This window comes from bacterium SCSIO 12741 (assembly GCA_024398055.1).
In the GTDB taxonomy this organism is placed as follows: domain Bacteria; phylum Bacteroidota; class Bacteroidia; order Flavobacteriales_G; family Salibacteraceae; genus SCSIO-12741.
Genome location: CP073749.1, coordinates 4,037,003 through 4,094,673, shown reverse-complemented (window position 1 = coordinate 4,094,673; position 57,671 = coordinate 4,037,003). Strand labels below are relative to the sequence as shown.

The following is a 57,671-nucleotide window of genomic DNA, read 5'->3' as shown; positions in this document are numbered from 1 at the left end:
CCTATGGAATCCCTGAATACCGCATTAAACTCAAGACGCTCAAAATCAAATCGGTTAGCACCATATCCGAACATAATATGAGACTCCTGTCCGGTTTCCTGAAGGTACAATTGACCTCCATCTTCATACACCCGGAGGGTATCTCCAGGCTTAACTAAGTAGCGACCGGTATACAAACCAATATCCACATCAGTTTGATTTCGATAGGTCTTTCGCTCTGGAATGGGAACCTTATAACCCAAGGCTAATTGAGAAAGACTATGGCTTATTTCAAACCTGGGCGTGTTATCATCGTTGGTCAGGTAGCCAATAAACAAATCCTCTTCTGGCCAGTAGCTAATTCCTCCCACGAAGCCATTCATTGCACCCACATGGCCGATTAGTTGGAGTGAATCGAGTGAGCGAATTCCCCAGCCCAATTCATAAATACTCGATGATTCAGCTCCTATGGATTCAAGATGATGGGTAGCAAACAACGTTCCCTGAAAGACCGCACGGGTGAAACACCTTAAATCCTCCAGATTGGAATAAACGTTCCCCGAACTAAACGGTTGATCATAATTGATCCATTCAGCTTCCTGACTCCCCAAGGGATTGGTCCGGTATCCCTTAACCAAGTTCGGGATCGAAACTGAATTCTTGATCACCCCTGTATGACTTAGGCCCAAGGGTTGAAAAATTTGCATGTCCAAATAATGGTCAAAAGTTTGGCCACTTACCTGCTCTATGATGAGTCCCAAAAGGATATAACCGGTATTGGAATAATGGAATTTCTCCCCGGGTTCGTAGCGATAGGACTCCCGAGCAACAGCCTTAACCACATCCATCGAGGTAAGCAAAGCTCTTTGACTTTCCTCCTTCCAATTGGGCAGTTCGTGATAATCCTTGATTCCCGAAGTATGATTGAGCAAGTGCCTAATTGTAACCTCGTGAGCTCTTGGAAATTCGGGAAAGTACTTATTCAATCGGTCTTCTAAGGCCAGTTCTCCAGACTCCACCAGGATGAGCACTGCTGCTGCGGTAAAGGGCTTGGTGATCGACCCAATTAGAAATCGTGAGGAATCATCGAAAGCCTTTTCATTACTACGATCGGCATATCCCAGAGCCTTCCTGTAAAGTACATTATCCCCTTTGGCGATGAGCACTTGACCATTGAATCGATGGTTACCCGCCATCGCTGACAAATAGTTGGTGGCTTCCCGTTCGAGTGAAAAGCTTGGAGGAGCTACTTCCTCTGCAACTTGTTGGCAAGCCTGAAGCCCAAATCCAATCAGGATCCCCAAGAATATCCAATTATTTTTCAAGAGACTGCGGAGGATTAACACGATCATAAAAAATAAGGGCATCGAACATTTGGCCATAAGGGGCTTTAATCTCAGACGATGGCACCCAGTTATTAAACTCATTAAAAAACAGGTAAAAGGGCTCCTTATGCTCCTCCAGATTGATCCAGCAGTAAGTTAGATTCGTCCGATGTAACTCAGCTTCGAGACTTGTAGGATGGGCTGGAGGAATAACAATTGGCTTAAAATCCCAGCGGCAGTGGTTTCCAGCATAAGCCGTGGTACCCACTATAAAACAGGCAGCGCCCAATCGTTCATTCAACAAACTTCCCACTGTCACATTCTTTAATCCAGAACTATCGCGAGTATAGGCCTGAAAAGACTCAATGTTTTTCGCGGCATGTCCATTGTGCATGTGTACGATAATCCTTTCCTCCTGATATACCTCTTCAATCAACCACAACAGGTTTTCGGCCATTTGATGTTCCCGGTAATGGTATCGCCGCAAGTCTTGATCTGAATAACCCATGGGATTCCAGGCATTCTGAGCAAAAGCTTTCAGACTTTTAAGTCGTTGCACATCTCGCCCATGAGTAGGAAGACTCTGATAGTATTCAATCATTTGATCAAGTAGTTCATAGGCTCTCTCTTTTTCATTGGATGTGGTAAGGGTATCAGTGTATTCTCGTTCAATTACCTGATGAATGGCTTTGCGAGCCATAGCCTTAAACTCCGAACTACTTGCCGGACTAAGAAAATGGGACAACAACTGATCAAACCACTGCTTCACCGTTTTTCGTTGGGTCAACCTGCTATCAAATCCCTCGACTTGAATGGGTTTACCCAGTTTTCGCTGCGCATCCAGGTAATCGAATAAAGCATTGTATTCCAGCGATTTTCCCTGAGGCCAATACATCGTTTGTCGTAATGCCTGAGCGGATTCATTGGCTTCGAGTTGTTGATTAACCTCATGAGTACTAAAAAAACAGTACTCCTGAATCAAGACTTGAAATCCCATTTCTTCATGAAGAAATTTGACCATTCTTGAGAATCCCAGGTACTCTTCCGCTATTCCATGAGTTTGCTCACCAAGAACCACCACTCGGGCATCCTTGAGCTGTCGTTTTAGTTCAGTCTTGGTGTCTTCACTAAAATCAACCGTATCCAGCGACCCTAAATTCAGAACCTGGGAATGAACAGAGACCGCAAGCAAACATCCCAGCAAAAAACAAACAACCGACTTCAAAGCAAGCATTTAAAGTCCAAACTACATCTCGTCAAGGAACAAGTTCAGATTTCATCTAATGATTATCAACTTCCAATCCGAATCAAATCCGAATACACCCCTCTTGCAGTCACTTCACCGCCGGCACCAGCACCCTGAATAATCATTGGATTTTGGCCATAGGCCTCAGTATAAATTTCAAACAGAGAATCCGCTCCTTTCATTTGCCCGAGGGCCGTCGAACGCGGAACCTGAACCAAAGAAACCTTAAGCTCTCCTGTGCGACAATTGGCTTCTCCAACATACCTCAATACGTGGTCTTGAGCTATACTTTTAAGTCTATTCAAATAGTCCTCATCCAATTCATTTCGGTATTTCAGCAAGTCTTCAAAAGAATCCAATTCACGGAGCGATTCAGGAATCAATCCTTCCACCTTCACATCCTCCAAACTGACATCAACACCTGCTTCACGAGCCAGGATAACGAGCTTACGAGCCACATCCAATCCCGACAGATCTTCCCGAGGATCAGGTTCCGTATACCCCAGTTCACGAGCCTCTAAAAGCACATCAGTAAAAGATTTCTTTCCCTCAGAAAAGGTATTAAACAGGTAACTCAAAGAACCACTGTATACGCCTTTAATCTCGGTGAGCACATCGGCTGAATCGCGTAAATGCTTGAGGGTATCAATAATGGGTAAACCGGCTCCTACGTTGGTTTCATAGTAAAACTTGCGACCCTTTCGCTCCACCAATTGACGCACCCGCTGATAGACTTCCAGGGAGCCAGAATTGTGCTTTTTGTTAGAAGCGACCAAATCAATACCCGCCCGAAGAATATCTGGATAGCGATTCGAAATCTCCTGAGAAGAGGTATTATCCGCTATTACCAGGTTTTCCAATCCCGATTGTTTCAGCGTTTTGAGCAAATCTTCCAGGTTGTTGACCTCTCTGCTATTGGCCAGCTCCCTTCTCCAGTCGCTTGTTATTCCCTCTGGCCGATAAAGTATTCGGCGAGAATCGGCTACCCCAATCACCTTAATCTGTAAACGGCGCTGCTCAATCAACTGAGGCGAAGTGGCCAATAGCTGATCAATGAGGGTACCTCCTACCACTCCTTTGCCTAAGCCAAATACATGGATCGTTTTAAGCGCTCCAAATACCTGGCTATGTACCACGTTGACCGCTTTTTGTAAATGCTTACTATCTACTACGAGAGAGATGTGGAAACCGGAAATACTGTTGCTAATCAAGTGCATCCAAATTCGATTTCGGCGCAGACCGGAAATAGCTTTTTCAAGGCTGTAGTTGTGCCGACCTAATATGGCGATTATGGCAATCTCTGTATTCAGCGCTATGGATCTGATCCATCCTTTTTCCCACTCTGGCCAGAATTCGGCTTGCAGGGCTTTCTGCGCTTGCTTTCCCTGATCTTTGTCCACCACGAAACCGATTCCACGTTCCGAAGAGGCTTGGGCAATCAGGCGTATGCTTATGTTGGCCTTGCTTAAAGCCGCAAATATGCGGGCATCAATACCAATGTTGTCAAGCAGTCCACTGCCTTCAATGGAAATCATGGCCACGTTTTCCAGCACCGAAATGGATTTAATGCCTTTCCGGCCGCCTTTCGAGTCCACCTGAGTTCCAGGAAAATCGGGTTTAAAGGTATTGCGTATGCTCAGTCGAATGTTCGTCTCCAGTAAAGGGCTCAACGTTTTGGGATGCAGAACATTGGTTCCAAAATTGGCCATTTCATGGGCTTCCTGGTAAGTCATCTTTTCAATAACCCGGGCATCGTCCACCAAGTCAGGTTTAGCGGTAAATACGCCATCTACATTGGTCCAGTTTTGAAATTCTTCGGCTTGGAGAAAATTAGACAACAGCGAGGCCGAGTAATTGCTTCCGTTTCTTCCCAGCGTTTGGGTTCTCCCCTGCTCATCTGAGGCAATGTAGCCGGTAATCACAGGAATTTGATCAAAATTGAAATGCTCGAAATACAATTCGGTATTCTCTCTGGATTGGCGCTCTAATACGGCTCCATCACGAACCTTTATCAATTTGCGTGCATCAATGGGAAGTGCTTTTAAGCCCAAATTCTGCAATTCATGAGCGATGAGTTCGCTGCTCAATCGTTCGCCATAGGCAAGTACTTCATTGGCCAGCTGATCCTTGTTGGAGTCAAGTGCTGTTTGTTTTCCTTTAGATTCCAATTCCTTTAACAAGTCTTGAACCTCAGGTAAATGCAGGTAATCCTTGTAGATTTCTGTGAAGTCCATCCACGCTTTTTTCCAGCCTTCCAGGTTCACGGCTTCATCTATCCAGCTTTGCAAACGATCGGTGGTATCTCCTATAGCTGAAACGACCACAGCCACTTCCCCTTGCTGTTTTTCGTATTTAATTATTTGCAAAGCGTTCTTTCTTCCTTCGCGCTCTGCCAGCGACTTTCCGCCAAATTTTAAAATCTTCATCTCAGTATTTTGTCAAGGTGTTATCAATGGCATCGGCCCAGGCCAGAATGCCTCCCTGGAGGTTAAATAGATTCGTTTGTCCAGTTAGGCTTTGAATCTGCTCAATAGCCGTGGCGCTGCGCTTGCCGCTTCTGCAATACACGACTACGGTAGAAGCTTCAGGCTCAAAAGCCAGAACCTGTTCAGTTATGGTCCCTAATGGAATTAGTTTTCCACCAATGGTGGCTATGTCAACCTCATGAGGTTCACGCACATCAATTAGTGTGAAAGGTGCATGGTTATCAATAAGTTCTTGTAACTCGTGTACTGTTATTTCTCGTACCATTATTTGGATTTTATAAAGTCTTTAATGTGTTTTTCAATCTGTTGCGTTTCGAGCAAAAAGCCATCATGTCCATATTTGGAATGAATGGACACGTATTGCCCATGGGGTAACTGCCTGGCCATTTCCTGTTGCAGTTCTGGTAATACCAATTGATCCGTATCTATGCCAATAACCAGGGCCTTGGATAAGATCCTCTGAAGGGCCTTGGCCACTCCGCCTCTACCTCTTCCTATGTCATGACTATCCAGGCATTGGGTCAAGTAGAAATAGGATAGGGCTTCGAAGCGATTGACCAGTTTTTGGCCTTGATAATCGATGTAAGAAGAAGCTCTCCGGTTGGGCCAATGGGAACTATCATCGGTTTGGGTGTTGATATAGGCTGTAGGTGTTCGGTAGCTCAGCAAGCCAATGGCCCGGGCTGCCTTCAATCCTTTTAGTCCCCCTTGGGGTTTGCCGAAGGAATCGTCTGCCTGGATCGCCAATCGCTGGGCTTGGTGAATGGCAATGCCCCACGCCGATTCCTGGGGAGCGCTTGCTACGGTGATGAGATGGTGAATTTTCCCTGTATAGCCCAAGGCAAATTCAAGCGCTTGACTCCCACCAAAGGAACCACCAACAAGAAATTTAATTTCATTAATATTCAGGATATTAAAAAGCTTCAACTGAAGTTTTGAAACATCTCTTACCGTAAATAGCGGATAGCCCAAATCCAAAGGATATTCCTCGCCATAATTGGAGCCTAAAGCAGCGACACAAATGATGAAATATTCCTCAGGATCAAACACCTTTTGCGGCCCAAATAAACCCGACCACCAATCGCAGGGATTAGAATTTGCCGTGAGCCCATGAAACACCCAGACTACGTTATCTCGAGCTGCATTTAAGGTTCCGGCTGTGTGGTAGCCGATTGTCGGCTTTTCCAACCGAGCTCCATTTTCCAGGATAAAATCCTCCTCCAAGACAAATCGCTGGTACTTCATCGGGAATGTTTTAGGGCCTGTTCTACATCTTCAATCAGGTCGTCGATGTGCTCCAGTCCTACCGAAAAGCGAATAAACCCAGGTGTTATTCCTACGGCCTGTTGGGCTTCCTCACTGAGCTTGGAATGAGTGGTTGAAGCCGGATGGGTAGCAATGCTTCTTACGTCTCCCAAATTGGCGGTGAGGGAATGAATTTTTAAAGCATTTAGAAAACGGGCACCTCTGGCTTTACCTCCTCGAAGCACACAGCCCACCAATCCTCCTCCGGCATCCATCTGCTTTTGGGCCAAGTTGAAGTAGGGATAGGACGGCAAATAGGGATAATTGACCTGCTCAATGTCTTCCACAGACTCCAGAAATGTTGCCAATTGTAGCGCATTACTCGAATGACGCTCCATTCTTAGCGACAAGGTTTCCAAACTCTTGGACAGCACCCAAGCATTAAATGGAGATAAACTGGCACCCGTTCTGCGTAAAAACTCATAACAGGGTTGAACCCATTCTTCCTTACCCAGAATAGCTCCTCCTAATACACGCCCTTGCCCATCTATGTATTTCGTTGCTGAATGGAGAACCAAGTCGGCTCCCCATTTTACTGGCTGCTGCAGGACTGGAGTAGCAAAGCAATTGTCTACTACATAAATCAAATCATGAGCCTTGCAAAGCTTGCCGAGAAATGCCAAATCCGCGATTTTTAAAGTTGGGTTGCTTGGAGTTTCTACCAGTAAGAGCCGTGTATTGGATTGAATGGCCGCCTGCCAACCTTCAACATCGTCCAAATCGACCAAGGTGTGCGTAATTCCCTGCTTGGGCAAAATGTTTTGCAGAATATTGAGGGAATTGCCAAACAAGGCTTTCGACGCCACCACATGATCTCCTTGCTGAAGATGGCCGGCCAAAGCCACATACACGGCCGACATTCCAGATGCGGTTGCAATGCCGGTTTCGGTTCCTTCCAGGGTACAAAGCCGGGCTATAAACTCGTCGGTGTTGGGGTTAGAAAACCGGGAATATAGATTTCCTTCCAGATCACCGGAAAACAGAGCCGCTCCTTCCTCGGCCGTATCAAATACAAAACTCGAGGTTAGAAACAAGGGGCTGGAATGCTCTTTTTGGTGCGTTCGTTCCAACTGGGTTCGAATGACACGGGTGGCAGCTTTCATAACGACGACTTAATGGTAAATGAGGTTTGAATATCTGCCGTTACTTCTAAAATCTTGCTGGCCGAGCAGTATTTATCCCGGCTCAAATCAATGGCCTTTTCCACTTTGGAAGAATCTAAATCGCCTACCAATTCCAATTGAACATGAATGTTTTTGAAAATAGCTGGAATGGCGTCAATGCGCTCGGCCTTAACCTTAACTTGGTAATCCTGAACTGTTTGACGCTGCTTACCCAGAATTTGGAGTACATCAATAGAAAGGCATCCAGCCAGGCTCACCAGCATAAGTTCCATGGGACGAAACCCTGGGGCATCACCGCTAAGCTCGGGTGTGGCCACAATCGGGATTTGGCAATCTGCATTTTGAGCGGTAAACTCAAAATCTCGTGAAGTACGGTTTAATTGTATTTCCATTCTGTGTTTGTTTCAAACTCATCAAGAATGGAAAAAGAGGGCATAAAAAAACCGCTCAAGACTTTAAGTCAAAAGCGGTTTCTGTAAATATCTTTCGACTTATCTAGTTCGAATCGCTTCGAACAGGAATTAGCACCTTCTACACATTTGTAGGGTTGCTAAGGTTTCACAGGGCCTTTCCCTCCACCTTTCTTGATAAGAATATGTTTAAGAACTATTTCGGTCGCAAATGTAGAATAAAATCTCTGAGATTTAAGAATCTTCTTTGGGTCAAATTCTGTTTTTCACTCAAAGCCTAACTACAAAACAGATACTATTTAACTAATGAACAGATATTTACGTTTAGCATTGCTACCAATCAAAATTTCGGTAAAACCCATCTCCAGGGTCGCCCCATTCAATCCTTCAACTGGCCTTTTCTTCTAACACAAGAGTGACTAAAAGGTCAAATTCATCCTTAATGGCATTGTCTCCAAGGTTGTCAAAGAATGTACCTGAGCCATACTTGATTCCAAAGTCTGTACGGTTGACTGAAATTTTTGAACTTAACTCCTGCCCGACCAAAGTGGCTTTGAAGGAAATCTCCCGGGTTACCCCTTTAAGCGTTAAGTCTCCAATAACCGTCATATCCTGACCTTGTTCCAGCGTTTTGTTGATCACAAACGTAGCCGTTGGAAATGCCTGAGCATCAAAAAAATCGCCATCCATCAGGTGGTTAGCCAAATCTACCCGATCATCCTCAGGCTCCTCGTTCTCGTCTTCATCTTCTTCCTCGTCACCGTCGTCCAATAATTCAGTTACCTCTACAGAGGTCATATCGATCACAAATCGGCCTGCAGTGAGTTGCCCTTGATCAAATGTAACATCGGCTTCTTTCAAGCTTACCCTACCCGTGTGGTAACCGAGCAATTTATGCCCTTTCCAATAAAGTGTACTCTTCTCCAAATTAACGGGTATCATGCCACTCAGTTTAGGAGCAGAATCCGTTTGATCTTGTACGGTTTCGATTTTCGTTTCTGAGGATTCTGAAGAATTACAGCCTCCAACTAGTAGCCCTATAAGCAATAGAGCAATCCATGTTTTGTCCATTTATTATTTGTTGTTTTACTTAGTTATTCATCCATTAGAAAAAGAAAAGTGGCTCAGAAAATTCTCTGGCCACCTTTCCCATTACACTTAGAAATAATTAGTGTTTGATAAATGGTTTTACCACCTTCAGCTCATTATCTCCTGCCCTTAGTCGTATATAGTATTTTCCGGGTTTCAACGCACTCACGTCGAGGGTTTGACTTTCTTCTTGCAGTTCATCTTTTGGTATGACTACCTGCCCACTCAGGGATATTACTTCATAAGTAAGTTTTGTACTAAACTCCCCGGTTTCCACGTGCAATTCGCTGGTCACCATAGTCGGATAGATTTTGGTTGTTCCGTACTCGTAGCGATCGTCCACTGAAGTAACATTGGGTGAAGACAACGACAGATCTACATACAACTCTCCCCATCAATACATTCTACCTCATACACATCACCCTTGTTAAGCGTGAAGGTGGTATCAAAAACCACATCGTCTGGCCCCCAACTCTGGTAACCGGTATAAATCTGACTTCCGTTTAGATAGGCATTAACCGTTCGGGTGAGTGAGGTTGAGTTGACCCGGTAAGTCTTTACCTTGATGGTGGTATTGGCAAAGCTGGCGGTAATTGAAAAACGACGATTCCCTGAGTACAAATACAATTGGGTAGTGTCGTAATAAACGCTGTTGGTTTGCTGTTCAATATCCTCATGTTCCCATTGCGCCCCAGAAACGGGAATGGTTGAATAGGCATTATTGGCTTTTAGTTGAGCACTGAAGATGCCAACTGAAAAGAGTAAAATGAAAAAAGAGTAATTCAATAACTTCATATAAATGGAATTTAATAATGAGCGTTCGGAAAGGGTGTAAAACAAACCCAATCGGGTTCCGTTTTTTGATTCTTTTGGGACCATAAAACGGGGCAAATTGTTAGCGTCCACAAAGAAGCGGGAATAAAAAAAGTATAATGTTATACTTGTATTGAAATAGGTTCGGATTGCGCAAAAAGAACCTCTGGAACGCCCAATTCATGGGCGATTCAAAATTTTAACGGGCACAAGAAGTACAACTCTTCTGAGTTGTTGATTGAAGAAATGGGAAGAAAATATTAAGGATGGAATTGATTGGAACCGTACTCCAAATTATCCTCATTTTACAAGGGGCATTTTTACTGTTGATTTTGTTTCGAACTCGATCTAATTATTTGCCTGTTACGCTCTGGCTTCTGGTAGGATCGGTAGCCTCTACCCTTTTATTCGCCTTGGGTGACGATGAACACAATCTCCTGGTGGAGGATGCAAACTGGTTTCTGTTTCACGAAAGTTTAATCATTACAATTCTCACCCTGTACATCCGCTATTTCTACCAGCAAAAAGAAGCCTTTCTTAAGCGTGATTTCATCTTCTTTGTTCCCTATGGCATCTACATCTCCAGCCAGTTTATGGAGAGTTTATTTTTTCCAAAAGACACCTTGTTCATATCGAGTCTAACAGGTTTAGTGGCCTTCTGTATTATGGGGTATTTGGTCTATATAAATGCCCTCATTCTGAAAAATAAGTCGACACTCTGGGTGAAAATCACGGTCATCTCCTTCACGGTGATCTATTTTCTGGACCGTTTGAGCGAGTTCATCTTCCACAAACCCGACACGATTCCCTTTTTAGAAAGTCACTTACTCATGGTGATTTCGGCCTTTATGGTCTATTCGATTACCTTTCAGATTATCCTATTTCCCAAAAAGGTACTTCCAACAGCCAAAGTTCAGGTATACAAAAAATCCACGCTCGATTCAGTATTGGTAGAGTCACAGAAAAGCAAACTCATCAAGCTATACGAACAAGAGAAAATCTACTTGGACCCTCAACTAACCTCTACCCAACTCGCCGACCAAATGTCGATACATCGCCAACAGCTGTCAGAACTGTTCTCCCAGCATTTTAATACGAAGTTTCAGGACTTTACCAACCAATACCGCCTCGATGAAGTGAAACGCATGCTCGAAGCCAAAACCCACGAACATTTAACCTTGCTTGGAATTGCCAGGGAAGCAGGCTTCGGTTCCAAATCAGCCTTTTACCAAACGACTAAAAAATGGACCGGAATGACTCCCTCCGAGCTCAAGAAATCTCTGGGATGATCCCCTGGAGTATTAAACCATTAGCTCTTTTTCAATGACCTGCTTTAAAGCATCCTTGGGTAACGCTCCTGCCTGCATCATCGGCTGCTTGCCTTTTGTAGGAATAAACAATAAACTGGGAATACTTCTAATTTGGAACACTGCCGAAAGCTCTTGCTCTACTTCGGTATTTACCTTATAAATCTTGAGTTTACCGTCGTATTCTTCAGCTAGCTCTTCCAGGATGGGCGCTACCATTTTACAAGGCTGACACCAATCGGCATAAAAGTCGATGATGGCCGGAACTTCGTCCTGGTAACTCCATTCTTTGGAGGTTTCGTAATTGAATATATCTGATTTGAATTTATCCGCTGTCAAATTAATTGTTGCCATAACATTTGTTTTTGCAAAAGTGCCACGCCTTTTACGAGAGTTCTGTGACTTGGGTGACATAAAATCTCAGGAATTGTGAATTATTGCTAAGAATGGGAGATACATCCCCGATGGATATCAGAAGAGATGCGAAATTTTCACCTTTTTATTAGAAAAGAAAACCAACCTTAAAGGTGACATCGTGAAGAAAATAGCCTTTCCCCATGAACTTGTCGGGTGCTAAGAACTCGGAGGTACTTCGGTCGTCGTATGTAGTATTGACGCTACTTTCCAAAGGTCTTGTATATACATCTTCCCGGAAGTATTCATAATCTACCTGAGACCATCCTATCATATTGAATTGAAAGGCAGTTTCGGCAAAAAAGCGGGCATTGCGTAATTTAATGCTGGGAGATAGCTGCAGTAAGACGAGATTTGAGGAACTCTCCATCCAAAAATGGTAGCGGTAATCGCTGGAATAGTAAGGTTTGCTGTACCTAAGGTCGAATTGCTTACGATTCCAAAAGGCCCGAGCCCCCACATAGGGCGTAAAACGAAGTTTTTTGCTGTCCTTCTCCTTTTTGAATGGGGTGTAATCGTATTTGTAATAGAACATCGCATCCTCAATCGAAATAGGCATACCAAAGAACCGATACTCTACATTTTCGTCGTAATTGGCATAACCGATACCTACAGAATGTAAGTCTCTATTTTTCAGACCCACAACAAGTCCGGCAAAGGGATATCCTCGTCTCTGAATGTAGAATGCCCGTTCGTAGTTTTCCAATTCAGGTTCAGGGTGATATTCTGGCTTGGTCACGGTGAGTAATCCAACGCCCAATTCTACTCCAAATCGGGTTCGGGGTACGATTGAATCTTGCTTAGAAGATCTGTTTTTAGTAGATGAATGAAGAAAGGGATGAATCCGCACCCCTGCCTGCAGGGAATACAATTGACGCCGTCTGATTTCACCTCCCTCCGGTCGAAAGACCTCCAAATCGAGATGATAACTGGATCGGGCAAAGGCCGTGAGTCGCTTGTTGACTCTTAAACTGGGGGCAATTCCTAAATGGCCCGTAAAACCCGAGGATGATTGTTCAAAATAGTTGCCTAAACCTGCGTTGAGAATTAAACCAAATCGATTGGATTTGATTAGGTAGTATTCCGTTTCAAAAGTTAATCGGTGTTGGGTTCTGGATTGGATTCCACCATAATAGTTGTATCCATTCAAACGGCTTACGGAATATCCAAAACCAAAATACTGGGCTTCGGACCCAAACATGAACTTCATCGAAAGAGGATCCCATCCAAAGTCATCGTAACCGGTTATCCCCTGGCCTTGATAATCGAGTAACTGGCTTCCCCCCGTACCGATTTCGATAATCATCTTACCATCGGGGTAGTTTTTTGAAGTTGGAGATTGGCTATACAATGTCCCACCAAGGGCCATGAATAGAAAAAGAACAAGAGCGGAAGGAATGGCTGTTTGCATAATTCGTTGCCGTACGAAACGTGCTTTGGTCAATGTTTATTTCACTAAAATACCCATTTTCTTCCAAAGCTTGCAAAAGCGCATTCTACTTCAGCTCTATTCTTTTCTCATCTAATTTTCAATCCTATTGTCCATTAGATTGCCACGAAGCGTTACTCCAACAAACCATCATCAATCCATTTCTGCACAATATCCCTTTTGTCTTGGGGCAGCAAGCCAGCAGGGGGCATAGGATTGATCGTGTCGTTTAAACGCTTAGTCAACAAGCCGCTTTGAGCGGTTGACTTGGCCGATGCATAATTCGTAAGCAATAGTCCGGCACTCGGCGCGGATCCTCCATGACAGGTGATGCAGTAGTTATTTAAGATATCAGCCACATCGTTGTTGTAGTGCCTGATTATCGAATCCTCTGAGGACACCCAAACTGTATCATACACCGTCACTTTTTTACAATCCGGACTCGGTGCCGGTTCCTGGATTTCTTCTTTCTTACACCCCGCTATAATGGCCCCTATAACCAGAACAAGGGCAGCAGCTTTCATTAAATTCTTCTTCATCAGTTCAGCACATTAATGTTTGTTACAGTTACTTGAGCCTGCTGGCCCGGAGCCACAGTTACTTGCATTTGGGCATGGGTATAATCTCCCATTCCCGGACTTCCATCGCCATCGTGGTCCGCTACTACGGTGACGTAGTAATCACCCGGATGCAAGTAGGTGAATAAAAACTCACTAACGGTGGCATCGAAATCAGGAAACTGAGTGATGGAATTGAAATTTTGCATTTGAAAGAATCCCTGGGAATCAGTGAGCGGTTTGTCAGACAGATACAACAGGATGTTGTCGTTTTGAATGGTGGCATTTTTTTGGATATCCACCTTCAGGTAACCCAATCGGGGAATATCGGTAATGATGTAGGGATCACCTGATAGCCCGGCCAGGGTGAAGACGTCGTTGCTGGAGTGCTCCGACAGAAAGCTCGCTGATTTCGCAGAATCGGCGCCTGGGGCTACATATAGATCGTTTTTATTGAATCCTGCGGAGAAATTCCAGGCAGGCGTATTGACTGGAAAACCAACTGCCGAAGCTGCATCCTGTGACAAATGCAGGTTTTCCTTCTTAGCGGCAAAGGTCATGTGACGTGTGGCCATATCAAACTCACCCAATCGACTGGTGTAGGCATTGAAATAAAGGCTATCAGAAACAAATCGAAGCTCCATGTACATGACTTGGGTTCCTCCTATTCCATCCACCAATCGGTAGTAGTCTCCACGGGCATCGCTCCTTACACTATCGAGCACAAAGTAGCTCGTGCGGTAAATCCCACTGAGCACTCCCCATTTCGAGCCATGATGGTTCGGGTATTTTTAAAATCGGTAACGAAAAATGAGGTAAACAAATTCCCCATGTTGCCCCCTTCGAAAATGCCAAATACATGCGAATTGGAAACGGCTCTATAATCCAAGGCAAACCAATCCCAATCCCAGGCCATCACCTTATTGGTACCGATCCAATGTCCTTGCATCTTTTCGATGAGTTCAAATCCCTTTTTGTTAATGTCCACTGGAATAACGGGACTTACCTTAGTCGTTCCCGTCGTATCAGGGGGTTTAACCATCGTTATGGTGACACGAACCGTATCGTGACAATCCTTTGTTTCAGCGGGAGGCATTTCCTCCTTCTTACAGCCGTTTAGCGAAAATGCAGCTACCATTCCCGCCAAGGCAAATCCCCACAGTGTGGATCTAATCTTCGTTGTTTTCATGTATGCGTACCCAAATTTCAGAGGACGATTGGTCCCCAAAGTGTTCCCGTGCTTCTATGGTATCCTTGTGCTTCAAGCTCAAAGACCAGTGTTTGTTAGTTGTATTGGTAGCTCCGCTTATTCCATCTACATACACCCCGTCTTGCTCCTTTAAATCCCGGAACAAGAACTTGGATGGTTTGCCTTCTTCCTGGATAAGGGTGGTGCCATCGTTGTAATAAAGAACGCGACCTTCAATTTTGCCTTCATCCTCCACAATGTGGTAGGTGGCCTTGTAGTACTTACTCTCCACCCTCCATTTTCCAAACAAGTTGGAATCCGGTGAATCACAGGAGGTCAAAGCCAACAAAACGGCTACGACGCTAACCCAACCACAAGTTCTTAAACTAACCATGACGCAAACCTATTGGATCCAAATTCGGATCGTTTTGACATAGATCAAAAACTGCGTTTTCGACGTAATTCAGCATGGCGCTCCAATTTAGTTTGCTTCCAGATTGTTCGTAGATTACATTTGACAGCATAGCAAAAAGATAGTCTATTTTAAATAGAATCAAACCATTACAAATCGCTACTTACCTGATCAAACTGTGCTTATAACCCATCCAAATTGCCTTCAATAATCTTATGAAACATCTATTATCTGCCCTTCTATTGGCTTCTGCTGTGACGGGTTTTTCCCAAAATTTCAGTGAGACTTCTTTTTCTGGACTTTACGGTAGCGGCTTTTTATCCAATTCCAATCTCACGGATAATTGGGACCGGACCACCCTGACCCTGGAGCATGCCAGTGGCTGGAAATATGGAGACAACTTTACCTTTTTAGACCTATACGACATTGGCAAAACCTCCAGCCAAGATTATTACTTCGAGTGGCATTCCCGCTTCTATGCCGATCCGTTGATCAAGCTAAGTGAAGACAACAAGGTAATTAAGCACATAGGCCTCGCCACCCAAATCAACATCCCACCAAACGGCAATGCAGCCTACCTGGCGGGCCCCATGATTGATTTTAAGGTTCCTGGCGCGGCCCACTTTCAAACCAGCTGGCTGGTAAGAAACACACCCAACTTAGAGGGAGTTTCCTTCCAATTGACCGCCGCTTTTCGCTGGTGGTTTGGAAAGAAGCTCAAACAAGAAAAAAGCGGTGATCCGATGCGACGCTTTTTTATCGGTGGATTTATTGATGTAAAATCCGTCGAGGGTACCGAAGCGGCCTGGGTCATTTTTCAGCCGCAGTTGCTGATGCACGTGAAGAAATTAAGTTTTGGAACAGAGTGGTTTGTATACACCAACAAATTCGGTGTAGAAGGCAAAAATGAATCCGTTCCCCAAGTCATGATTAGATGGGTACTCTAAACCCGAAGCAAAACCTTTAAAAAACACCGAACATGAAAAGTGTAACATCGCGAATCGTACTCGTATTACTGGCCGTAGTATTTCTCCTTAATGCTTGTAATGAACCAACCAGCATCCCGGAAAAGTCGGAAAATCCATCCCAAACTCCCGAGGCATCAACAGAAAATGACGTTCTCTACATCCGAGGTGCTATTCTCCATTTCCTCGAGGATCCGGCTAAGGTAGACGTGGTGCAAAGTTTTCAGTATTTCGAAAACGGATTGCTCATTGTAAAAGATGGAAAAGTGGTTGAAGTAGGTCCCTACTCTGCATTAAAGTCGAAAATCAAAGGCGAAGTGATCGATTACTCCGGCAAACTCATTATGCCCGGTTTTATTGATACGCACATTCATTTTCCTCAAGTAGAAATGATGGCCGCATACGGTGAACAGCTACTGGAGTGGTTGGATACTTATACCTTTCCCACCGAGCGGAAATACAAAGACAAAGCCTACTCTAAAAAAATGTCGAAGTTTTTCCTGGATCAGCTGCTGAAAAACGGAACTACATCAGCCTTGGTATTTGCCACCGTTCATCCCGAATCGGCAGAAGCCTTTTTTGAAGAGTCTCACAACAGAAACATGCGAATGATTGCCGGCAAGGTGCTCATGGACAGAAATGCTCCAGACTATTTGCTCGACAACCCTGAAAAGGGCTACTTGGAATCCAAGGAACTTATTGAAAAATGGCATAAAAAAGGTCGCCAGTTATATGCGGTTACTCCCCGCTTTGCCCCTACCTCTACTCCAGAACAGCTCTACAAAGCCGGAGAATTAATGAAAGAATTTCCAGATGTATGGATGCACACCCACATGAGTGAAAACACCGATGAGATTGCCTGGGTAAACGAACTGTTTCCCGATCGGAATGGCTACATGGATGTCTACCACCATTACGGACTAACAGGCCCTCGATCTGTTTTTGCCCATTCCATTCACCTTACCGATGAGGAATGGAAGCTATTTCAGGAAACCCATTCAGCCGTGTCACACTGCCCTACCTCCAATTTGTTTTTGGGGAGCGGATTTTTCAATTTGAAAAAAGCAGACAGCTTAGGTATTAAAGTGGGAATTGGAACCGACGTTGGAGCTGGAACTTCCCTGTCTCAATTCGTAACCCTCAACGAAGGCTATAAAATTCAGCAGTTGCAGCGCAACAAATTGTCTGCCTTCAAGGGCTTTTACCTGGCCACTTTAGGCGGTGCCCGTTCGCTGGAACTGGACAACTATATCGGCAATTTTGAAACCGGTAAAGAAGCCGATTTCATCGTTGTGGATTTCGCAGCTACCGATTTGCAGGAGGAACGTATCTCTCATTCTCCCAATGTAGAAGACAAGCTTTTTGCGCTGATGATGCTGGGTGATGAACGTAACGTTGCTGCCACCTATATCATGGGTAAGAAATTGTATGAGCGCCCGGCAAATTAGGCATTGTGGCGAAAGAAGTTTAATTTAGACCTCCAGAATCAAACCTTAAACAATGCTGAAATCTGCCCCCAAAGCTGATCGTGTTAGGAGTATCCCCGTTGCGCAACTGAAGGCCTCAAAACCGCCTCAAGCGCAAACCATATCTGCCTTTGACAAACGTCGGCCCTCAGGACTCATTCAACACGTGGTACAGGCCAAAAAAGGCCTACCTGTGAACGATTCCAGTCATTTGGACAAAGGAAGCCTTGCCGGAGATGTGATTCAATTGCAAGCGAGCAAAGTGAAGAATAGGTTTGGGGAATTCGACGCCACGACCTATAAGATATGGCCAGGTGATGAAAATAGGAACAAAGTAGGTGCCGAAATTCAACTGAATTGGAACCCAAATCGAAACCATGTCGCAGAAGGTACTTATGGTTTTATTCAAAAAGTAAATCGACAAAGTTTGGGTCTTTCCAGGGTCCATTTTAACGAGGTTGAGAAAACCAGGAAAAATTCCGATGTAAAAATCAAGGAGTACCATAAACGTGGCCATGGTAAAAAGGTAGAGGCCTTTGAAAAGGGAAATGTGAGTGACTTTTTCAAACGAATCTCCATCGAAAACTCGGAACAACATCACATCGATTCTTTAGGAGAGAGCTACAGCAACAAGGCCGAATTTCGAACCGACCACCCTATGTATGGAGCAGAAGGCAAAAAGGAACATTTGGAACTTGATCCTGTGCCCGATAGCGATAGAAATGCGCTGGGTAGGTATCCTGCCCATGTAACACCAACCGAAGTTGGTAAGGCTCAGTTGTATGACCTACCTGCGGTATCCAGGTATTACAATGCAGAAAAACAACCCTTAGTCCACAATGTAGAAGAAGGAAATGTACCCACCTACGAGTTTTTTGGGAAGGATCATTTCGAGGTTCGGGTCGTCGGATTATCCGGTGATATGAAAGGGAAATACTTAGGCGGTATTCAATGGGGCTGGATTAATGATAAATCCGGGCATCGTTTGTTGCCTCCATCCATTGTTCTGCAAAACCGTGACCTTCCCAGTAAGAGCTTTATCGAAGCCAGTAAAAAATGGAATGAAGCCGAGGTAGCCAAACCGGAAGACGAACAGAAGAAGCAAAGCCAATGGTTTATGGGAGGCGGCAGCCTAATAGGGGCAGGTGCCGGCTTATTTACAGCAGGAGTTGCCTGGCCTGTTATTCCATTTATAGCAGCAGGGGCTTATGCAGGAAAAAAGATTGGAGACTATAAAGGCAGCAAGGACAAGATTAATACCGTGCCTATCCCGATTCCCGAACCGAAAAAGAAGAAAAAAACACAGTAGCGATTGGAAGATCCTACATCGAGAAAAAACTTCCTTTACCAGACACCGGATTTAAGCACCCAAACTCCCTTTCAACAAAGTCATGTTCCCAGCTAACTACAATCATTCTTAGGTTTAAACAATCCTTTCAATATATTTGCGGATTCAACCCCAAATGAAGGATTTTTAGGACATGAAAGTAGTGATATTTGCCGGTGGTTTTGGGACCAGAATCTCTGAAGAATCGTACCTTAAACCCAAGCCCATGATTGAGATTGGTGGAAAACCTATTCTCTGGCATGTAATGAAATCGTATGAGCACTACGGATTCAACGATTTCATCATTTGTTTGGGCTACAAAGGGTACATGATTAAGGAGTACTTTATGAACTACTTCTTACACAACTCTGATGTAACTATCGATCTGGCCAACAACAACCTCGAAATTCACCAGTCCAAATCCGAATCCTTTAAGGTCACACTGATTGACACAGGTCTGCATACCATGACCGCAGGTCGACTCAAACGAGTCAAAGAGCACTTGGGTAATGAAACCTTTATGCTCACCTATGGAGATGGTGTTTCGGACGTGAACATCAACGAATTGATCGACTTTCACAAGAAAAATAAAAAGTTAGCGACCGTTACCTCTATTCAACCTGCAGGAAAATTTGGTTCCCTTGAAATTGAAGAAGATGGATCGGTGACTAAATTCATGGAAAAGCCCAAGGGTGACGGGCACTGGATCAACGGAGGCTTCTTTGTTTTGGAGCCCCAAGTACTCGATTATTTGGGTGACGACAGCGACGAAACGATGTGGGAAGATTACCCGCTGGTGAACCTGGCAAGTGATAATCAATTGGCCGCATACAAACATCATGGCTTCTGGAAGTGTATGGATGCATTAAGAGATAAACAAGAACTGGAAGGCCTCTGGCAATCTGGTGAAGCTAAATGGAAAGTTTGGTAATGCAATCCCTGTTTGGAGGAGTATACACAGGAAAAACCGTTCTGGTAACCGGCCACAACGGATTTAAAGGAAGTTGGTTAAGTCTTTGGTTGGAAAAACTGGGGGCTGAGGTTCACGGATTTTCGCTGGAGAATTATGCCAATGCAGATCACTTCGATCGACTTCAGGTAAACTGCCACAATCACTACGGTGATATTCGAAATGCGGCATCCATTAAACAAGTAGTTGATTCCGTTAAACCGGACGTCATCTTTCACCTGGCTGCACAGCCCCTGGTGTTAGATTCATACGACGACCCGATCTACACCTACGAATCCAACGTAATGGGTACGCTACATGTACTTGAAGCAGCCCGACACTGCGATTCGGTTCGTGCCTTGGTGAATGTGACCACGGACAAGGTTTACGAGAACCACGAAAAACACCATTACTACAAAGAAACCAATGCCCTGGGAGGCTACGATCCTTATAGTTCCTCCAAGGCATGTTCCGAAATATTATCCAGTTCTTTTCGCCGCTCCTTTCTGGAAAATCACGCTTGTTTGCTGGCCACAGCCCGTGCAGGAAATGTGATTGGCGGTGGGGATTGGTCGAAAAACAGATTGATTCCTGATGTGTTTAAGGCCATAAAAAATGGCGAGACACTTTCCATCCGAAATCCTGGTGCGGTTCGTCCCTGGCAACACGTGCTGGAACCGATTTCCATTTACCTGGAATTGGGTCGTAAGCTACTGGAAGGCGATCAAGGTTTTGCTTCAGCCTGGAATATCGGCCCTCAGCAGGAAGACTGCATCTCAGTAGGAGATATTTTAAAGCAAATTATGGCCCGAACCACGGGAGAAGTAAACGTGGAGTTTGCTCCGAACCCAACGGCACACGAAGCGAACTTGCTCATGCTCGACATCGACAAGGTTAAAAATGAGCTTTCCTGGGAACCGATTTGGAACATTGAAGAAGCCGTGAATCGAACCGCTGATTGGTACTTAAACTTTATTCAATCCGGAGAACTATCTACAGAAAGCGATTTGATGGCCTACATCGATGATGCTTCCAAGCGAAAATTAAGCTGGTTGAGTTAATGCAGTTTACCGAAACCCAAATAAAGGGCGTCTTTGAGATTGCGCCAAGAGTGTTGGAAGATGACCGCGGAGGCTTTTTTCGCCTTTACTGTGCCGACGAATTAAAGAAGGTAGGCATCCATCGTCCGGTTGTACAAACCAACATATCCATCAACAATAAGAAGGGTGTGCTTCGCGGTATGCACTTTCAAAACCTTCCTTCCCAGGAAGATAAACTGGTTACCTGCATTCAAGGTGCCGCCTTTGACGTAGTGGTAGATTTGAGAAAAAACTCGCCTACCTTTCTTCAATGGACTTCGATAGAGCTTTCTGCCGAAAACAAAACGGTAGTGTGTATTCCAGCCGGTTGCGCTCATGGATTCATTACCCGTGAAGACGATACCCGCCTACTCTATCATCACACTGATTTTTACACTCCTTCTTGCGAAGGGGCTTTTAGATATGACGATCCACAAGTAGGAATCGAATGGCCATTTGAGCCCATAATCATTTCTGAACGAGATCTTTCTCACAAATTCTTAGATAAAAACTTTAACGGTCTGGACCATGAAATGTAGACATTGTCAAACTGAACTCACCACCACTTTTGTAGACCTCAAGACCTCTCCTCCATCCAACTCATTCCTGACCGCGGATCAACTGGATAAGCCTGAAGCTTTTTACCCCTTACACATCCATGTGTGCGAAGAATGCTTTCTGGTACAGATCGATGAATTTAAAAATGCTCACGAGATTTTCTCGAACGACTACGTTTACTTCTCCTCTATTTCCAAGAGCTGGCTGGCTCACTGCAAGAAGTACTCCGAGCAAATGATTGAGCGCTTTGGATTAGATTCCAATAATCAAGTGGTTGAAGTAGCCTCCAACGATGGGTATCTACTCCAGTATTTCCACCAACAAAACATTCCGGTGCTGGGTATTGAACCGACTGGAAACACAGCCGATGCCGCCATCGCTAAGGGCATTGAGTCGGTAAAAGAATTCTTTGGTGAAGAAATTGCGCATCGCCTGAAATCAGAAGGGCGTGGCGCGGACCTGTTAATTGGAAACAACGTGTTGGCTCACGTGCCAGACATCAACGATTTTGTAAAAGGCCTCAAAGCCATGCTTAATGAAGAAGGTGTGATTACGATGGAATTTCCACACCTGATGCAGTTGGTAGCTAACAATCAGTTTGATACCATTTACCACGAGCACTTCTCTTACTTATCATTGACCACCGTAAGCCGAATTTTTGAAAGCTTTGGCCTACAGCTGTTTGATGTGGAGGAAATTCCAACCCATGGTGGATCTTTGAGAATATACGGTAAACACGCTGAGGATAGCAGCAAAGAAGTATCCAATCGATATGAAGCTTTGCTTGAAAAAGAAAAGAGCATTGGAATGACTACCCTGGCCTACTACGAAGGTTTTCAGGGCAAATCGGATAAGGTAAAAGATGATTTGCTGGAATTCCTCAAAACCGCTAAAGCTGAAGGAAAATCGGTTGTAGGATATGGTGCAGCTGCTAAAGGAAACACCCTCTTAAACTACTGCGAAGTGGGCACAGAACTCATTCAATATGTAGTAGATGCATCTCCACATAAACAAGGTAAGTATCTGCCTGGTTGCCACATTCCCGTGGTTGATGAGTCAGAGTTGCGCCAAACAAAACCCGATTACATCCTGATTCTTCCTTGGAATATTAAAGATGAAATCATTAATCAATTGAGCTATACCCAAGAATGGGGTGCTGAATTTATGGTGGCCATTCCAGAATTGTCCAAAGTATGAAGGTACTGGTAACAGGCGCTACCGGATTTGTGGGAACCTATGTGGTTCAAAATCTTTTGGATCGAGGTATCGAAGTGATTTGTACCTCCGTGAATGAAGAGAAGGCAGCCAAAGCCTCCTGGAAGGGCAAAGTGACCTACATTCCTTTGGATTACATGAAGGATGGGGAAAACGCTTTCATTCGCCTGGGCAAACCGGATAAAGTGATTCACCTGGCTTGGCAAAGACTCAACAACTTTAAGGATATCTACCACCTGGAAGAAGCCTTGTTTCCCAATTACCAATTCCTGAAAAACCTCATTGCCGATGGATTGCAGGACTTGACCGTTGTTGGCACCTGCCTGGAATATGGTTTACAGGAAGGAGAATTGAACGAAGAACAAGATACCCGGCCTACCGTTGCCTATGGACTGGCCAAGGATACCTTACGCAAGTTTTTAGAGGAGCTAAACAAGGTGACTCCTTTCCATCTTAAATGGGTACGCCTGTTTTATCCTTACGGCAAAGGCCAGCAGGCTAAGTCCTTGCTATCTCAACTGGACCGGGCCTTGGAAGAAGGGCAAACAACCTTTAACATGTCCATGGGAGATCAGGTTAGAGACTTTATCCCGGTGGCAGATGCAGCACGAAATATTAACGACATTGCCCTTCAAAACGAATACGAAGGCGTGGTGAATTGTGGCAGTGGAGACCCCGTTTCGGTGAAAACCTTGGTTGAGCGACACCTGGCCTCCGTGAACCAACAGATTGAACTAAATTTGGGGCATTACCCCTACCCCGATTACGAAGCCATGAAGTTTTGGGGCAGCAGTGAAAAATTATTGAAAATTAGAAGACTATATACCCATGAGTGACGAAATCAAAAAATTTCAGGAAGAGAGAAAAGAACGTATCCGAAAGCAAGGTGAAAACGAAGTATTAAATGACTTGAGCACCCGCTTTATGGAAGAGTCGATGCGTGTGGAATACTCGTATAATTTTTCCTGGATGGGTCGTCCCATCATTCAGTATCCTCAAGATATTGTAGCGATGCAAGAGGTGATCTGGAAGGTACAACCAGACCTGATCATCGAAACAGGTATTGCTCATGGAGGTTCCCTTATTCTATACGCTTCATTGATGGAGCTTATCGGTCATGGAGAGATTGTAGGTGTGGATATCGACATTCGTTCTCACAACCGGGAAGAAATTGAAAACCACAAAATGTTCAAGCGAATTCACTTGATCGAAGGTGGGGCTACAGATCCCGATATTATTGAGCAAGTGCGTAAAATGGCTGAGGGCAAGAAGAAGGTTATGGTTGTTCTCGACTCTAACCACACTCATCAGCACGTATACGATGAATTGAAATTGTACAACGAATTTGTAACCAAAGACAGTTACTTAGTTGTATTCGATACCGTGGTTGAATACTTGCCAAAAGGATTCTTTACCAACAGACCTTGGGACGTGGGTGATAATCCTCAAACTGCTGTAGATGCATTCTTGAAGGAAAATGATGCCTTTGAAATCGATGAAGAAATTCACCAGAAATTGCAGCTTACAGTAGCCAAAAGAGGTTACTTAAAAAGAACCAAATAGCAACGGTAACTATGCCAGAAAGCAATACCGGCCCGCAGGTTACAATCGGGTTGATGGTCTATAATGAAGCGGCTTATATTCAAAGCACCTTAGATTCCATTCTGGCACAGAAGATTGATGCTTCTTTTGAAATTCTGATTTCCGACAACGCTTCGGATGATGGTACGGGTGAAATGGCCCAGGAATATGTTCAGAAATACCCTGAACTGATCAAGTACCACCGGCAACCGAGGAACGTGGGAATCATACAGAATTTCAATACTTTGATTCATAAATCCACGGGTAAGTACTTTATTCTGGCTGGAGCTCATGACTTATGGTCTCCGGGATACGTGAATAAGCTGTACCAAGCCATTGTAAAGAATGACAACATTGCCCTGGTAGCTCCCAAAACCATCATGATTGATGAAAAGGGAGAAGAAATGGATCAACGGATCGGTTTTGTGGATACCTCCTCTTACATTCTTTTGTTCCGATTTATCGCCACATTGATCAATAATCAAAATGGGTTGTATGGTATTTACAACCTTTCGATTTTGAGAAAAACCCGGCTTCAGTTGGAAATGTTTGGCTCGGGAGCTTTGATGCTTTCGGAGATGGCTTTGATCGGCCACATTACCTTTGAGCCCGAGGCTATTTGGTATCGAAGGGAAGTTCGCGAAAAGGAATCCAAGGAAAAGCGATTTAAACGCTATACCCGAGTTTTGTATTCCAAGAAGAAGTGGGTTCTTTTTCCACATTGGAAAATCCCCCTGGAATACCTCAAAGTAGTGTTTATTGCCAAAGTGACTTTAGGACAACGCTTGCAACTGCTGGCTACCTGGCCGCTCATTTTTGTGATTTATTTCAATTTACTGGCCTTTGATTTAGTGTTTTTTGTAAAACGATTATTCAAAGGCTCTCTTTCAGCTTAGGTTGGGAATTATTATAAAAAATAGCGCTATCACCACCATCATCAACATGGTGGGTGTGGGTATTGGGGCCATCAGCCTCCTGTTTATCCAGGCGCATTTTTTGAGTGAACAGGAAATTGGAGCGATTAAGGTCCTCCACTCTACAGCTTTGCTCATCTACCCCTTTGTGTTGGTAGGCTTAAGCAGTGCCATTCCCCGCTTCTTTTTCCATTTTGAGAAAGACCAGAAGCAGTACAACCAGTTCATATCCTTTACACTGGTGGTGCCTTTTCTTCTATTGGTAGTATTGATCGGGCTTTTTTACTCCCTCGAGAGCTATGTGTACACCCACTTCCTCAACAGCTCGCCCTACCTGAAGAAACTCATGTTGGTGATTCCCATAATGGTGGGGTATTTCACCTTCACCGCTTTACTGGAGAACTACCTCTTTACTAAAACCAAAATTGCGGTACCGTCGGTATTGAGAAATGTTCTCGCCCGGCTTTATCTGATTGCGGTTATCTTCCTTTACTATTTCGACGTATTCGATTTCTCTTCCCTCCTACTTTCCTACAGCTTGCTCCACCTGATCAACCTGGCGATCATGTTTTATCTGGTGAAGAAACGATTGAACTACAGCTTTACTTCTCCCTGGACGATTACCGGTACTCCCATTTTCAAAAAGATGGCGACCTACTGTTTCTACTTGATCTTGGGAACGGGTGGCACCGTGATTGTGAATCAGATTGACACCCTGATGACCGGAGGAATTCTTCAGGATTTAGGCGCTGTAGGAATTTATACAATTGCCTTCTTCATTGCTACACTAATTGAAATTCCAAAACGTCCACTCGTTCAAGTAGCGGTACCCATTTTATCGAGAAGCTTAGGGAACAACGAATTGGACGAAGTGGAAATGATTTACAAGAAGTCATCCATTAACCTGCTCATCATCGGTGGGGTCATCTTTTCCCTGATCTGGGTAAACATTGATTACCTCTACCAAATCATGCCTAATTCGGAGGTATACGAAAACGGAAAGTACGTAGTCTTCTTCATCGGACTCTCCAAAATGTTTGACCTCGCCTTGGGAATCAATTACGAAATCATTCAATACTCCAAGTTTTACAAATGGAATCTGTTTCTAATGCCCTTCCTTGCGGTGGTGGCCATTGGAACCAATCTATACTTTATTGAAGCTTACGGTATCACAGGAACAGCAATAGCTACCGCCATATCCATTTTTATCTATAACCTGATCCGTACCGCTCTGATCTATTTCAAGCTCAACCTACACCCGTTTACAGTCAAACACCTGGCAACGGTGGTGTTGATTGGAATCGGAGTATTGGTGGTAAAATGGGTAAATACACCAGACAATCCCTTTCTTGGAATCATTATCAATACGGCTATATTCAGCGTTCTATTTGCCGTTCCAGCCTACTTCTTACGCTTATCTGAAGATTTGAACCGAATCGCAGAAATGCTTTGGAAGCGGATTTTCTAAAACCTTTTAAAGGAGATTAGGAATAATATTCCTGGTTGATTTTGGCTATTTCCATCACCCTCTTCTTCTGATCCTCCGATAATGAAGGGCTCGCCGATTTCTTTCCCTTGTTCACCGGTTTGCTGATGGTTTTGCTAATCACCGCATCGGACAAGGATGGAACCCCAATGAAATCATAAATAGACCGGGTAACTTCAGGCTTTTTGAAAAGATCTTCTGCAACAACCGTAAGTACCCGTTCTTGAGGAAGCGTGGATTTGAAATCATGAATAAATTGATTGGTCTCATTCCAGAGCCAGGCTACTTTTTCTTCAATTGGCCATTTGGCAAACTCCTCTTCCCTTCCTACTGGAACGATTCGCCCTTCGTTGTTGTAGTTGTCTCCTTCATACCAATTGCGCCCAACTCCACTCTTTACAAAGGAAATGGGGTTGCGAATAAGATGAATGAATTTGGCCTGGGGAAAAAGTTCTGCCAGTTGATAGGCGAAGAACGTAATCCGGTTATTGGTTTCAATGTAAGTTTTGTCTACCAAAATAGATTTACGAATCAGCTCATACCGCGCCGCATCGATCATTTTCATCAATTCACCGTGGGCACTTTTGTGGTTCTCGTAGGCATAGCGATCGAAATAGTACATTTCTGGAAGCGTTGCGTGATGATCTTCCACTTCCTCGCTCATGGTAAACATTTTGGAGAGCAGCTTGGTACCACAGCGGCCAGTAGATAATACAAAACAGATTTGATCGCTTTGATGTACTTCCTTGTAGATATCGTTGTAGTGGAATTTGATGTTTCGGCTTCTTTCACGATTGGCCATCAACTCTTTTACAAAGGTTCTATTTACCTCTAACCAACTTCCTATGACGTCTGATAACTTCATTCAGCTTCCAATTCTTCTACTAATTCGATGGCACTCTTGGAGATCAATCCTATATCCTTACAGCGATTGATCAAATCGGAAAATACCTTTTCCCATCCCTCGTACTTGTGATCCGAGAAATAGTTGTTGTGCCAAAGTACCGAAAGACAGCCTCCAAACTTGGCGACTTCCTCAATCAAAGGTTCGCAGGTTTTTACTACCAACTCCTTGTCCAGCCCCATATAACCAGACTGGTCAAAAGTGGTATCCATAATGTTTAAAGGAATTTCCAAAAAGGAATGCGCTTTCTGCTCCTCAAAATTAAACGGATAATAAGGATGGCAAAATGAATTTCGAAATCCAATGTGCTCGGCAAATCCAACGGAACAATCGTATCGCACGCCAGACTCTTCCACTACTCGAAGGCTTGATTGCAGGTGGAAATTCAAAAAATGAAAACGATTGCCTTTTATCTGAACACCGAAGGGATCAAATTGATGGAGCTCATTCTTCATCATAGCAGAATCATAAGCGCTACCAATGCTACCGTGTAGGGCTACTTCCGCCCCGTTTTGTTGAATATGCTGAAAAACCGGAGCAAAGGCCTTTTGTTCCAAGGTGTAATCCGCATTGCTTATTCCGTCTCGTTGCCCCTGCTCTACTAAAAAGAAAAAGGTGGATTTTACACCGAGGGATTTTTCCAACTTAAGAATCCGGTCAAAGTTGAACCAGGTATCTTTGCCGATCAATTTTCCCAATGCCAATTGGAACAAGGCTGGCAACCTTCCCTTTTTAAGCGCATTGAATCCGTCCTCCTTCCAGCCGGTAGCCACCTTGTCAATATCATGGGATACAAATAGGACAGGTTCAGTAGGTTTCTTAGATAAGGCATCTGCACCATAGGCCTGCTCAATCGCCCTCTTTAGAATGAGAAAGTAGTAATTGACCACCGGTAATGTTTCTATTCCCAACTCCTTTTGAATACTGGTTTCATAGGGAAATCGGCCGTAGTGGTCTTTTTCCGTTCCATGGTATTCTTGCCATTGGCTCAGAAAATAGAAGGAAGCTGCTACCAAGTCATAAGACACTTGAATAGACTCTCCTTTGGCCTCAATAATGGGGCTTTCGGTAAACTCATGAAACAGAAATGGAAGGCGTGTACCTTCAAAATCTTTCCAACAGATAGATTCAGGAATCCTTCTCTTTTCCTCAAAGAGAGTCGTTTGGCAATCGGTTAGTTTGACCTTAGCCTCAGGATTTTTACCCTGGTAATCAAGCATATGACGAGCGGGCCCATAAAGCCGCTCAAAATGATCCATTACATATTTAAAGTAGTGATTCAAGCTCTAACTATTGCTCCGTTTACGCATTCAAATATATTCGAAAAAAGGCCTGGAATTCGTCTCAAATGAGCCGCGCTTGTAACAGGTAAATTGAGCCCAAAAGGAACCCCATTAAAAAACTCGAAAAAACGGCGCATTTCATTTTTTAAAAGTCAAAAAAGCGCTTTTATGGCTTTCCAGCACATCCTAAAAGGATAAAAATCCAATTGATTTGAACTCGTTTTCGGAAAGGATTCGTCATTTTATTGATTCGAGCCCCCTACACAACTCGACATTTCAACTAAATAATAATCAGCACTTTACAAATTAACGTATACAAATTATAATACCTCAACCGGGTAGGAAAAGTGAAATATACGGTTGCAAAGTGCGTAACATTGTACAACGATCAACGGCGCCATCGATCAATTTAAACAATAACTGTACTGTAGGGCACGACCATGCCCTCTAAACTAAAATCTCTCATGAAAAATTCAAACCATTTCAGGAAGCTGAAAATAGCTTGCCTGTCTTTCGGAGCCCTCGTACTCTCGGGGAATCTGATTGCTCAATCAACATCACCTCCCGATTACAAGGCCTTGGCCAAATCGGGCATGCGAATAGACTCTATTCATCAAGTCATGGAAAACTACTACACCACGGCTCGAGCAGTAGACACCTCAGAAGGAGGATATTTCAACAATTACCAGCGATGGCACACCTTCTGGAGTGGCCGGGATGGCAAAGACGGAAATGCCTTCTCCACTTATAGCACCTACCACCACCATGAAGGTGGGTGCATTCAAGAGCCACCCTGTAATGAATCCAACGGTTTACCGGTGAGCTGGAAATCCTTAGGACCTGATCAAGGCGATATCGTTTCAGGCGTGGAACAGCAAGCACTGGGAATTGTTTCGGCCATTGCCATGGATCCTTCCAATACCAACGTAGGCTATGTGGGTACCCTTAGCGGTGGACTCTGGAAGTCGACCAACGTGCAATCAACTACGCCTACCTGGACCAATATCACCGATCAAATGAACCTGCCCAGTCTTGGGGTTTTGGACGTGATCATCGATCCCAACAACAGCAACCACTTGTTTGCTGCGACAGGTTCTACCCGAAAGGGATATGGAACTGGGGTAATCGAAACCTCAGACGGAGGTTCTACTTGGTTTCATACCGATTTGGATTTTGATCCGGTAAATGCTGCTGAACACTTGAAATTGTTCATGGATCCCGGCAACTCAAACATTCTGTTTACCCATACCTCCACGGAAGTGTTTCGTACGGCTGATGGTGGGGACAGCTGGCCATCGTTGAATCTACAAGCGGCTTCAGGCAACCCAAATATTGCTCTGAGAACGATGGAATACAACCTGTCAAATCCTAACGTGGTGTACGTAGCAGGAACTGAAATCTGGCGAGTGACCGGCAACAACGGTAGCTGGACCCAGCTGGATGTACTACCCAGTTTTACGGTACCTACTCACCCCAATGGCTATTCTCATATGTCACATTTGGTGGAACTATCGTCCATGTACAATGGTTGTTATGCCCTAATCAAGTGGATCTACGACAATGGCTCTGGTGGAACTGCTGACTTGTACGAAATCAAGCAATTCTCTGAACTCAGTGGAACTTGGACAAGCATTAACATGACTACTCAGTTTTGTGAGATGTTTATCGTTAACCCGCTGAATCAAAACATCATGTACATGGGAGATCCTCCCAGCAGAACCGTTCAGAAATCGCACAATGCAGGTCAGTCGTTCTACAACATCTCGCACTACTGGCCAAACAGCCCCTACAATGGCGTATCTACCCATGCAGACATTCGGGCTATGAAACTAATCTCTGCGAGTAACTCAGGCTTTTACGACAAACTCATTGTTGGAAACGACGGAGGTGCACTCTATACCCAAGGTTCTACCTGGAACGGCACCAAGCATGTGGTAAACTGGAAAAACATCAACGGTAAAGGTTTGGCCATTACAGAGTTCTTCGGAATCGGAAGTGCCAAATACGATGGAGACCTTATCCACGGTGGAGCCCAGGATAACGGGCTGCTGACCTACGATGCTGGTGAGTGGGATATCGATGTAGTATCAGACGGATACGATGCCGCTGCTGATAAAAATGATCCCTCTATTGCCTATGGTCAAGGTAATTACCCAGGCAACCGCAAAACCAGTAACCGCGGTCAATCCTGGAGCTTTTTTAACTACCCTCCTTTTGACAACCCGAACACCCCTCCTAACCTGTCTCATCCTCCCTATTGGAATTTTGAGACTCGCCCCATTGTCATCAACGAAAGCAACCAATTGTATATCGGTCACCACGATGTATTTAGAAGAGATGGATCCTCCTGGACTCCTGTATCCGATTTTAAACAACACAATGTGGTCGACGGCGCCCAACTGATCGCAGTGGAAATTTCGGAAAAGGATCCCGATTGGATTTATGCTGCTTTCCGCAACCCATGTTGGTCAAACACGGCCAGCCACAAGCTGTTTGTCACCAAAAACGGCGGAACTACCTGGAAAGACATTACCCCAGCTGCTTCCTCCTGGTTAGGTATTACTGATATTGAAACCGATCCGGATAATGAAGAGCACGTGTGGGTTACGTTTAACCGCATTGGTGATGATGGTTCGGGTAACGGACAAAACCGCGTATGGTATTCTTTTGAAGGCGGTGATAGCTGGGTAGACTGGTCCATTGGCCTTCCCGTATTCCCTTGTAACACCATCGTGTATCAGCCTGGATCAAACAACCTGCTTTACGTGGGTACCGATGTGGGTGTATATTACCGCGATGCCAGCGTTTCCGGTTCCGTTTGGAAATGCTACAACAACGATATGCCTAAGGTCATTGTAACCGATTTGGAAATCAACGAATGCTCTCAGAAGCTTATCGCAGCCACCTTTGGACGCGGTTTGTGGGAATCTGATCTGGCCATTACATCGGCCTGGTCACAACAAACTTTGAGCACCAGCACCTATACTGGAATGAACCACATCTCCGATGATTTGATCATTCCTAATGGAGTAACGGTTACCGTGGCAAACGGAGCAACCTTGAACATCTTCCCAGGCCGAAAAATCATGATTCAGCCGGGAGGACACTTAATCGTTAACGGTGGGACCTTGACGAACAATTGCGGCAACCTTTGGGGTGGTATTGAGGTACATGGAGTTAAATCTCAATCCCAGCACCCTTCGGGAGCTACCTATTACCAAGGTAGACTTACCACTTCCAATGGAGCCGTGATTGAACATGCAAAAGAAGCCGTGATGGTATGGAAACCAGGTGACTGGACTTCCCAAGGTGGAATTGTTACTGCCCGTGAAACCACGTTCCGCAACAACTGGAGAAGTGTAGCTTTTATGAACTACGACAACTTCGTTCCAGGAAGTCCTAACCTGATTCAGGACAACGTATCCAAGTTTGAGCGATGCACCTTTGTACACGATGCGCCTTTGAATGCTTCCTTCAATCCTACCCACATGTTTACCATGTGGAAGGTGCGCGGAATCAAAATTTACGGGTGTGAATTCAAGTACACCTACGATCCTACTTTCTACACCACGGCTATTTACAGCCTTAACTCGGGTTTTAGAATCCAGGATTACTGCAACGCCCTTACGCTACCCTGCCCGGCTCAAAACCTGATTGACTGTAAGTTTAGCAACCTAAGTCGAGGTATCGTGGCCACTGGTGCAGCGGAATACTACCCCATCTCCATTCGTAGCGCAGACTTTGACGGCTGTCGTTATGGAGTAATTACCGATGGTGTATATGGCGCTCGTATTATCGGAAACAACTTTGAATCTGATGGAAAGTACATTTTGAGCGGCGTTTACATGCAAAACTCGTCTGCCTACGTGGTTGAAAACAATCACTTTGAACCTACCCAAACGTCAGATGACTTTGAGTACGGAATCATTGTATACAACAGTGGTACAGACCACAATCAGGTATACGACAATGAGATGAACAATGTAAATGTGCCAATCCTGGCTTTTGGAAACAACCATTCCTGGGGCAACAATTCCATTTACAGCGGATTGAAGTTCTTATGTAACGACATGAGCAATGCCCATCACGCTGATATTTTGATTGGTTCAGGAAATGGAGCATCCATTGCTCAAGGTAAAATTCAAAGTGGTTCCATCGTTTCTGCGGGTAACACCTTTAGCACCGTTACCGGTGGTTTGATCAACTACGAGAATGCCAGTTCCTCTGGAATTACGGGTATTTATTACCACTCTAACGCATCCGGTGAAGAACCTACAGCTGTATTCAACATGCTCAAAGTTCAATCCAGTGGATACACCTGTCCAACCAAGTTTGGTCCGGATTACACCAAGTTGACTACTGCCGAGCTGAATGCCGAGAAGGCTGGTTTTATTGTTCAAAACACCAATTTCACCAATGGGCTTACGAGCTACAACAACAGTGTGGATGGTGGAAACCAAACCGGCTTGATCAGCTACATGGATAATGCAAGCAACACCGACGCTGATGTAGAAGCTCGTTTGTTGATGGATTCTCCCTTGTCAGAAAAAGTGATGATGCATGCCATTCTCGAAAGAGAGCTTAACAACACCAGCTTGTATAACGTGTTGATGAACAACGAGCATTCTGGACGTAACGGAGTAATTATCTCCGCGCTGGAAGAGAAAAGCGTACCCATGCACGAGACCATGATTTCTCACATCGTGACCAACGGTGCCAACATTGGTAACAAAGACGAAGATGAGCTACAACTGGGCGATATTCTTGGAGAACGAGGCGATCGTTACGCCAAAGTATTGGATCACTACCTCATTATGGAAAGCACCAATGATAAGACCGATTTGGTAGACTGGATTGAAGAATTGGAGACTGAGCATCACGGTAAAATCCGTCAGATTTACGCGATGTCTTCTTTTGACACTCCTGCCAACGTATCCGCCGAGTTGACCGCCTGGGGTAACGTAAGCTACACCGATGATGAGCACATAGCTGAACGTAGCAAGTTGACCAGTTTTGTGAACCTGTACCACACCTATATGAACAACAGTGGTTCAGTAGAATGGCCCACCAATCCAGCGTTCTTTAGCTCCCTGGCCATGATTAGTGAAGAAGCCAATGCTTACACCTCTTCTCAAGCCGAAAACATTCTTCGATTCAACAGCCTGGATGTATACTTCCCCGTATTGCCTCCATCAGCCAAAGGATCAGGAGATGCCGCTATTGTGAAGTACCTGACCACCTCTTCAGGTCAACCTATGGTGGTGGAAAGCGAAGAGGCCAGCTTTAAACTATATCCTAACCCAAGTGACGGTAATTTCCGGGTACAGTGGGACGGAAATCCAGTGGAAGAAGAAATTACAGTAACGGTGTATAACCTGGTAAGCACCAAACTGTTTGAATCTACTCTGGAAACCGATCAGCTGCACTTTGAACTACCAACCGGAATGTACCTCGTAGAACTCTCCAGCGGGGGCCAAAGTTTGGGTATCCAAAAAGTGAATATTAGTCACTAGCATCAATCAGCCAACCGATAAAAAAGCCCGCACCAGGTACTGCGGGCTTTTTTTATTCCTTTCGGTATAAAGCTGCGTACAACAATCCATACTTCAAGCCGTTAAGCAAGCAAACATCTGCTATGAAAACCCTTGCTCGTTCCCTACTCCTGCTCTTGTTTACTGGTTTAATCCCGATCGCCTGCTGTGACGATGTGATGGAATACTACCAGGTAGATGGCATTGCTGTTACTCTTTCGGTTAACAATCATGGTGAAGAAGATCGAGTGCATGTTAAACCCGAACACCAAATCACCCTGGACTTGCATTTTACAGGGTTCCAATATGTGGCCGAAAACCCAGGTTTTTCATTGGTAACCTCTGCCCATGCAACTACCTGTCCGAAAGAAGGTCGAGGTGGATTTAAAGATCCGATTAGCTCGATCACCATTACCTCTAACAAAGACTACCTAGGACGTTCAGCCGGAAGCTCTCTCAACGATTTTTTTGCTCCCTTCTTTCATACAGACGACAACGATGAGCCCATCGAGATTAGCTATACGGAATTGTACGAAGGACTAAACAACTCACCATATGCTCCCAATTATGCTCGATTTCTGATGAAAGATAAATCGGACACTACAGCCCAGAACTTATCCCTGGAGGTTCGCTTTTCAGATGGAGCTCGCTACCAGGAATCCGTCCCCGAGTTACAGTTTAGGTAAAATCGATAGACCTTAGGCCTTTTGAGCTTCCAATTTGCGGTACAAAAAGTAGGAGCTTGAGGATAATATCAAAGCAATTAGAGCTCCCCAAAATTGCCCATCGCCTACACTAAGGTGAGCCAATCCGGCCAGCAAGAAGTTAAACGTATAACCTGCATAGGCCCATTCCTTAAGTCGTGGAGAAATATTAGTCCAAATGGCAATTACTCCTAAGACTTTAGCGGCACCTAATGGATAGATAATGTAAGTCGGGAAGCCCAGAGCGTTGAACATTTCCTGAGCTACATCATAGGTAAAAACATATTGAGCAGCTCCAGCCAACATGGACAGGCTAAAAAGTACAGTGACTATTCGATAAACAAGTAGAGTATTGATTTTCATGATTAATGGGTTTTAAGAATTAGAAATTTCAAGAACAAAATCATCGCGGTGTTTCCGCACCTTAGGCAGGCTGGCCATCATTTCTTCTTCCGACCGGTAACCAATAGGGAGAATGACCACGGGCAGCAAATTTTTCGAATCAAGACCGAGCATTTTTTGATACGACTCCGGATTAAATCCTTCCATGGCACAGGAATCGATTTTCAATTCAGCTGCTACCGTCATCACAGTACCCAAGGCGATATAGGCCTGCTTAGTCGCCCAGCTTAGCTTAACTTCTTCCGACATACTACCGAGGTAGTGACTGATTGAGTTTTTGTAACCTTCAAGAGCCGATGCAGGCAGATTTCGAAGTTCCATGGCTCGTTTGATGTAAGCATCCACATCTTTCTGGCCTAAGTCCGTTTCCACGGCAAAGACCAATATGTGGGAAGCATCGGCAACGTGTTGCTGGTTGTAGGATTCAGGGACCAGATTGCGCTGTAATTCCGGGTCACTCACCACCACAATTTTAAAGGGTTGCAGCCCCATAGAGGTAGCGGTTAAGTTTCCAGCTTCTAATAGAAGCTCCAAGTCCTCTGCACTCACCTTTTTGGAGGTATCGTATTTTCTAACGGCGGCTCTCCATTTCAAAGAGTCCATTGCATTAATTTTCCTTGTCATTATATTACATGTTAAATATTTGGGTAAATTTTTTTATTCTCTCATTCGATCCAAAATATCAGAAACCGTTTTGGCTTCTTCATCGGTCATACTTTTCATAAAGCCCAGGTAACAATCATGGTCGGCTTCGTCAATTTCCTTTAATAGCGCCTGGCCCTTGTCGCTTATACGCAGATATACTATCCGTCGATCTTCCGCACTCCTCTCTCGTTCCACAAAACCCTTGTCCAACAGCTTATCAGACAAGCGAGTGGTATTTGGCGTTTTGTCAATCATTCTTTCCTTAATCGTATTCATGCTGAGCCAATCTCCTGCTCCACGAAGGATCCTGAGCACGTTAAACTGCTGAAAGGAAATGCCGTAAGGTTTTAAAAAGATCACCACGTTGTTTTGAAACCAGTTGCTGGTATAAACCAGGTTGGCGATAAACCGCTGTTTCTCGTTTACGAACTTGTTATTTACCTCTTCGTCTATGCGCATGGCCATCTGATTCGAGGCAAAAGTAACACTTTATTTTACATGTAAATTAATTTAATGGTAATTCAACCAAACTTTCTTCTCTGTTGCTGCTTGTCCAGCTGATCTACCGCCCAGTAAATAGAAGCTCTATTTACCCAACTATCAACCCCTTAGCTTCCTTTTAAGCGCTAAACACCCCTATGAAAAAACTACTCACCTTAGGCATGATTGGCCTAACGATGAGCCTATCCGCTCAGATTAACTACGTAGATATTCAGCCCGACTATCATCAAAACTTTTCCGCCGACAAATCCTTCGATCTAGATCAGGATGGGTCCAATGATCTCACCTTTTCCCTTACTATTCTCGATCCTCAATGGGACGTTTGGCTAACCTACAGCACTATGGGAGATTTGGAAATTTGCACAGATCCGAATGATTATGGCTTTATGCGTCAATTCACAGATTCGGTATTTCTGGATACCAGCCTGGAATGGAAATCAGGTAACGATCTGGCGATGGCCTACCTCACAACGGGAGCTCCTGAAGGACGATGGCCGGGTGTAGAGGACAAATACCTGGCTTTTCGACTCAAGACCAATGGAGAATGGCTCTATGGTTGGATGCGATTATCCATGCACCCCAAGGTCAACTCAATTACGATAAAAGACTATGCCTATGAGGCCAGCCCCAACGAAGGCATTCGTACAGGACAAACAAAGGTGGATGTACGTCCTACCTACCTGGAAGAATCGCTTCCTCCCTCCTCGCCTTTTCACCTAAGACGAACTGGGACTTTCTACCACGTTTCTTCCAATCATGCAGAGTTTACCGCTACCCTACTTTCCCTCAATGGGCAGGTGATGCTGGAAAAATCCAGCGCTACGCGGCTTTTGGAATTCAACTCCGAGTCGCTGCCCTCAGGCATTTATTTGCTTCGCCTGTCTGGTAAATCCCGATCGGAGGTGCTACGGCTCGCCTTTTAGCTCGCACTAAAAACCATAAAAGAAAAGAGGCCCTACCTGGTGGAGGCCTCTTTTCGTTCCTAATAGAGCTGCATCAACAGCACTTATGAGAAACTAATGCTCGATTTGAACCTTTTGGGTATAATTGGTTTTCTGTCCTCTTACAGTAAGCAGGTAAATACCAGCCGGAAAAGAATGCGTGGCTAATTCCAGTTTTTGTTCTCCCGGAGCAATTTCTATCGGATCGATAGACAGTACCTCACGTCCGTCCAGGCTGACCAACTGAATAGAAACCAAATCCTCATTTTGTGCCATTATTTGAACATCCAGCTGATCATCGGCAGGATTTGGGAACACATGAATATCCTGGATTGGAGTTGGGACTTCCTCAGTAGATGTGGATTGTTCAGAATCTTGATTGCTGGTTTGATCAGGGGCTAATCCGGCAGGTTCTTCACCAGCACTGGTTCCGGAGGTATGGCAGTTTACGGTAGCGCAAACTTGTCGTTGACAGCACTCACCTGTAAACGGATCGGGAGCAGCGAAAATGGTGGTTAAGCAAATCAACTCAACCCCATCGATATAGACATCCACTTCCTTACCTGAAGCTGTTCTTCCATTTCCTAACTCCCAGAAATAACCTGCTATGGGCTGAGTAAATGAGCTTACATCTGCTTTAAGCCTAACGCGACATGGACTATCCCCATCACACAGAGATTCCCAGGTAAATTCTACATCCGCTTCGCAGGGTTCGCAATCGTCCGTTGTAATCTCTTTGGTGATTTGCTGAGTACAGCAGTTTTCTCCATCATAGATGGTTACTTCGTGGGTCACCGTATAGCTTCCAGCAAAGGGTCCATATTGATGAGAAGGATCTTCCTCCGTAGAGGTAGTACCATCACCAAAATCCCAAAAGTGCCCGATTACCTGACCTCCGTTTGGCTCTGGAGTAATGTCATTGAAGTGAACCATACATCCATTGATCGAATGCCTAAAGTTGGCCTCGGTGTCGCATGGATCCTGATCTGCTTTACTGCAGTAGAAGAAGTTGTCAAACGCTACTCCTACTCTTTTATTCGTATCTCCTACGTAGGAAATTTTGATAAAATCAATAGGCTGACCGTTGGTTTCAAATTCCCAATAAGTGGCTCGACCATCACCTGCATCGTAGGAAGTGCCTCCAGGAAGGGCATTGTAAATAACGGCACCAGTTGGAAGGGTTGGACAATTGGTACAGTTATTCCAATCATCTGATACTACATAAATGGCATCCTCGGGCACGCCATTAGAACCGGCTACAAACCACTCGATTTTCCAAGCCTCCTGTCGATTGTGTCCACCCGTAACAGCTCCATCGATATCATAAAAATACCCGGAAGCTTGGGTGCATAAAATCTGACTCATGTAGTAGTCGATGATAAGATCCAATGATCCACCTTGCATAGGTCCGCGTATTTTTTCGGTCAACATCCAGCAGCCCGGATCATATCCTGCTGGTACGTCAAAGGGAAAATCATCGGTAGTGGGCTGACCGTGGCCATCGCAATTGGTGGGCAAGGCGCTGTTAATGGTAAAGGCCTTAGCCGTTGTATTGGGGCCAGGCGTATAAGGAGCTCCTCCCACTTTGGCATCTCTGGCCCAAAAATAACTTCCACCTGATTCGAAGTAGAACTTAACACCGTAGTTGGTTTCAAAATAACCATGATTGGTAGGGTTTCCATCTCCAGCAGGAAAATATCCGCCACCTAAATTCCCAGGTTCAAAATCAATGTAATTGGTATGGGTCTGTGCGATTCCCAGGTTTACCATTCCAAGGAGAATGGCCAAATAATAAAATTTTAGCTTCATGTTTATTGGGTTTCTGTGCCTACTCTATAGTCCGGATTTTCGGCTACCTCCATAATTAGTTGGAGGTAAAATTCCTGCTCTTGAACAGGGTTTCCAATGGACTATGTATAATTGAAGAGCTTCAATAAATAGGAGCCGGAAATAGCCGAATAAGTGATGGGATGAAATTTTCTCGATTCCACCCCTTCTTGCAGTTCTCAATTCAAGAATTTTCTACTCTGTAGACAATTGGCACGAAAACAAAATTTACAATCAACTAAAAATCAAATAATTACATAAATGGCATTTGACTGGATATAGGGCTAATAAATCTTAATCTAAAAAAGTCATGTACTCCGTTTTTACCCAAATCCTAATTCTCTCAAGTGTTCTTCTTCTCAACCTTTGTTCACCATCCCACGCTCATGCAGGTACACCCGAAACTTCAACGGGCACTTTCATTCTCAAAGGGGTGCTATTCGAAAATTCCAAGCACTTAAGAAACACGGAAGTTGATATTCTTGAAAACGGAAGACTGATTGAAACCATCGCTCTAAATGGCAGTCACCTGACCTTGAAGTTGGATTTGAACAAGGTTTATAAGGTTAGATTTCGCAAGCAGGGTCATTTGAGCAAAACGATTGAAGTAAATACGCACGTTGATTCTGATGCTAACCCAGGAGATGCCAAATTCAAATACAACTTTGAAATGGATCTCCCCACTATGAACCATCCGGTAATGAACAGTTTTCAGGCTGAATACCTTAAACCTTATGTCACCATTACCTACAATCAAAAACGAAAAGTATTTGATTTCGAAATTGATAGAGAATTGGCTAAATGGTTTAGAAGCGTACGTCAGGCTAAGAGTTAATTCAGATTGCTAAGGCGTTTGAGGCAGCACTTCTGTAGGCCAGGTACCATCATGGATTCGAAGAATGTCTCGCTTAATGTCCCCTACTCCAAATTTATCGAACCACAAATCGTTGGTCATTTTGGGGCCATAAGTAGAGAACTTAAAGAGAACTCGTTTTTTACCTGTGCCTTGTGGAAAGGGAATAACAATTGTTTTCCAATCCCCTGTTTTAGGTACAAAACGCTTTTCGGTAGCTTCTGCAGTATAAAGATGCGAACCTCTCTTTCCCCATAGCAAATGCCAATGGCGACCATCATCTAAACTGTATTGCAGGTCGAAAGTGTCTCGGTAGCCCGGATTTCGCTCCTTTTTCCTGGCATAAGCATAGTCGAAGGTTAGGTAGGGATCTTTTTGCTGACTCATATCAAGAATCGGAGGCTCCAGTTCATCTAAAGCGGACCATTCAACAGGCTCTTCGAAATTCCGGGAAACTAAAACGGACTCATTCAGATGGACATCTGCTACAAATTCATCAGAACTCGTATCAATGCGATTCACCTTAGCCTGCTCCCAGCCATCCACTCCAGCCGGGTTGCATATTTTCCAATGCCTCCACAATTCCATCAGACTTTCAAAATCGAAGTACACTGGAGCTTTTAGCGTTTCTCGGTCCAGCTCGGGAGCCTTTCTTCTAAGCACTCCTCCTCCATAGGTGCCCACGTATAAGGTCTCACTATTCTCCTTGAACTGAACAACAGAGCATTCCAACTTTCCCATCCCCCCACTATGGGCTCCCACTTGACCGAATTTGCTGTAAAGTCTTGGGTCAAAAACACACCGAAATAACAGGCAATGACCACCTCTTTGGAATTTTTGGGGTTTCTGGCGATGTTGTAAATAGGCTGGTCGGGAAGGTTACCGGTTTTCTTGGTCCACTTGCTTCCCCCATCAAGAGTTTGCCAGATTCCTCCTCCTTTAAATCCGGAAAAACAAGCTACCAGGGTATCTTCTGATCCCCAGGCCTGAAGGTCTGACATCCAAATATCCCTATTCTTCAGTGGTGTTGACTCCAAAACCTTGCTATTCAATTTTCTAAAAACGACTTTGTCTTTGTGGGCATTGCTCATGCGGTAAATCCTTCCTCCATCCCGGGTTCCTATAAACCAGGTAGAACTCCCCTTTTTGGAATATGGAGAAGCATATAAAACGCATACCCCTCCTTTGTTCCCTTTGGGTAATGGAATCGCATCGGTTTTGCGGTTAGAAGGACTCGTTACATAGCGGGTTCGGTGTATTCGCTTGTCGTGGTCAGGGTTTAGGAAAATGTTTTCACGACTATCGTATCCAGCCGTATTGATCAACCTTACGTCCTCTGGTTTCGATAGTGAATACCGGTAGATTCGGGCACCATACTTATCGTACCTGGCCAAGCGACAAGAACCATAGTTTTCACAATGAATCTCGTTTTCAGGTTCATCCTGATCAATGGCCACAAAGGCGCCATCACCCCCATAAACCCTTTTTCCCGGGCTGCCATTAGTGAATTGATGAACACCTAGATCCTGTGCACCCCCGATGAAGTATTCCTTATCCGGGTGTAAAGAAGTGTAGTAAAATTCGGTAACCGTGAAATCTTTATTGGCCTTAACCATGGATACAGCCTTTCCCTGGGTTCGTCCATCTTTGGTATAGTACACGCCTCCATCATTTACAAAGAGAATGGTGTCGGGATTATTGGGATGAAAATACAGGTTGTGTTGGTCGGCATAAATGAACGGGTAATGTTGTCGTTTGCTTCCATAATACCGGGCAAACCAATCCCAGGAATTACCACCATCGGAACTTCTAATCCAATCCGTAGTTCCTAAATAGACTACATTCTCATCCTTGGGATGCACCCGAGCTGTGAAATTGTGCCAAGCCTGATCACAATGAGAAAAGATTCGCTCTCCAGAGTTTCGCGCATTTGGGAATCGTTTGTAGGTCCAGGTTTTTCCAGCATCAACGGTTTTAAAAACCCCGGGAACAAAATTCATTTCTGGGCTGATCACCTTTCCATTACGCACTTGCTCCGGAAAAATGCTGTCTACAAAGGCATAAATCACCTTAGGATTCGTAGGAGCTACCGCAATTTCCATTCGCTCATAGGTTCGCCACTTGGCAAATCCGTTGCTTTCGGTGCAGAGGGTATCAAAGTCCGAACGTCCGCCGGGGCGATTGTTTTTGGCACGATACACCCCTTTGCCCCAACGCGAAATGTACATGTTTCCATGGCTATCAAATTCGATATCATCCACGTACTCTTCCATCACCAATTTCCAGGTCACTCCTTTATCGGTGGATCGATAGAGCCAACTGTTCTCCATCGTGGATAGATAAATGTCACCATTAAGCGGATGGACTACCATGTGGAAGGCCTGTTTCAAGGCCTTATACTTACTTGCCTGGGCCACCATTTTCCAACTGAGGCCACCATTATCTGATCGCCAAAACCCATGCCCATAAGGGTCATCTCGTCCGGCACATACGTAGAAGGTTTGTTTGTTTCTCGGATCAAAGGCGATGTCACTCAATTTCATATCCTCCAAAAATTCAGGCACCTGAACCCAGGAAGATTTAGCATCAAACACATTTTCATTTTTCCAAAGGCCACCGCCCGAGGCTACGGCCCATACTTTGTGCCCTTTTGGATCATTTGGATCAAACATGGCTGCATAGGTTCGCCCTCCTGCCTCCGTAGGCCCAACCGTTTCCCAATACGTAGGTGGTTTACACTTTTCACGGGCTCCTTCTCTTTGTTCTTTTATCCATTTCTCCATCCTCTCCTGAGCCCTTTCCCACGCTTCAATTTGCTTTCGGTAATCCGTGTAACCTCCTCGGTCATCGTTAAAAAGAACACTTTCATCATCCTCATGTTCATCAGGCCTATAGCCGGGAAACGGCCGACAAATGCCGCCCAACTGAATGTACTCAGCTAACCATCTAAGATCCGGCCGATCGCGATGCGAGGAATCTATTTCCGGAAAATCATTCAGGCTCATTCCCGGAGGTAAAATCAATTCTTCTCCCTCATTAAGAAGGCCTTTAACCAATTGTTTGATTGTGGGTTGTTCACCCGCTTCAACCGGAATAGCTGCGACTTCTATTCCCTCCTCTTCTTCATGGCAGGACGTCAGCAGTAGCGGAATAAAGCCGAAAAGCAAAAAAGAAAGCCAAAGAAGGCTATAATCGCGAATAAAATTGAAGCGTGAAATACGAACAGCCTGGGATCGTACATTTCTTAAAGTTGGGTTGAAAGAAAAATGCATCCCCTAAAATAAGGAGATACATCTCTCATTGTCAAGCCCAAAGGCACGCCTTTCGACCTATGGACTTCCTTTTAAGTTCTCCTCCGCCCTTCCTAACGGATGACCCATTTAATCGAATGGGAGCCTTGCTCGTGGGATATTTGGAGGAAATAAATCCCGGGTTCATAGTTGGCTTGAATTTCACGTTCTCCCTCATGAAGTCTTAATTGGCCTACCCTTTCTCCCAGATTATTAAGAACCTTAATGTCCACCCATCCTGACCATTCAGTCGGAATTTCTACCCTATTTCCAACGGGTGTTGGATTAGGGAAAAGCTTAAGCTCAAATTCCTCCTTTTGTACATCGGTTGTGGAGGTAGTTAGATCAACCTTACCGGAACGCAATACTTCACCAGATCCAGAAACGACGTAGAAACGATCGCTGGTAAACTTGGCTTTTTGCAACTGAAAATGAGCCGGCATGTTATCTACTCTTTTCCAGGTTGTGCCACCATCTGTGGTATAGGCAATTACCGGTTGCGATCGGCCGGAATACTCATTCCCGACAGCCACACCATACTTTTCATTGGCAAATTCTATTCCCATAAAATAAGCGTTGGAATCGGTGTGTACTTCGGTCCAGGTGTGTCCTGAATCATGGGTAGCCCAAATGATTCCATCCATGGTGGACATAAAACCACGTTGGATATCATGAAAATAGGCCGCGGTAAAACTCATGGAATCCACCGCCGTACACTCCTGCCAAGATTGCCCACCATCGATGGTTCGGAAAAGCAGGCTGTGTCCAAACAGAAAGGACCCGGTGTAGCCTTGTTGCGGACTCAAAAATTGGGCAAACTCAATGGGTTGATCAGGTAGATTTCCTTTTACATGAGCCCAAGACACTCCACCATCCGTCGTTTCATACATACACCCGGAGGTAAAGGCATCACGTCCCCATCCAAACATGTAGGCATGTTGCTCATCAAAAAATTCAATTTGGTTGATTCCGGTAAAATTGGAATCGAGGTCACACCACATCCACTCCCAATTGTGGCCCGCATCGGAGGTGCGCAACACACAGGAAAAGGTATTAACTGAACCAATGACGGCATGGTTTTGATCCGAAAATTGAATGGATCGCAGTAAAGGGCCGTTACCCACCTGAAGTGTGTCCCAGGATCGACCATCATCGAACGAGCGCAGAATGTGGGGTGTAAAAGTGCTTATATCAGGGCCAACCGCAATAAGGGTATCGCCTGAAGCGTCCATGTCGCGCAGGGTTACATTTCGGTATTGATCAGTGAGTAATTCCCACTGATCAATTTGAGCTAAACTCCTCAAAGGAAAAGCTCCTAAAAAGATTAGGATGAAAGAAATAAATACGGTCTTTTTCATTGCTGTTACATTTTCCATCAAAATTCGCAAAGGCAACAAAGCCATTGATTTTGAATAGGATAAACGCAGCACTTGACTCGGTTAATGGAAAAATCAACCGAATGATTCAAGGAAAAAACCGCTTGTATAATCCTCCCCTTTTCAGATTTGAGAAATCCCAGGTCTTAATGAAATCTTAAAAGAATTTTGAGCCCTTTTAAGGGTCTGTTAGGAATTACTCTCCGGCAAAAAACTCGTAGAAGTAAGGAATCGTCTCAATCCCTTTCAGGTAGTTGAAAACGCCGTAATGCTCATTGGGTGAATGAATGGCATCACTGTCCAAACCAAAGCCCATCAGAATAGACTTTGACTTCAATTCCTTTTCAAACAAAGCCACAATTGGAATACTACCTCCAGAACGAACGGGAATCGGTTTCTTACCAAAAGTTACCTCATAGGCCTTACTCGCCGACTGATAAGCATGATCGTTGGTATGGGTTACATAGCCCTCTCCACCATGGTGAGCAGTCACTTTAACCTTCACGCTCTTAGGGGCGATGGCTTTGAAATGCTTTTCAAACAATTCAGAAATCTCATTGGGCTCCTGATTAGGTACCAAACGCATGGATATTTTAGCATAGGCTTTAGAAGCAATAACCGTTTTGGCTCCTTCTCCGGTATAACCACCCCAAATTCCATTTACATCCAAGGTAGGACGGATGGAATTACGCTCCATCGTGGTGTAGCCTGTTTCTCCATGAACGTCGTCAATATCCAGTGCCGCTTTGTAATCGTCCAGGCTAAAGGGCGCTTTGGCCATCTCAGCACGTTCTTCCTGACTCAATTCTTCCACTTTATCGTAAAAACCAGGAATGGTAATATGATTGTTTTCATCCTGAAGAGAGGCAATCATCTTGGTTAGAATGTTGATGGGATTTGCTACTGCTCCTCCGTACAATCCTGAGTGTAGGTCTCGGTTTGGACCCGTTACTTCTACTTCCATGTAGGCCAATCCGCGGAGACCTGTGGTAATAGAAGGAATATCATTGGCCAGCATACCGGTATCGGAAATAAGAATAACATCACATTCCAACTTTTCGTGGTTGCGCTTAACGTACCATTCCAGGTTAGCAGATCCCACTTCCTCTTCCCCTTCAATCATAAACTTGATGTTGCAAGGCAAACTTCCCTCCTGCATCATGATTTCAAAGGCTTTAACGTGCATGTACATCTGTCCCTTATCATCGCAAGCACCACGAGCAAAAATGGCTCCTTCCGGGTGAATATCCGTTTTCTTAATCACCGGTTCAAAGGGTCCTGAATCCCACAATTCCAAGGGATCGGCAGGTTGTACATCGTAGTGACCATAAACAAGTACAGTTGGTTTTGAAGGATCAATGATCTTATCACCATAAACCACTGGGTACCCGGGAGTTTCACATACTTCAACGTTGTCTGCTCCAGCCTCAGTCAATCGTCGGGCTACTTCATCGGCTGTTTTAAAAACATCGTCTTTATAGGCCGGATCCGCACTAATGGATGGGATACGTAAAAGGTCAAAAAGTTCGTCAAGGTAGCGCTGTTTGTTGGCTTCTATAATGGATTTGTATTTAGACATGGAATGTGTTTTTCAAGAATGGCGATGAAATTAGCGCATTTTGACCAGATGAGCAGGGATAGCGGTTAAAACTATTCAACCCCATTCTCCCCAATATGGACCACCGAAAAACAAAAATGAGGGCGCGCTTGCAACCCTCATCCCTCCGCCTATGGAGTGATCACCCACCTGTTCTGCAGTGACCAGGTGGGGCAGGAATTCGCATCAAAAGAGTTAAGCCCATTTCATGGTGTACAATTCGGAGATGTTTTTGCTTCGCGTTTCCACTCCCCCATACTTTCCGGTTTCAGAAGGTACGGCCTTGTTGATACTTGGCAGAGACGCCGCGGTTCCAGCAGGAATTTCACCACTGTCGTCATAGTCCAAAGAGTGGGTATGCTCTTTTACCTGATCTTCCTGAACGGTACCTACATTATCTCCTTTTACAGAGCCATCTCCGAGGGCCGTTCGATCGTTGGCTGCATTGGGATCCACTCCTGCACCATTGTCCCAGGCACGGCTGAAATAACCACTCATATCGGGCAGCATGGACAGACCGTTGGAACCTGTGCCAAATTTTCCATCCAAAAATGAGCTTAATCGGGTGTAAGACGAGGAAAGTTCTGCGGTTGGCTGACATAAGGAAAGTTCTCCCGAAGGTGGGTTTTCGGTGGACATGTATTGTTTCCGCTCACCAATAGTTCCCTCCACCACGCAGGGAAGCGTTTCTAAAGCAACTTCGCCCACATTGGCGTATACTTTATGAATGTAGATGGTTAAACTCGCCGTTGAGCTTTGAAGGGATAGAGACAGATGATTGGTGGATGAGCCCACATCCAACCCTATTTCCATATTCACTGTTTTTCCTGCCGGTATCACCTCGGTCAATGAACTGGTATTATCCCCATCAGTCAGTAAAAAGGTAACGGTTCCATCGGATTCACCCGGGATATTCACTACAGCACAAGCACTAACCCGATTTCCCGGTACTACTTGGGTGTATCTGGGAAATTCGTTGATGGACTGCGAGAAGGTCATCAAATCGTCTCCTTTGCTTTTTACGATAATGCAGGAATTGGTTCCCGGGTCAAAACTTATCTGTCCATCAGATCCACTATCCTCATAAAGCCATCCATCGGGATGATTGTAAGTAACAGCAGTGTCAACGACTTTGTTGCTGTAGTTCACAAAATTGTAATTGTACACCAGGTTTCTTTGCTGCATGGCGTACAAAAGGTTGTCTTGATCACTCATTTTTGTTTTCGTTTAAGGGGTTATTATCAGGAGTTGAGCACCCATTCATTGCTCTCGTTTATCGTGGCCATTAAAGAGCTAACATTCAAAGGATACTGAACAGCAATTGAATTAGAAATTTCACCCAAATTCAGAACTTCGCTCTCCCAAACTTTAGATTGAGAAGCGGCTAACCACAGGTCCAAATTGGATGGAAATGTTTGCATGGTATTGGCATAGGCCGGTTGCACCAAGGCCGCCGATCCAGACATGCCTATACCCGTTGAAAAATGGGCATTAGGAACTTTGTCCCCCGTATAGATGGCTAGATCAGTTGAACCTTCCTCCGGTGACGCATTGGACAGCTGAGGTACATTTTCTTCGATATTAAACAAAGCCCGATTGTTCGTTGGAACCTGAGCGGGTATCCCGCCTCCAGCCATGGGAAGAGTTCCGGCGTCCAGGTTTTCAGAATACAACCAATGAAAAGACTCCGTTTCGGTAAAGGAGAAGTTGTAGAAAGATTGAGGAGCAATTTCAAAAGGACTGGCTTTCCAAACCAGGGAATAGTAATTTCCTTCGGATTGATCTACCATGCGATAATACAGGTAAAAGTACCAGCTGATGGCCGACGCGTTGGTGCACCTCAATCGGTAGGTCGTAGCTGTAGATTCTGTGTTGGATTGTTCCATGTGGGGCAATCAAAAAAGGGGAAACGAGCCTCAGGGAGACTCGCCCCTTATCAAAGAGAGATAAACTAAACTCTACTCGTTTTCAATGGTCCAAAGGTTATCTGAACCCAAAGTGGCTTTGATGGAATAAACATTCGGCTCAAACTTAAAGCTCGCCGCCTGGTTTACCGTTTGTGCCAATACCACACCCATCTGCATTTCAGTCGCCGCAGCTACCCAGTACTCGGGCTCAGGAGTATACACTTGAGTCGTGTTGGCGTAAGCCTGTTGCACAAAAGTTCCATAACCTGACATACCGATACCGGTACTGAAAACGTCGTTTGGAACGTTACCTGCTTCATTAATGGTCAAGCTACCTGCTTGTCCTCCTTCAACAGGAGTACTGAGTTGTGGTGCATTGTTATCCAGGCTAAAAGTGGTCATATTCTCTCCTGCCAAGTCGCAAGGAACCGTACCACCGGCATCAAAGGTTACCCCTGGAGTAACTGTTCCCGTATTACCCCAGACGAAGCTGTAGTCAATGGTCCAGTTAAAACGGATAGAAGATCCTACAGAAATTTTGTAGGGAGAAGCAAACCACGCCAGCGAAAAAATATCCGATGGTTGTTGGGGCATTGTTTGATACACATAGAATACCCAGTCTGTAGTCGAGTTATTGACACAGTTGACCGAATACGAAGTTCCTGTAGCCTCAGCCAATGAAGCCGAAGTGGAAAAATTCATTGTTAAATGACTCATAATTAGTTATTGTTTAAAATTGACTCCTACTCATCAGGCTTTTCGGAAACCGCCTCCACCCTTTTACTCCTGTGGCTGGGAGTAATTAATTATTCTTCTCCAATCGACCCGATCTATAGGGAGTTAGCCAAGCGCTATGGGCATGGTCGAACTTAAGAGTGCAGAATGATTAACCGAATTTTTATTGCTGGACCTGGTAGGTGATGTTTGCCGCTGCAGCCGTTAAAGTGTAGGCCGTGTTTTGAGCCAAAGTGATCTTCTTAGGCAGATAAGTCAGACTAATGTAAGTTCCATTCAAATCTGGAAAATCAGCAATGGTATCTGTTTGAGGGGCAGTGATGGTCAATATGGCTCCTTTGGCATACGGACCTAAGGCTACTGCGGTGTTTGCGTTTAAAACTGGCATAATGGGTGAATTTTTGTTTTCCTACTCATAAGGCTTTTCGGATTCCGCCTGTCGCTATTCGTTTAACGTTAATGGAATACCAAAGTTGATCTCCTTCCCCTGGAATTCCTTGTATCAGATTGACTAATTCATCGGGTTATTTTTATTTAGAGACTCTCGAAGCCATTTTAAAGATTGTTGATGCGGTTTGTTCTTTCTATACTCGGTAGGACTGAGCCCCAAGGTTTCGCGCAAAGCTCTGCACAAATGAGCCTGATCAAAGAAACCAGCCCGGTAGGCCACCTCGGTAACGGACAAAGACTCATTGTTAAGCGACTCCATAGCGATCAGTAGTTTGAGGTAAAAAACCAACTTCATAGGAGGAACACCAAAACACTTTTTGAGCTTTCTGCCCAATTGAGACCGGCTCAACCGCAATTGATCCGCCAATTCATGGTAACTCAGATACACTTTGTTGGTGTCGCTTAAATAGGTTTGAAAAAAGGCCGATATGATCGAATCCTGCTGAATCCAATCCAGGGTCGATTTTTTCATTTGATCATTGAGTGGAAGCTTCCAATGAACCACTTCTGGCTTTAGGGCCTTAGATCGGCGATTGCGGTAGGTTGTTGGGCTGCATCCAAAGGTTTCTTTAAATACCTGCCAGAAGTAGGAATAGCTGCGAAAACCGCTTTGCCAGGCTACATTCTTGATGGGCAGATTTTGAGTGCGAAGCAGGGCTGCTGCATGACGCAACCTAATTTTGGCCAAATAGGTTCGTGGCGTGCATCCTTTTAGTTTCTTGAGATTCTGGGCAAAACAGGTTGCATGGATAGGAATTCCCTGAATAGCGTGCTGAAACTCAAAATGGGGATCCACGGCCTGGCTTTCAATGACCTTACAAAGGTTTTCAATCACCTCTTCATTGGCTCTCGAACAGCAGGTTACCGCTCTCTGCTCAGTTTTGGAACAGGTAGGTAACATGAGCTCATATTTTGAGCGACAACTTAGCCTCGGTTCTACAGGTCATAAGTTTGCGTCTAAGGTTTACATATTGAAATAACTGCCAAGAGCTATTTCGAAAAGCCCGGGTTGAAGTGGCTTTCTATTCCCTACTCTTTTCAAGGATTTTCGAGTTTCTCCTTCAGTCACCTATAGTGATGGCGACTTAAACAAAACTCAAGGGAAGTGAAAAGAAATGATTGTATTAGACGCGCAAATGCATCTGACCTTTTAGGCCACACACCCCGGATAAGGAAACCATTTCAATCCTGCACTTTGGTTGTTGCAAAGGTGTTGACAGGCAGTCTTGTTCCTAATACCCCTTGCCACACTTGATCCATTCTGATGAATCGGGTTTTCACAAGGGCTTAAACAAGTGATGCTCTGCCGACAAAGAAAGTTGGTTTTTCTCCACGGCTTGTTGAATCGCCTTTTGCAATTCCTGGAGCAAACGTTTCTTAACGAAGTGTTTATGGGTGATCAGGCCAATGGAACGAACCGGCGTAGGTAGTTTGAAATCGACCAGGCACTTTTTGTCTTTCGCGGGTAAATCGAGACTAGCAAGAAAAGGGACAATGGTCATCCCCTCATTGGCCTTGGTGAACCTCAGAAGACTATCCATGGAACCCGATTCGAACTCAAAATTTTGTTTACCCGTAGTGTATTGATTGGAAAGCTCACAGATCTGCAACACCTGGGTTCGCAAACAATGCCCTTCCTGTAGTAAAAAGAGTTTGGAGTAATCCAGTTCCTCTATCGAAATGGGTCCATCGAAAGGTTCTTCCCGACAATCGTATATGAGGAAGGGCTCATCGTACAAGGGCAATTCGGTCAAATCAGGATCTTCCAGAGGAATGGCCAAAATACCTATATCCAGCACCCGATTGCGTAATGCCTTTTGGATGTCTGCTGTGGTCATTTCCCGCACAATGAATTCCACTTTAGGAAAGGCCTCAGCAAATGACTTTAGGAAAAGAGGAAGTAAAAATGGAGCAATTGTGGGAATGATACCCATACGTAGTTCGCCGGCCACCTCCCCTTTTAATTCTTGTACAACATTCTTCAGGGAATCAATCTCCTTGAGGATAACCCGAAACTGAATGATCAACTCTTCGCCTTCCTTGGTCAAGGATACGGGTTTGGTTTTCCGGTTAAAGATTTTGATTCCCATTTCATCCTCCAGGCGACCAATCATGGTACTTAAGGTGGATTGAGTAACGAAACAATGCTCGGCCGCCAATTCAAAGTTTTTGAAATCAACTACTGCCAACACGTACTGGAACTGCTGAATATTCATAGCACAAATCTACAACATTGACATTATCAATATTAGCATTGAAAATATAGTTTTTATAAATAAACATTCCCCTCCATCTTTGCTTTCAAATTACTCATTCAGCACATGAAAAGAATCGTATTTACTGCAGCTATACTGGGACTTCTGGTAAGTTGTAATGACCCTAAAAACTCAGAAAACATGGAACACAAAGGTGGATGTCCCTTCGGTTTTGATAAAGGCAAATCCAGCGGACAAATAATCCAGGGAGAAGGAACTACTAACAAGGACTGGTGGCCCAACCGCTTGGACCTAAGTATTCTTCGCCAGCACTCTCAACTCTCTAACCCAATGGGAGACGAGTTTGACTACTCGAAGGCATTCAACAACTTGGATTATGATCAACTCAAAAAAGACATTGACTCCGTTTTGACTGACTCCCAGGAATGGTGGCCAGCCGACTATGGAAACTACGGTCCTCTTTTCATCCGCATGGCCTGGCACAGTGCAGGTACGTATAGAACAGCCGATGGTCGCGGTGGGTCTCGAGCCGGACAGCAGCGCTTTGCTCCGCTCAACAGCTGGCCGGATAACGCCAACCTGGATAAAGCCCGAAGATTGCTTTGGCCGATCAAGCAGAAATACGGCAACCAGATCTCCTGGGCAGACTTGATGATTCTAACCGGAAATGTGGCTTTGGAAAACATGGGCTTTAAAACCCTGGGCTTTGCCGGAGGACGCGCAGATGTATGGGAACCTGAAAGCAATGTGTATTGGGGCTCCGAAAACGAATGGTTGGGCGACAAGCGTTATTCCGGTGATCGTGAATTGGAAAAGCCCCTGGCCGCCGTTCAAATGGGACTTATATACGTGAATCCGGAAGGCCCCAATGGGAACCCTGACCCCGTGGCAGCTGCTATCGACATTCGCGAAACCTTTGGCCGTATGGGTATGAATGACGAAGAAACCGTTGCCTTGATTGCGGGTGGCCACACTTTGGGGAAAACCCACGGAGCAGCTTCTGGCGATCATTTGGGAGCCAATCCCGAATCGGCTGGACTGGAAGAGCAAGGCATGGGCTGGAAGAGTGATTATGGAACCGGAAAAGGAAAAGACGCCATTACCTCGGGTCTGGAAGTGATCTGGACCCCTACTCCTACCCGGTGGAACCACAGCTTTTTGTCTACCCTATTTCATTATGATTGGGAATTGACCGAAAGTCCTGGAGGTGGACACCAATGGGTGGCTAAGGGCGCCGATGCCGTATTTCCAGATGCCTTTGATCCGGACAAAAAACACAAACCCACCATGTTAACCACCGATTTATCCCTTCGATTTGATCCGGTTTATGAAAAGATATCCCGCAGATTTATGGAGAACCCGGAGGAATTTGATGCCGCATTTGCCCGGGCTTGGTTTAAACTTACCCACCGCGATATGGGGCCAAAATCCACCTACTTAGGTCCAGAAGCTCCTACCCAGGACTTTATCTGGCAGGATCCCATTCCTGTTCGTACTTACGAGTTAATTAATGATCAGGACATAACTGCACTAAAGGAAGTCATTCTTCGCTCCGATATTTCTCAACGGGAAATGATAACCACGGCTTGGGCTTCGGCTTCTACCTTCCGCATCTCAGATCGTCGCGGAGGAGCCAATGGTGCCCGTATTCGATTGGAACCCCAGGTAAATTGGGTCTGCAACAATCCCACGGAGCTTAAAAGGGTGTTGGCGGTTTATGAAGAAATTCAACGGGAATTCAATGCGCGGAACTCCAACCGTCAGGTTTCTATGGCTGATCTCATTGTTTTGGGTGGAAATGTGGGAATCGAGTTGGCAGCCCAAAAAGCAGGCTATCCGGTAAGCATGCCCTTTACACCTGGACGAACCGATGCTACCCAAGAACAAACGGACACGGAAAGCATCAATTTGCTGGAGCCGATGGCAGATGGCTTTAGAAACTACCAGGAAACGGAATACACACTAAAGACCGAGCAACTATTGGTGGATAAGGCCCAGTTGCTCACCTTGACGGCACCTGAAATGACCGTATTACTTGGTGGAATGCGCGTATTGGACGCCAACTTCAACGGTTCCAGTCTCGGCGTTTTAACCCGAACTCCAGGAGCATTGACCAATGACTTCTTTAGAAATCTATTGGATATGAATACCCAATGGCGAGCCACATCCGAAAGCAAACTTGAGTTTGAAGGACGAAATCGCAATACAGGAGATTACCAATGGACAGCTACCCGCGCAGATTTGATCTTTGGCTCCAATTCTGAACTGCGCGCCATTGCGGAAGTATATGCCAGCGACGACGCCCGAGAAAAAATGGTGCACGATTTTGTGGATGCCTGGACAAAGGTGATGAACCTCGATCGATTTGATTTGAACGACTAATTGAGTTCACGATAACGGATCTGACTTTTTTAGGGGACCAAGTCAGAAGAGAACGGTTTAAGCTACTTTGCTTAAGCCGTTTTTCTTTTTCCATGCCTGCAATTCAATTAAAATCAAACACTTAAAAAACGCATCACCCAACCGGGTGAGGGATGATTCTGACCAATATCACCCGACTAATCACCCGCATTTCCTGGGTATAGTCTTCATTTTTGGGCCTAATCTTATTCATAAACTATTAAATACTTCAACACATGAAAACATGGACTAAACTGGTCATTCTTGGATTCGCAATGATGACCCTTCCCGCCTTTGTTCAGGCTCAAAATGTAGACGTAGATAATCAAACGCCTTGTGACTTTACCGTAAAGGTGAACGAAACCTTTTCGACCACTGGCTGCCCCATGGGTACCGGTCCGGTGATGAATTGTCCGGCCACAACGCTTACCACTATGGTGGCAGCTCCTCCCTTGGGATATCAGGTAGTAGCCTATGGTGTAAACCCTACTGGAGGTGGCGGTGGTCCGGTTGTGGTCAATCGCCCGGGATGTGGCCCCCGAGTAATCACAGTAGCCGGCTGGTGCGGTGGGGTGACCATTGAATACCGAAACCGATTGCTTGTCATCCGGTAAGTAATTCCGTCAGAAGGGTAAAAAATAGGTCAGATCGAAAAAGGTTTGGCCTATTTTTTTTGTGTATTCCCACCTACCTGGGCATATTATAGTCGTTTGATTAACAACCTTAATATCAACTCTTTGATGTGTAGTATTCGGTTTCTCTTCTCCATTTTTGGCCTGCTCTTTTACCTAAACCTCCCCTTGAATAGCTATGGCTATTCCACTAAACCCAATGATTCTCTAAAAGATTTGCCCTCCTTCCGTTCTGATCATGACTTGGAGGCCTTTTCTCTATGGTTGGCCAAACAACCCCAAGTCGAACGCCTGGATTGGTATACTGCCCTCTCCCATCGAATGGAGGATCATTTTCGAAAGTCCGAGTATTCTTCGGGTCACAAAATCGGCGGAATTCTTCGGCAAATGCACCAGTTGGATGCCCAGAATCTGGAGAAAATGGAACATCAATTGGCGCGGTTTCAATTTACCAAGGCGGTAATGGAGGACAACTTGCGGCTTACGGCAACGAGTACCACTGCTCAATCATCCTTACCTGCTTTTGGATGGGGATTGCTCTGCGGATTAGGTTTAGGCGGCTTACTACTCTGGATAGTAGGCCCGTGGGAAAGACTAACACTACCCACCTGGAATCGCTCATCCATTGCCCATCCTTCCAAACCGAGCCCCACCAACGACCAACGACTTACGGATCGCGAACTGGAGGTTTTACAACTGATGGCCGATGCCAAATCCAACCCGGAAATTGCGGATGCGCTTTTTATTTCCAAGAATACGGCCAAAACCCACGTGGCTAATATTCTGGGTAAACTGGAGGCTGTAAACCGCCAACAAGCCGTGAACAGAGCCCAGGAAATGAACTTGATCATTAAACGCCGCAACGGGAAAACCGTACCTACTTCCTCATTGGGAATGGGCATTGGTATTTTGCTGGCACTCTCCCTTTTGAGTCCCAATGCCCTCGCTCAGGGGCAACTCAAAAACGAGACTGACTGTAGTTTCCTGGTCAAGGTAAACATTCTGGAGGCTGGAGAATGCCGATTAAATGGAGATGGGCCTCTGGTGAAACTACTGCCGCATCAGGTAATAGATTTACCTCCTATTCCCACAGGAAGTCATATTCCGGCCTATGGCATTGAGGAAGTGAACACGATCATAAACGAAGCTCGAATTGCCGGAGATCCATCCTGTAACTTTCGCAGTATTATTGGGTCTTACGGTAGCTGCGCCGTTACTTTAAAATACCATCAAGGCGCCCTGTTGATTACGAATTGAGCAGTTGGTCAATCCTGTAAAAAATCGCGTAACAGATCTTTGTAAGCCCTTCCTATGGGAATAACGTGGCCTCCCTCTAAGTAAATCTGATTTCCAGAGACCTTAGTCACCCTGGCCGCATTCACGAGGTAGGACCGGTGTACCTGAATGAATCCCTCCCCCAGTTTAGAAAGCCAATACTTAAGCGGCTCGCTGCTAAGGTGCTTTTGATCCAGGGTGATTAGTTCTGTGTAATCGGAATCGGATTGAATGAAAAGAATGTTGGAACTCTCTACTCGAATGAGGTCATATCCGGATTTGATGAAAAAACTCTGCTTCATCGCCTCAGGAACAATCTTGGTTCCCGTTTCACTATGCCTGGAGAGTGGCAAGGTTTTGTTTACCGCTTGTACGAAACGGAGGAAGGAGAATGGCTTGAGTAAATAGTCGGCTACGTTGTATTCGTAACTCTCCAAAGCATATTCCGAAAAGGCCGTGGTGAGGATTACCTGGGGTGGATCGCTCAGCGTTTTGAGAAACTCCATTCCCGATAGCTTGGGCAGGTGAATGTCGAGAAAAATCAAGTCTACCGGATGCTGTTGCAGGTAAGGCAAAGCACTCATTGCATCGTTAAATGTTTCCTTTAACTCAAGTGACCCAATATCCTGAATATATTTCTGTAGTATACGCTGAGCCGGTGGCTGATCCTCGATAATAATACACGTTTGAACCATGGCTATAAAGCTTCTAATTGCAAGGTTAAATGTACCCGAAATTGCTCCTGAGAAGAATCAATATCCAAGGTATGCCGATCGGGATAAAGTAAATGTAAGCGCTTTTTCACATTGTGCAATCCAATACCTTGAGACAGGCTATCCGTGTTGGATGTTTGCTGATAGCTATTGGAGCAAGAAAAGCGAAGCTGCCCACCTTCATCAACTTCCACCTGAATATCAATTTCAATGTCCTCCGCCTGGCTTGCTACGCTGTGTTTAAAGGCATTTTCCACAAATACCGATAATAGCAATGGGGCAATTTTAAATGGGCCTGTGTTCAAATGGGCCGAGTAGTTCACCTTTCCCCTTTGCTCAATTTGCAATTCACTAAGTGCCGTAAAATTCTTCAGGTGATCCATTTCCTTGGACAGAGGCACATAATCTTCTTTGCAATCGTAGAGCATGTAACGCAAAACGGAGGACAACTCAAGAATAATACCGGGCGTTTTGGGCGATTGTTCTATGGCATAGGAATACAGATTATTCAAGTGATTGAACAAAAAATGGGGATTGATCTGAGACTTCAGGTACCGCAATTCACTCTCCTTAACCAACCCTTTAAGCTCCTCCAATTCCTGCTGCTTTTGAAGGGCATCAAGAGCCAGCTTGAAGCCCACCATCATAAACAGAATGGGCAAAATGCTGAAGAGCGTAAAGAAAACATTGGATATGTGAGCAGCCCTCTTCCCTCCTACAAACAGAGGTTCGAGCACCATCTCTTCAGCCACATAGAGGATGAGCATCAGAATGGCCAAAAGCCCCCAAAAGAGTCCTAATTTTTTGGTGTAAAAGAACCGGGGAATAAGTACATAGTTGATCACTGCGGCGACCAAGGTGTAG

The 57,671-nt window shown here is 44.9% G+C and carries 53 protein-coding genes and 1 riboswitch (2 of these 54 running past the window's edge); of the genes, 19 read left to right on the top strand and 34 right to left on the bottom strand.

Going from position 1 to position 57,671, the window contains the following annotated elements; genetic code table 11:
• The 10 genes from KFE98_17510 to KFE98_17465 form a co-directional block, all read right to left on the bottom strand.
• A protein-coding gene (locus tag KFE98_17510) for a beta-lactamase family protein (GenBank protein UTW61787.1) crosses the window boundary here: on the bottom strand, positions 1–1,283 show its 5' portion. The gene continues 82 nt to the left of window position 1, outside the view; 1,283 of the gene's 1,365 nt are visible here — the first part of the coding sequence; it begins with the start codon at positions 1,281–1,283; its stop codon lies beyond the left edge, outside the window.
• Positions 1,284–1,293: 10 nt separating this feature from the next.
• Positions 1,294–2,529, bottom strand: coding sequence for an erythromycin esterase family protein (locus KFE98_17505; GenBank protein ID UTW61786.1), 1,236 nt, complete (start codon positions 2,527–2,529; stop codon positions 1,294–1,296).
• A 65-nt stretch (positions 2,530–2,594) separates the two neighbouring features.
• Positions 2,595–4,976 (bottom strand): bifunctional aspartate kinase/homoserine dehydrogenase I, encoded by a 2,382-nt coding sequence (gene thrA, locus KFE98_17500; GenBank protein ID UTW61785.1) that lies wholly within the window; start codon positions 4,974–4,976, stop codon positions 2,595–2,597.
• A 1-nt stretch (position 4,977) separates the two neighbouring features.
• Positions 4,978–5,301, bottom strand: a complete 324-nt coding sequence (locus KFE98_17495) for a rhodanese-like domain-containing protein (GenBank protein UTW61784.1) — start codon at positions 5,299–5,301, stop codon at positions 4,978–4,980.
• Positions 5,301–6,281, bottom strand: a complete 981-nt coding sequence (gene metX / locus KFE98_17490) for a homoserine O-acetyltransferase (GenBank protein ID UTW61783.1) — start codon at positions 6,279–6,281, stop codon at positions 5,301–5,303. Before metX ends, KFE98_17495 begins: the two co-directional genes overlap by 1 nt.
• Positions 6,278–7,444 (bottom strand): aminotransferase class I/II-fold pyridoxal phosphate-dependent enzyme, encoded by a 1,167-nt coding sequence (locus tag KFE98_17485; protein ID UTW61782.1) that lies wholly within the window; start codon positions 7,442–7,444, stop codon positions 6,278–6,280. Before KFE98_17485 ends, metX begins: the two co-directional genes overlap by 4 nt.
• Positions 7,441–7,857: an OsmC family protein gene (locus tag KFE98_17480; protein ID UTW61781.1), complete on the bottom strand. Its 417-nt coding sequence runs from the start codon at positions 7,855–7,857 to the stop codon at positions 7,441–7,443. The genes KFE98_17485 and KFE98_17480 overlap by 4 nt, the downstream gene beginning before the upstream one ends.
• A gap of 96 nt (positions 7,858–7,953) precedes the next feature.
• A riboswitch (SAM riboswitch) is annotated at positions 7,954–8,059 on the bottom strand.
• A gap of 203 nt (positions 8,060–8,262) precedes the next feature.
• On the bottom strand, positions 8,263–8,946 hold the full coding sequence (locus tag KFE98_17475; GenBank protein ID UTW61780.1) for a YceI family protein: 684 nt from the start codon (positions 8,944–8,946) through the stop codon (positions 8,263–8,265).
• Between the two features lie 97 nt (positions 8,947–9,043).
• Positions 9,044–9,349 carry a T9SS type A sorting domain-containing protein gene (locus KFE98_17470; protein ID UTW61779.1) on the bottom strand — a complete coding sequence of 102 codons (306 nt, stop codon included), beginning with the start codon at positions 9,347–9,349 and terminating at the stop codon, positions 9,044–9,046.
• On the bottom strand, positions 9,340–9,759 hold the full coding sequence (locus KFE98_17465; GenBank protein ID UTW61778.1) for a hypothetical protein: 420 nt from the start codon (positions 9,757–9,759) through the stop codon (positions 9,340–9,342). Before KFE98_17465 ends, KFE98_17470 begins: the two co-directional genes overlap by 10 nt.
• Positions 9,760–10,043: 284 nt before the next feature.
• Here KFE98_17465 and KFE98_17460 point away from each other — a divergent pair, with 284 nt between their 5' ends.
• On the top strand, positions 10,044–11,066 hold the full coding sequence (locus KFE98_17460; protein ID UTW61777.1) for an AraC family transcriptional regulator: 1,023 nt from the start codon (positions 10,044–10,046) through the stop codon (positions 11,064–11,066).
• Positions 11,067–11,078: 12 nt separating this feature from the next.
• On the opposite strand, the gene trxA is transcribed toward KFE98_17460, so the two are convergent.
• From trxA to KFE98_17430, 6 genes are all read right to left on the bottom strand, one after another.
• Positions 11,079–11,438 (bottom strand): thioredoxin, encoded by a 360-nt coding sequence (gene trxA, locus KFE98_17455; GenBank protein ID UTW61776.1) that lies wholly within the window; start codon positions 11,436–11,438, stop codon positions 11,079–11,081.
• A gap of 148 nt (positions 11,439–11,586) precedes the next feature.
• Positions 11,587–12,909, bottom strand: coding sequence for a hypothetical protein (locus KFE98_17450; GenBank protein ID UTW61775.1), 1,323 nt, complete (start codon positions 12,907–12,909; stop codon positions 11,587–11,589).
• 152 nt (positions 12,910–13,061) lie between these two features.
• The gene (locus KFE98_17445) at positions 13,062–13,466 is read right to left on the bottom strand and encodes a hypothetical protein (protein UTW61774.1); all 405 of its coding nucleotides are present in this window, start codon (positions 13,464–13,466) and stop codon (positions 13,062–13,064) included.
• On the bottom strand, positions 13,466–14,242 hold the full coding sequence (locus KFE98_17440) for a hypothetical protein (protein ID UTW61773.1): 777 nt from the start codon (positions 14,240–14,242) through the stop codon (positions 13,466–13,468). Before KFE98_17440 ends, KFE98_17445 begins: the two co-directional genes overlap by 1 nt.
• Positions 14,194–14,673 (bottom strand): hypothetical protein, encoded by a 480-nt coding sequence (locus tag KFE98_17435; GenBank protein ID UTW61772.1) that lies wholly within the window; start codon positions 14,671–14,673, stop codon positions 14,194–14,196. Before KFE98_17435 ends, KFE98_17440 begins: the two co-directional genes overlap by 49 nt.
• Complete coding sequence (locus KFE98_17430; protein ID UTW61771.1) at positions 14,654–15,067, bottom strand: FMN-binding protein; 414 nt, start codon at positions 15,065–15,067, stop codon at positions 14,654–14,656. Before KFE98_17430 ends, KFE98_17435 begins: the two co-directional genes overlap by 20 nt.
• 233 nt (positions 15,068–15,300) lie before the next feature.
• Here KFE98_17430 and KFE98_17425 point away from each other — a divergent pair, with 233 nt between their 5' ends.
• The 11 genes from KFE98_17425 (at position 15,301) to KFE98_17375 (ending at position 26,607) form a co-directional block, all read left to right on the top strand.
• Positions 15,301–16,032, top strand: a complete 732-nt coding sequence (locus KFE98_17425; protein ID UTW61770.1) for a hypothetical protein — start codon at positions 15,301–15,303, stop codon at positions 16,030–16,032.
• A gap of 32 nt (positions 16,033–16,064) precedes the next feature.
• Positions 16,065–17,498, top strand: coding sequence for a guanine deaminase (gene guaD / locus KFE98_17420; protein ID UTW61769.1), 1,434 nt, complete (start codon positions 16,065–16,067; stop codon positions 17,496–17,498).
• Positions 17,499–17,550: 52 nt separating this feature from the next.
• Positions 17,551–18,825: a hypothetical protein gene (locus KFE98_17415; GenBank protein UTW61768.1), complete on the top strand. Its 1,275-nt coding sequence runs from the start codon at positions 17,551–17,553 to the stop codon at positions 18,823–18,825.
• Between the two features lie 172 nt (positions 18,826–18,997).
• On the top strand, positions 18,998–19,774 hold the full coding sequence (rfbF, locus tag KFE98_17410) for a glucose-1-phosphate cytidylyltransferase (GenBank protein ID UTW61767.1): 777 nt from the start codon (positions 18,998–19,000) through the stop codon (positions 19,772–19,774).
• Entirely contained in the window at positions 19,759–20,853 is a 1,095-nt protein-coding gene (rfbG, locus tag KFE98_17405) for a CDP-glucose 4,6-dehydratase (GenBank protein ID UTW61766.1), read from the top strand. The genes rfbF and rfbG overlap by 16 nt, the downstream gene beginning before the upstream one ends.
• On the top strand, positions 20,853–21,410 hold the full coding sequence (gene rfbC, locus KFE98_17400) for a dTDP-4-dehydrorhamnose 3,5-epimerase (GenBank protein UTW61765.1): 558 nt from the start codon (positions 20,853–20,855) through the stop codon (positions 21,408–21,410). Before rfbG ends, rfbC begins: the two co-directional genes overlap by 1 nt.
• Positions 21,400–22,626, top strand: coding sequence for a class I SAM-dependent methyltransferase (locus KFE98_17395; protein ID UTW61764.1), 1,227 nt, complete (start codon positions 21,400–21,402; stop codon positions 22,624–22,626). The genes rfbC and KFE98_17395 overlap by 11 nt, the downstream gene beginning before the upstream one ends.
• Positions 22,623–23,480 carry an NAD(P)-dependent oxidoreductase gene (locus KFE98_17390; protein ID UTW61763.1) on the top strand — a complete coding sequence of 286 codons (858 nt, stop codon included), beginning with the start codon at positions 22,623–22,625 and terminating at the stop codon, positions 23,478–23,480. Before KFE98_17395 ends, KFE98_17390 begins: the two co-directional genes overlap by 4 nt.
• A complete protein-coding gene (locus KFE98_17385; GenBank protein UTW61762.1) occupies positions 23,473–24,207 on the top strand; it encodes a cephalosporin hydroxylase family protein in 735 nt (244 codons plus the stop codon). The genes KFE98_17390 and KFE98_17385 overlap by 8 nt, the downstream gene beginning before the upstream one ends.
• A gap of 11 nt (positions 24,208–24,218) precedes the next feature.
• Positions 24,219–25,121 (top strand): glycosyltransferase family 2 protein, encoded by a 903-nt coding sequence (locus KFE98_17380; GenBank protein ID UTW61761.1) that lies wholly within the window; start codon positions 24,219–24,221, stop codon positions 25,119–25,121.
• Position 25,122: 1 nt separating this feature from the next.
• Complete coding sequence (locus KFE98_17375; protein ID UTW61760.1) at positions 25,123–26,607, top strand: oligosaccharide flippase family protein; 1,485 nt, start codon at positions 25,123–25,125, stop codon at positions 26,605–26,607.
• A gap of 16 nt (positions 26,608–26,623) precedes the next feature.
• Here the strand turns inward: KFE98_17375 and KFE98_17370 are convergent, their stop codons facing one another.
• A complete protein-coding gene (locus tag KFE98_17370; GenBank protein ID UTW61759.1) occupies positions 26,624–27,490 on the bottom strand; it encodes a sulfotransferase in 867 nt (288 codons plus the stop codon).
• Positions 27,487–28,812, bottom strand: coding sequence for a polysaccharide deacetylase family protein (locus KFE98_17365; protein ID UTW61758.1), 1,326 nt, complete (start codon positions 28,810–28,812; stop codon positions 27,487–27,489). The genes KFE98_17370 and KFE98_17365 overlap by 4 nt, the downstream gene beginning before the upstream one ends.
• Before the next feature lie 464 nt (positions 28,813–29,276).
• On the opposite strand from KFE98_17365, the gene KFE98_17360 reads away from it, so the two are divergent.
• Positions 29,277–34,325 (top strand): T9SS type A sorting domain-containing protein, encoded by a 5,049-nt coding sequence (locus KFE98_17360; protein ID UTW61757.1) that lies wholly within the window; start codon positions 29,277–29,279, stop codon positions 34,323–34,325.
• A gap of 122 nt (positions 34,326–34,447) precedes the next feature.
• Positions 34,448–35,029: a hypothetical protein gene (locus KFE98_17355; protein UTW61756.1), complete on the top strand. Its 582-nt coding sequence runs from the start codon at positions 34,448–34,450 to the stop codon at positions 35,027–35,029.
• Between the two features lie 12 nt (positions 35,030–35,041).
• Here the strand turns inward: KFE98_17355 and KFE98_17350 are convergent, their stop codons facing one another.
• The 3 genes from KFE98_17350 to KFE98_17340 are packed head-to-tail and all read right to left on the bottom strand — an operon-like array spanning position 35,042 to position 36,553.
• Positions 35,042–35,410 (bottom strand): DoxX family protein, encoded by a 369-nt coding sequence (locus KFE98_17350; GenBank protein UTW61755.1) that lies wholly within the window; start codon positions 35,408–35,410, stop codon positions 35,042–35,044.
• Positions 35,411–35,422: 12 nt separating this feature from the next.
• Positions 35,423–36,052, bottom strand: a complete 630-nt coding sequence (locus tag KFE98_17345; protein ID UTW61754.1) for an NAD(P)H-dependent oxidoreductase — start codon at positions 36,050–36,052, stop codon at positions 35,423–35,425.
• A gap of 54 nt (positions 36,053–36,106) precedes the next feature.
• Positions 36,107–36,553, bottom strand: coding sequence for a MarR family transcriptional regulator (locus KFE98_17340; GenBank protein UTW61753.1), 447 nt, complete (start codon positions 36,551–36,553; stop codon positions 36,107–36,109).
• Between the two features lie 179 nt (positions 36,554–36,732).
• Between KFE98_17340 and KFE98_17335 the strand changes: the two genes are divergently transcribed.
• Positions 36,733–37,518 (top strand): T9SS type A sorting domain-containing protein, encoded by a 786-nt coding sequence (locus tag KFE98_17335; protein ID UTW61752.1) that lies wholly within the window; start codon positions 36,733–36,735, stop codon positions 37,516–37,518.
• Between the two features lie 93 nt (positions 37,519–37,611).
• On the opposite strand, the gene KFE98_17330 is transcribed toward KFE98_17335, so the two are convergent.
• Positions 37,612–39,345 (bottom strand): T9SS type A sorting domain-containing protein, encoded by a 1,734-nt coding sequence (locus KFE98_17330; protein UTW61751.1) that lies wholly within the window; start codon positions 39,343–39,345, stop codon positions 37,612–37,614.
• A gap of 328 nt (positions 39,346–39,673) precedes the next feature.
• Between KFE98_17330 and KFE98_17325 the strand changes: the two genes are divergently transcribed.
• The gene (locus tag KFE98_17325; GenBank protein UTW61750.1) at positions 39,674–40,198 is read left to right on the top strand and encodes a hypothetical protein; all 525 of its coding nucleotides are present in this window, start codon (positions 39,674–39,676) and stop codon (positions 40,196–40,198) included.
• Positions 40,199–40,207: 9 nt separating this feature from the next.
• On the opposite strand, the gene KFE98_17320 is transcribed toward KFE98_17325, so the two are convergent.
• The 10 genes from KFE98_17320 to KFE98_17275 all read right to left on the bottom strand — a co-directional run bounded on the left by KFE98_17320 (position 40,208) and on the right by KFE98_17275 (position 51,787).
• A complete protein-coding gene (locus KFE98_17320) occupies positions 40,208–40,900 on the bottom strand; it encodes a hypothetical protein (GenBank protein UTW61749.1) in 693 nt (230 codons plus the stop codon).
• On the bottom strand, positions 40,837–43,488 hold the full coding sequence (locus KFE98_17315) for a hypothetical protein (protein UTW61748.1): 2,652 nt from the start codon (positions 43,486–43,488) through the stop codon (positions 40,837–40,839). Before KFE98_17315 ends, KFE98_17320 begins: the two co-directional genes overlap by 64 nt.
• 92 nt (positions 43,489–43,580) lie before the next feature.
• Positions 43,581–44,864 carry a T9SS type A sorting domain-containing protein gene (locus tag KFE98_17310; GenBank protein UTW61747.1) on the bottom strand — a complete coding sequence of 428 codons (1,284 nt, stop codon included), beginning with the start codon at positions 44,862–44,864 and terminating at the stop codon, positions 43,581–43,583.
• Positions 44,865–45,078: 214 nt separating this feature from the next.
• Positions 45,079–46,461, bottom strand: coding sequence for a dipeptidase (locus tag KFE98_17305; protein UTW61746.1), 1,383 nt, complete (start codon positions 46,459–46,461; stop codon positions 45,079–45,081).
• A gap of 213 nt (positions 46,462–46,674) precedes the next feature.
• A complete protein-coding gene (locus KFE98_17300; protein UTW61745.1) occupies positions 46,675–47,694 on the bottom strand; it encodes a hypothetical protein in 1,020 nt (339 codons plus the stop codon).
• Between the two features lie 26 nt (positions 47,695–47,720).
• Positions 47,721–48,365: a hypothetical protein gene (locus tag KFE98_17295; protein ID UTW61744.1), complete on the bottom strand. Its 645-nt coding sequence runs from the start codon at positions 48,363–48,365 to the stop codon at positions 47,721–47,723.
• A gap of 72 nt (positions 48,366–48,437) precedes the next feature.
• On the bottom strand, positions 48,438–49,088 hold the full coding sequence (locus tag KFE98_17290) for a protein RhiA (protein ID UTW64740.1): 651 nt from the start codon (positions 49,086–49,088) through the stop codon (positions 48,438–48,440).
• Between the two features lie 196 nt (positions 49,089–49,284).
• A complete protein-coding gene (locus KFE98_17285) occupies positions 49,285–49,509 on the bottom strand; it encodes a hypothetical protein (protein ID UTW61743.1) in 225 nt (74 codons plus the stop codon).
• A 123-nt stretch (positions 49,510–49,632) separates the two neighbouring features.
• The gene (locus tag KFE98_17280; protein UTW61742.1) at positions 49,633–50,472 is read right to left on the bottom strand and encodes a helix-turn-helix domain-containing protein; all 840 of its coding nucleotides are present in this window, start codon (positions 50,470–50,472) and stop codon (positions 49,633–49,635) included.
• 376 nt (positions 50,473–50,848) lie between these two features.
• Positions 50,849–51,787, bottom strand: coding sequence for a LysR family transcriptional regulator (locus KFE98_17275; GenBank protein UTW61741.1), 939 nt, complete (start codon positions 51,785–51,787; stop codon positions 50,849–50,851).
• A gap of 105 nt (positions 51,788–51,892) precedes the next feature.
• On the opposite strand from KFE98_17275, the gene katG reads away from it, so the two are divergent.
• The 3 genes from katG to KFE98_17260 all read left to right on the top strand — a co-directional run bounded on the left by katG (position 51,893) and on the right by KFE98_17260 (position 56,076).
• Positions 51,893–54,169: a catalase/peroxidase HPI gene (katG, locus tag KFE98_17270; protein ID UTW61740.1), complete on the top strand. Its 2,277-nt coding sequence runs from the start codon at positions 51,893–51,895 to the stop codon at positions 54,167–54,169.
• Between the two features lie 254 nt (positions 54,170–54,423).
• On the top strand, positions 54,424–54,801 hold the full coding sequence (locus KFE98_17265) for a hypothetical protein (GenBank protein ID UTW61739.1): 378 nt from the start codon (positions 54,424–54,426) through the stop codon (positions 54,799–54,801).
• 339 nt (positions 54,802–55,140) lie between these two features.
• Positions 55,141–56,076 (top strand): response regulator transcription factor, encoded by a 936-nt coding sequence (locus tag KFE98_17260; GenBank protein ID UTW64739.1) that lies wholly within the window; start codon positions 55,141–55,143, stop codon positions 56,074–56,076.
• 8 nt (positions 56,077–56,084) lie between these two features.
• Here KFE98_17260 and KFE98_17255 read toward each other — a convergent pair whose 3' ends face one another.
• Entirely contained in the window at positions 56,085–56,789 is a 705-nt protein-coding gene (locus KFE98_17255; GenBank protein UTW61738.1) for a response regulator transcription factor, read from the bottom strand.
• 2 nt (positions 56,790–56,791) lie between these two features.
• Positions 56,792–57,671: the 3' portion of a histidine kinase gene (locus tag KFE98_17250; protein ID UTW61737.1), read on the bottom strand. Its footprint extends 137 nt past the window's final position; 880 of the gene's 1,017 nt are visible here — the last part of the coding sequence; its start codon lies off the right edge, out of view; the stop codon is at positions 56,792–56,794.

Excerpts from the sequence above, each read along its gene's own strand:
- thrA (UTW61785.1), bottom strand. The coding sequence starts at position 4,976 with ATGAAGATTTTAAAATTTGGCGGAAAGTCGCTGGCAGAGCGCGAAGGA.
- KFE98_17495 (UTW61784.1), bottom strand. The coding sequence starts at position 5,301 with ATGGTACGAGAAATAACAGTACACGAGTTACAAGAACTTATTGATAAC.
- metX (UTW61783.1), bottom strand. The coding sequence starts at position 6,281 with ATGAAGTACCAGCGATTTGTCTTGGAGGAGGATTTTATCCTGGAAAAT.
- KFE98_17485 (UTW61782.1), bottom strand. The coding sequence starts at position 7,444 with ATGAAAGCTGCCACCCGTGTCATTCGAACCCAGTTGGAACGAACGCAC.
- KFE98_17480 (UTW61781.1), bottom strand. The coding sequence starts at position 7,857 with ATGGAAATACAATTAAACCGTACTTCACGAGATTTTGAGTTTACCGCT.
- KFE98_17475 (UTW61780.1), bottom strand. The coding sequence starts at position 8,946 with ATGGACAAAACATGGATTGCTCTATTGCTTATAGGGCTACTAGTTGGA.
- KFE98_17465 (UTW61778.1), bottom strand. The coding sequence starts at position 9,759 with ATGAAGTTATTGAATTACTCTTTTTTCATTTTACTCTTTTCAGTTGGC.
- KFE98_17460 (UTW61777.1), top strand. The coding sequence starts at position 10,044 with ATGGAATTGATTGGAACCGTACTCCAAATTATCCTCATTTTACAAGGG.
- trxA (UTW61776.1), bottom strand. The coding sequence starts at position 11,438 with ATGGCAACAATTAATTTGACAGCGGATAAATTCAAATCAGATATATTC.
- KFE98_17450 (UTW61775.1), bottom strand. The coding sequence starts at position 12,909 with ATGCAAACAGCCATTCCTTCCGCTCTTGTTCTTTTTCTATTCATGGCC.
- KFE98_17445 (UTW61774.1), bottom strand. The coding sequence starts at position 13,466 with ATGAAGAAGAATTTAATGAAAGCTGCTGCCCTTGTTCTGGTTATAGGG.
- KFE98_17435 (UTW61772.1), bottom strand. The coding sequence starts at position 14,673 with ATGAAAACAACGAAGATTAGATCCACACTGTGGGGATTTGCCTTGGCG.
- KFE98_17430 (UTW61771.1), bottom strand. The coding sequence starts at position 15,067 with ATGGTTAGTTTAAGAACTTGTGGTTGGGTTAGCGTCGTAGCCGTTTTG.
- KFE98_17425 (UTW61770.1), top strand. The coding sequence starts at position 15,301 with ATGAAACATCTATTATCTGCCCTTCTATTGGCTTCTGCTGTGACGGGT.
- guaD (UTW61769.1), top strand. The coding sequence starts at position 16,065 with ATGAAAAGTGTAACATCGCGAATCGTACTCGTATTACTGGCCGTAGTA.
- KFE98_17415 (UTW61768.1), top strand. The coding sequence starts at position 17,551 with ATGCTGAAATCTGCCCCCAAAGCTGATCGTGTTAGGAGTATCCCCGTT.
- rfbF (UTW61767.1), top strand. The coding sequence starts at position 18,998 with ATGAAAGTAGTGATATTTGCCGGTGGTTTTGGGACCAGAATCTCTGAA.
- rfbG (UTW61766.1), top strand. The coding sequence starts at position 19,759 with ATGGAAAGTTTGGTAATGCAATCCCTGTTTGGAGGAGTATACACAGGA.
- rfbC (UTW61765.1), top strand. The coding sequence starts at position 20,853 with ATGCAGTTTACCGAAACCCAAATAAAGGGCGTCTTTGAGATTGCGCCA.
- KFE98_17395 (UTW61764.1), top strand. The coding sequence starts at position 21,400 with ATGAAATGTAGACATTGTCAAACTGAACTCACCACCACTTTTGTAGAC.
- KFE98_17390 (UTW61763.1), top strand. The coding sequence starts at position 22,623 with ATGAAGGTACTGGTAACAGGCGCTACCGGATTTGTGGGAACCTATGTG.
- KFE98_17385 (UTW61762.1), top strand. The coding sequence starts at position 23,473 with ATGAGTGACGAAATCAAAAAATTTCAGGAAGAGAGAAAAGAACGTATC.
- KFE98_17380 (UTW61761.1), top strand. The coding sequence starts at position 24,219 with ATGCCAGAAAGCAATACCGGCCCGCAGGTTACAATCGGGTTGATGGTC.
- KFE98_17370 (UTW61759.1), bottom strand. The coding sequence starts at position 27,490 with ATGAAGTTATCAGACGTCATAGGAAGTTGGTTAGAGGTAAATAGAACC.
- KFE98_17360 (UTW61757.1), top strand. The coding sequence starts at position 29,277 with ATGAAAAATTCAAACCATTTCAGGAAGCTGAAAATAGCTTGCCTGTCT.
- KFE98_17355 (UTW61756.1), top strand. The coding sequence starts at position 34,448 with ATGAAAACCCTTGCTCGTTCCCTACTCCTGCTCTTGTTTACTGGTTTA.
- KFE98_17350 (UTW61755.1), bottom strand. The coding sequence starts at position 35,410 with ATGAAAATCAATACTCTACTTGTTTATCGAATAGTCACTGTACTTTTT.
- KFE98_17345 (UTW61754.1), bottom strand. The coding sequence starts at position 36,052 with ATGGACTCTTTGAAATGGAGAGCCGCCGTTAGAAAATACGATACCTCC.
- KFE98_17340 (UTW61753.1), bottom strand. The coding sequence starts at position 36,553 with ATGCGCATAGACGAAGAGGTAAATAACAAGTTCGTAAACGAGAAACAG.
- KFE98_17335 (UTW61752.1), top strand. The coding sequence starts at position 36,733 with ATGAAAAAACTACTCACCTTAGGCATGATTGGCCTAACGATGAGCCTA.
- KFE98_17330 (UTW61751.1), bottom strand. The coding sequence starts at position 39,345 with ATGAAGCTAAAATTTTATTATTTGGCCATTCTCCTTGGAATGGTAAAC.
- KFE98_17325 (UTW61750.1), top strand. The coding sequence starts at position 39,674 with ATGTACTCCGTTTTTACCCAAATCCTAATTCTCTCAAGTGTTCTTCTT.
- KFE98_17315 (UTW61748.1), bottom strand. The coding sequence starts at position 43,488 with ATGCATTTTTCTTTCAACCCAACTTTAAGAAATGTACGATCCCAGGCT.
- KFE98_17310 (UTW61747.1), bottom strand. The coding sequence starts at position 44,864 with ATGAAAAAGACCGTATTTATTTCTTTCATCCTAATCTTTTTAGGAGCT.
- KFE98_17305 (UTW61746.1), bottom strand. The coding sequence starts at position 46,461 with ATGTCTAAATACAAATCCATTATAGAAGCCAACAAACAGCGCTACCTT.
- KFE98_17300 (UTW61745.1), bottom strand. The coding sequence starts at position 47,694 with ATGAGTGATCAAGACAACCTTTTGTACGCCATGCAGCAAAGAAACCTG.
- KFE98_17295 (UTW61744.1), bottom strand. The coding sequence starts at position 48,365 with ATGGAACAATCCAACACAGAATCTACAGCTACGACCTACCGATTGAGG.
- KFE98_17290 (UTW64740.1), bottom strand. The coding sequence starts at position 49,088 with ATGAATTTTTCCACTTCGGCTTCATTGGCTGAGGCTACAGGAACTTCG.
- KFE98_17285 (UTW61743.1), bottom strand. The coding sequence starts at position 49,509 with ATGCCAGTTTTAAACGCAAACACCGCAGTAGCCTTAGGTCCGTATGCC.
- KFE98_17280 (UTW61742.1), bottom strand. The coding sequence starts at position 50,472 with ATGTTACCTACCTGTTCCAAAACTGAGCAGAGAGCGGTAACCTGCTGT.
- KFE98_17275 (UTW61741.1), bottom strand. The coding sequence starts at position 51,787 with ATGAATATTCAGCAGTTCCAGTACGTGTTGGCAGTAGTTGATTTCAAA.
- katG (UTW61740.1), top strand. The coding sequence starts at position 51,893 with ATGAAAAGAATCGTATTTACTGCAGCTATACTGGGACTTCTGGTAAGT.
- KFE98_17265 (UTW61739.1), top strand. The coding sequence starts at position 54,424 with ATGAAAACATGGACTAAACTGGTCATTCTTGGATTCGCAATGATGACC.
- KFE98_17260 (UTW64739.1), top strand. The coding sequence starts at position 55,141 with ATGGAGGATCATTTTCGAAAGTCCGAGTATTCTTCGGGTCACAAAATC.
- KFE98_17255 (UTW61738.1), bottom strand. The coding sequence starts at position 56,789 with ATGGTTCAAACGTGTATTATTATCGAGGATCAGCCACCGGCTCAGCGT.